Source organism: Allobosea sp. GW823-FHT02B03, from assembly GCF_058797755.1.
In genome coordinates this window covers 173015-229761 of sequence record NZ_JBXAJY010000008.1, presented here as the reverse complement: position 1 = coordinate 229761, position 56747 = coordinate 173015, and the positions used below count along the sequence as shown (strand labels likewise).

Here is a 56747-nt window from a genome sequence, read left to right as displayed (position 1 = left end):
GTCCTCCCACCACTTGATGATGCCGACGAGCTTCTCGCCGACCTCGCGGGTGGCGGCGCGGCGGGTGAGCAGGTGCTCGGCGCCGTAGATCTCCGGCGTCTCCGAGAGGATCGCGGTGCCGCCATGCTCGACCAGGATGTCGACGGCGGCGCCCAGCGCCGGATTGGCGGTGATGCCGGAATAGCCGTCCGAGCCGCCGCATTGCAGGGCCAGCATCAGTTCGGAAGCCGGGACGGTCTCGCGCACCGCCTGGTTGGCGATCGGCAGCATGGTCTTCAGCGCCTCGACGCCGGCGGCGACCGACTTCTTCGTGCCGCCGGTCTCCTGGATCGTCATGGTGCGGAAGATGTCGCTCTCCTCGACGCCATAGGCCTCCTTCATGCGCTTGATCTGGAAGCCTTCGCAGCCGAGGCCGACGACCAGCACTGCCGCCATGTTGGGGTTGCAGGCATAGCCCCAGGTGGTGCGCTTCAGCACCTCGAAGCTCTCGCCATTATAGTCGATGCCGCAGCCGGTGCCGTGGGTCAGCGCGATGACGCCGTCGACATTGGGATAGTCGGCGAGGATGCCGGAGCGCTTGACCTCCTCGGCCATGAAGCGCGCGGCCGAGGCGGAGCAGTTCACCGAGGTGAGGATGCCGACATAGTTGCGCGTGCCGGCGCGGCCGTCCTTGCGGCGGAAGCCCTGGAAGGTCGCCTGCTGCTCGACCGGCAGGATCAGTTCCTTCTTTGCCTCGGCCGCAAAGGCATAGTCGCGCTCGAAGGCGTGGAAGCCGGTATTATGCTCGTGGACCCACTCGCCCGGCGGGATGTCGAGCGTGGCGAAGCCGATGATCTGGCCGAACTTGCGGATCGGCTCGTCCTTGGCGATCGGCACCAGCGCGATCTTGTGGCCGCGCGGGATGCGCTTCAGCGCGGTGACCCCGGCGGCGCTGACGCCGACATCGATCGGATCGACCGCCACCGCGACATTGTCGGCGGCATTGAGCTTGAGCGTGCGCGGCGGAGTGGCTTTGTCGAGCATGATCTTTTGAACCTTGGGCTGGCGGCTTTTTTCGCCTTGCCTCAGCATGGCGCAGAAGGCTGCCAGTTTTCAATCGGTTGAAAGAAGATACCGATCTGCGCCGCGCGCTGGGCTGCGGCTCGCGCCGCGGCCGGGTCGCGCCATCGCGCCGGCATCATCGCAGCGAAGCTATCGCGGCAATGAGGTGGCGAGATGGCGCCGTGCCGGTCGCCTCTAGCGCAGGCCGTCCTCGCCCTTGACCTCGTCATGGGTCAGGCCGCCGACGCGCGGCAGCGGGCGTCCGCCACTGGTCAGGGCGACCGCGACGACGATCTCGCCGGCGCGCGGTGCGTCGGGGATGCGCACTTCCATGCCGTCGAAATGGCTGCGGACATAGGCGCCGGCCTTGTGGCCGAGCGGCACGTCGAGCACCACGCCGAGCGAGCCGCGTTTCTTCGAGGACGGGATCAGCGCCGGCGCCTTGCCGAGCAGCTTGCGAAGCGGCGCGCCGAGTTTCGGATGCAGGATCGCAGCCGCATGCTCGTACTCGCCGTCCTCGCCGACGGCGGCGGCCTTGCCATAGCCCTGCACGGCCTCGCCCTCGATGCCGAGCGCCTTCAGCGCATGACGGCCGAGCAGGTCGCCGAGCTCCTCGCCGATCTCGATCAGCTCGGAGAGATCCGTCTGGTACTTGCCGGCGAAGGGGTTCGCGATCACCGCCACCGCCGCCGCGCGGCGGATCGCCGGCGCGACGGGCTGACCCATCTCGGAATGGGTCTCGTCGAGGATGGTGACGATCTTGCGGATCGAAGCCTTCATCTCAGCCCGTCCTCGCCCTTGATCTCGCTCGCCTTCAGGCCGCCGACGCGGGCATGGATGCGCGAACCGGTCGTCATCACCAGCGCGAACAGCAGTTCGTCGGCCTTGGGCGCATCGGTGACGCCGATCTCGAAAGCGTCGAAATGGCTGCGGACATAGGATGCGTTGACATGGGTGACCGGGATGTCGAGGCGGGTGCCGGGGCCGCCGACCTTCTTGGTCGACGGGACGATCGACTTGGCATCCCCAAGCAGTTCGCGCATGGCGTAGCCGCCCGGCACATGCCAGAGCGCGCCGTGCTCGAGCTCGCCGGCGGCGCCGACGATAGAGCCCTTGCCATAGCCCTCGATCGCCTTGACGTCGCCGCCCATCGCGGCGAGCAGGCGCTGCGCCATGGCGAGGCCGAGCGGCTTCAGGTCTTCCATGAAGCCCTGGATGTCCTCGACATAGCGGCCGGCAAAGGGGTTGGCGATCACGGCGACCGCCGCGCCGCGCTTCAGCGGCGTCGCGACGGCCGGGCCGCCCTCGTGAAAGATCTCTTCCACGGTCACAGAATACTTTCGCACGGCGATCTCAGGCACGGGCAAGTCTCCTCTCAGCTTGTTCTTGAAGGATCATAGGGGTGGCCAGCATTTTGCTCACGCCCTGAAGATGCATGGCGGCCGCGACGATCAGGCCTGCCGCGCGCAGGCGCTGCGCCTCGGCGAGGCCGCCGGCGAGCGCCGTCTCGATTTCGGCTTCCGTCAGCGGCCCGACATTGCGGGTGACGAGGCGCGTCCCGAGATCGCTGTCGGCCTGGATCGCCTCGGCCGGCAGGCGCTCGACGGCCGGGTGGCCCGGCAGGTCGATCGCATTGGCGATCACGGTCGCAGCCGCATCGGCCATGGCGGCGGTCGGGGCAAGCACGGTCACAGCCTCGGCGATGCCCAGCGAGAAGCTGCGGCCGGGATAGCCGGATGTGGCGATGCCGCGCACCGGATCGGCGGCGGCGATGCTGGCGGTGGCGAAGAGATTTGGCCGGTCCGGCCGCTCGACCAGGCCGATCCGGAAGGTCTCGCCTTCAGCCAGATGCAGGGCGATGTCGCCGCCATTGTTGACATAGGCGCGCGCCAGCGGCGCCGCCTCGACCATCACGCCGAGAATCTCCTGCGCCACCGAGCCTGCGACCGCCGCCATCGGCGTGATGAAGGTCGCGGCGGCGAAGGGCGCGACCGCCTGATGCATCCGCCGGGCGACCGGCCCTTCCGGCAACGCACTGTTCGTCCGCACCGGCGAGCGCAGCAGGGCAAGTTCGCCGCAGAGTTCCGCGAGCAGCCCGTCGAAACGCCGCATCGCTGCCCGGTAGGCCGCTTCGACCGCCGCTGCCGGGCCGGCGGCTTCGACGACGAGATCGATCGGCCCCTGCTGGAGCAGCAGGCGCTTGCCGTCGGGCAGCAGGCGCGCGGAGGGGGCTTCGAACATCGCTCAGCCGTGCGAGCGGCGCATCCGCTCCGGCGCCAGCGGCCAGGGATTGTCGAGTCGCTGCGGCAGCTTGAGCCTGCCGTCCGCAGTGAGTTCGGAAAGCGGCCGGACATAGTCCATATGCCCGCCGAGCTCCTGATAGTCCGAGAGCTTCATGGTGAACTCGAGCGGCGCGACCAGGGCCGGCGTCGGCACATAGCCGAAGGCGTTCTCCGGCAGGCGGGTGACGTCGACCATGAAGGTGATGCCGCCGCCCGGCCAGATATAGACCGGCGCGCCGCCGCAGGTGACATAGGTCAGCGCGTCTTTGACCGAGCGCGTCAGCCTGACCGGGTTTTCGGTGACGCCGGCGCGCAGCGAGCCGCCGGCACCGCCGATGAACAGCACGGTCGAGAGAGCAGGCTCGCAATTCTCGGCGATGCGCTCGACCGGTTCGACCAGCCGCTCCGGCATCTGCATCTCGACAGGCACGAGGTTCTCGTCGAGCTCGTAATAGGCGGCGTGCTCGCCGGTGGTCGAGACCATCAGCAGGCGCAGGCCGGGATAGGCGACCTTCGGATCGAACGGCCCGAGGATGGTCAGCGGATCGCTGATATTGGTGCCGCCCCAGCCGGTGCCGGGCTGGGCGACCTGGAAATAACGGCCGGGCGTCGAGCGGCGACCCTTCATCTTCAGGCCGGTCGCCGGCATGCCGAGCAGCTTGCCGGCCTGGTGCTCCGAGAGCACGCCGGTGATGTGGTCGTCGACGACCACGACCTCGTCGACCTTGCCATGCCATTGCTTGGCGAAGATGCCGATGGTCGCCGAACCGCAGCCGACGCGCATCCGGCTCTCCTCGACGCCGTTGACGATCGGCGGCTTGCCGGCCTGGACGATGACGGTCTCGCCGCCATCGATCGTCAGCTCGACCGCCTTGCCGTTGCTGAGCGAGAGCAGCGTGTCGCAGGTGACGCGGCCCTCCTTCTTCGAGCCGCCGGTGAGGTGGTGGACGCCGCCGAGCGACAGCATCTGCGAGCCGTATTCGCCGGAGGTGACATGGCCGACCGCCTCGCCCTCGACGCGCACGATCGCGGTCTCAGGGCCGAGGAAGCGGTCGGTGTCGATCTTCACCTTGACGCCGCAATAGCTGAAGATGCCCTCGGTCACGACGGTGACCATGTCGACGCCGTCGACCTCGGACGAGACGATGAAGGGCGCGGGCTTGTAGTCGGGATAGGTCGTGCCGGCGCCGATCGCCGTCACGAAGGTGCCGGGCTGGTGCAGGATGTCGCCATCCCATTCGCGCGGACCGGCGAAGGAGACGAGCTCGCCGCCCTGGTCGATGGTGCGGTCGAGCATCACATGCGGATCGACCCGGACGAGATTGCCGTCGACATTGCCGTAGCGGTCGCAGGCGCCGACCGCGCCCGGCTTGATAAAGCACATCACCGGACAGGCATCGCAGCGGATCTTGTCGTCGGCGGTCGCGGTCGCTTCCCCCAGGCTCATCGTCAACCCTCGCCGTCAGGTGCGGCTAATCATTTGTACACAAATGACGTTGGCGCATGGTGGCCAGACTGTCAAGATAGCCCTCCGAGGGGTCTCCGACCAGAACCGTATCGATGTCCTGCGCGAGCGAGCGAGGCTTGGCGCGAAGGGGGGGATGTTCCTCGCGGCAGACGGCATTCGCGGCCAACGCCTGGGATTTCGGGCGAGACGTGCCGCCCCAATGCCGCTATCCAGCGCTGATTGACAGTCGGAAAAATCGACTGTTATTATTCGTATACAAATAAAATTTCGCTCGGGTTGGCGCGCCGATTCCGAGGAGAAGGCTCAAGGCGATCAGCGCCCGAGGAGGGGTTTCGATGTACGACAGCTTTGTTACGGATCGCCTGATCGATCTCTGGCTGACCGAGGATATCGGCGCCTGCGACCTGACCGTGCAAGTCATGATCGAGGCGAATGAGACCGGCAAGTTCCACATGAACGCCCGCGAGCCGATGATCGTCGCGGGCATCGAGGTCGCCGCCCGCGTCTTCAAGCGTTACGATCCCGAGCTCAAGGTGAAGCTGCTCGTCAAGGACGGCAACAAGGTCGAGAAGGGCGCCATCCTGATCGAGGTCGAGGGCTCTGCCCGCAGCGTGCTGACCGCCGAGCGCACCGCGCTCAACATCGCCCAGCGCCTCTCCGGCATCGCCAACGAGACCGCTCGCTATGTCGCGGCGATCGCCGGCACCAAGGCCCGTCTGATCGACACGCGCAAGACCACGCCCGGCCTGCGCATGATGGAGAAGCACGCAGTGACCTGCGGCGGCGGCCTGAACCACCGCCTCGGGCTCGATAACGGCGTGATGATCAAGGACAACCACATCGCCGTCTGCGGCAGCATCAGCGCCGCCGTCGAACGGGCCCGCAAGAAGCTGCCGGTGCTGACCAAGCTCGAGGTCGAATGCGACCGGCTCGAACAGGTCGAGGAGGCCGTCAAGGCCGGCGCCGACGTGATCATGTTCGACAACATGTCGGTCGCCGACATGACCAAGGCCGTCGCCATGATCGGCGGGCGCGCCAAGACCGAGGCCTCGGGCGGCATCCGCTTCGAGACCATCCGGCCGATCGCCGAGACCGGCGTCGACTATATCTCGACCAGCAAGATCACCCAGTCGGCCCCGGCGGTCGATATCGGCCTCGACGAGGCCTGATCCTGCGATGCGCCCCGGCACGTTCTTCTTTGTCGTCGGCCCCAGCGGCGGCGGCAAGGATACCCTGATCGACGGCGCCAGGCAGGTCCTGGAGCCGACGGGGCGCTATGTCTTCGCCAGGCGGGTCATCACCCGCCCGGCCGGGTCGGCCGGCGAGGCGCATGAGGCTGCGACGGAGGTCGGGTTCGCGGCGCGCGAGGCCGCCGGCGATTTCCTGATCAGCTGGGGCGCCCATGGCTTGCGCTATGGGCTGCCCCGAGAGCTGGTGACGGCGATCGAGAGCGGCCGCCATGTCATCGCCAATGGCTCGCGCGCCGTCATCGCCGAGCTTGCGGCGCTGCTGCCGCGCTTTGTCATCGTCGATGTCACGGCCCCAGCCGAGATCCTGGCCGCCCGGATCGCCGGGCGCGGCCGCGAGCAGGGCAGCGCCATCGAGAACCGGCTCGCCCGCAAGGTCGAGCCCTGGCCGGCCGGCATCCGCACCGTCACGGTCTGCAACGACCAGAGCCCGGAAACCGGGATCGAGCGCTTCATCGCCGCCGTCGAATCGGCCGCCAACACCTTGCGCCTGCGGCGCCTGCCGGTCTTCGCCGGCCGGGCCCACTGCGCCTGGCTCCCGGCCAAGGGAGAGCTCGTCAACGGCTTCGACTATCTCGGCCCCGGCCGGATCGAGATCTCCGGTGCCGGCGCCAGCATCCGCTCGGACATCCAGGTCGCGGATCTGCCCGCCGCGCTCGCGCCCGACGAGATCGGCCTCTCCAGCGAGGCCTTCGCCGAGCTCGGCCTTGCCGAGGGGACGGAAGTCTCGATCCGGCGCACGCCCTCGCCGGAAAGCCGCGCCGCGCTGACCCGCAAGATCCAAGGCGGCGCGCTGACCGAGGCGCAGTACCACACGCTGATCCGCGACATCGTCGAATCCCGCTATCCCGATGGCGAAGTCGCGGCCTTCCTCGTCGCAGCGACGCAGAAACTCGGGGATGACGAGGTCGTCTCGCTCGCCCGCGTCCGCACCCGCTTCGCGCAGCAGATCAGCTGGTCCGACAAGATCGTCGTCGACAAGCATTCGATGGGCGGCATTCCCGGCAGCCGGATCACGCTGATTGTGGTGCCGATCATCGCCGCCCATGGCGCCTTCCTGATGCCAAAAACCTCGTCGCGTGCGATCACTTCGGCGGCGGGCACTGCCGACGCGATGGAAGCGCTCGCCGATGTCGAGCTCACCCCGGCGGAACTGCGCGCCTGCGTCGAGAAGGCCAGGGCCTGCATCGCCTGGAATGGGCGGCTGAACCATTCGGTCGTCGACGACGTGATGAACGCGATCACAAGACCGCTCGGCATCGATTCCAATCGCTGGTCGGTGGCCTCGATCCTGTCGAAGAAGAAGACGGCCGGCTCGACCCATGTGATCGTCGACCTGCCTTATGGTCCGCGCGCCAAGCTGAAATCGCAGGAGGAGGCGGCCGAGCTCGCCGCCCTGTTCGAGACCGTCGGGCGCGGGCTCGGCCTCGTCGTCGAAGCCTTCCCGACCGACGGCACCCGGCCGATCGGGCGCGGCATCGGCCCGGCGCTCGAATGCCGCGATGTCGCCTGGGCGCTCGACAACGATCCGCAGGCACCGGCCGATCTCGTCGCCAAGGCGCTGTTCTTCGCCGGTCGCATCCTGGCCTGGGACCCGGCGCTGGGCTCGGTCGAGGCCGGCCGGGCGCGGGCCGAGGAATTGCTGCGCTCGGGCGCGGCGCGCGCCGCCTTCGAGCGCATCGTCGATGCGCAGGGGCGCCACAACCCGCCGGTCATGCCGGGGCTGCTCGTCCATACGGTGCGGGCCGAGACGGCGGGCACCGTCGCCGAGATCGATGGCTGGGCCGTCGCAGGCATTGCGAGGCGCGCCGGCGCGCCCTTTGACAAGGCGGCCGGCATCGATCTGCGCCGCGGTGTCGGCGACGAAGTCGCGGTTGGCGATCCGCTCTTTGCGATCCACGCCAGCGCCTCGAGCGATCTCGACGAGGCGCGCGCGCTGGCGGCGGAGAGCGCCTGCTTCGTGATCAGGTAGGCCGCGGAGCCGGCTCTTCTCAGCGCAGCTGCTTCAGCAGCGAGATCAGCGTCGTGCGCTGGCTCGTCGCGAGCGGCGCCAGCGTCACCTTGGTGACGGTCTCGGCCTTCGGCATCAATTCGCGGGTATAGGCGCGGCCGGCCTCGGTCAGCTGCACGATGACGCGACGCCCGTCATCGGGATCGGCGGTGGTGTGCACCAGCTTGCGCTTGATCAGCCGGTCGACCACGCCCTTGATCGTCGCCGCGTCCATCGCGGTCTGGCGCCCGAGCAGGTTCTGCGAGCTGCCGCCTTCGAGATAGAGCCGCGAGAGGACAGCCCACTGCGTCGGCGTCAGCTCCGGCCCCATGATCTCGTTGAACAGCGAGACATGGCGCTGAACCGCCTGACGCAGGATGAAGCCGACCTGCTCGGAAAGGTCGTAGCTCTCGGCTTCAGGCTCGGCCGCGACGGCGTGGGAAGGGTCGGACCCCGACATTCAGCAATCCCCTTATCCTCACCGGATCCGGTGCCGCGACCGCCGGGATAGCGTTCGCAATTGCGGGCAAGCGCCCGTCCCTGCTTTCTGGCCTCCCGGCGTTGAGTTTTCAATCGAATCTTGCCGCTGCCATCGCCAATCCGGAACGCCGCGCAATGCACCGATGTTGACGCCGCTTAGTCGCGGAGGTCGTAGGCCGCTGCAGTGCCAGCCCCGCCGCCGACCGGGATCGATCGCTGTCGGCGGCGGAGCAAGCGCCGGGACCGGCTCATACGCGCAGCCAGAAGCGGATCATGCCACGGCCGTCGCGGTGGCCGCCCGTTCCCTGACCAGCCGGGTCACCCCGGCGAAGTCGAGCTTGCCGGAGCCGAGCACCGGCACGGTGGGCACGACCATCACCTCGGCCGGTACCATCAGCTCGGAGGCGCCCTTCGCCTTGGCAAAGGCCTGGAACTCGGCACGGCTCGCGCCCTGCTTCTGCGTCACCAGCACCAGCCGTTCGCCCTTGCGCGCATCGGGCAGGCTGGCGACCGCCGAGAGCGCGTCGGGCCAGAGCTCGGCGGCGAAGGCCTCGATCGCGGCGAGCGAGACCATCTCGCCGGCGATCTTGGCGAAGCGCTTGGCCCGGCCCTTGATCGCGATGAAGCCATCCTTGTCGATGGTGACGATGTCGCCTGTGTCGTGCCAGCCCTCGGCCGGCGGTTCGAGCAGGCCCGGATTCTCGGCGCGCAGATAGCCGAGCATGATATTGGGGCCGCGGACGTGCAGGCGCCCGCCTTCCTCGACGCCGGGCACGGTCTCGAGCCGCGCTTCCATGCCGGGCATGATCCGCCCGACCGTGCCGAAGCGGTTGAACATCGGCGTGTTGATCGCCAGCACCGGAGCGGTCTCGGTCACGCCATAGCCTTCGAGAATGCGCAGGCCGAATTTCTCCATATAGGTCCGGCGCGTCGCCTCCTTGACTGGCTCGGCGCCGGCCAGGATGTAGCGCAGCGAGCGCAGGTCGTAAGGGTGGGCGGCGCGAGCATAGCCGGCAAGGAAGGTGTCGGTGCCGAACAGGATGGTGGCGTTCGAGCCGTAGACCAGCTCCGGCACCATCCGGTAGTGCAGCGGCGAGGGGTAGAGGTAGACCGGCACGCCCGAGACCAGCGGCAGCACGAGGCCGACCGTCAGGCCGAAGGAGTGGAAGACCGGCAGCACGTTGAAGACCTTATCCTGCCGGCCGAAATCGATCCGCGCCGCCGCCTGGGCCGCATTGGCCAGCATGTTGGCATGGCTGAGCACGACGCCCTTCGGCGTGCCTTCCGAGCCCGAAGTGAACAGGATCGCGGCGCGGTCCTGGCCGCCCGACGCCTCGATCGGCTTGCCATGGCACCAGAGTGCCCGAAGCTTGTCGGCCGTCGAGACGGTGGCGCGGACATCCTCCAGATAGACGATGCGGACATCGGCCTGCAGCGCCTCGATCAGCGGCCCCATCCGGCCCTTCTCGACGAAGGCGCGCGAGGTCACGATGGTCCTGATCTGCGCCGCCGTGCAGGCCGCGGCGATGTTGGTCGCTCCCGCCGTGAAGTTGATCATCGCCGGGACGCGCGCCGCCGAGATCAGCCCGAGGATCGTTACCGCCGCGCCATTGGCATTGGGCAGCATGACGCCGATCGCCTCGCCCTTGCCGGCCAGCGGCGCGAGCTTGCGGCCCAGCACCTCGGCGCCGATCAGGAGGCGCTTGTAGCTCAGCGTGCCGGTCAGTGGGTCCTCGACCGCGACGCGGCCCATGCCATGGCGCCGCGCCGCCTCGGCCACGGCGTCGAAGACGCTGCGCTCGATGTCGGTGGTGCGGAAGATCAGGTCGGACATCACCTGGTAGAGCGCCGTACCGGCGGCCTGGCGCCGGGCGCGGCCCTTGAGCTCCTCCGGCACGGTGAGCGAGACCGGCTCGAGGATGGTGACGCGCACCTTGGGGAACCAGCGCCGACGCACCTGCGCGCGGGTGAGGCGCGAAAAGATCGTCGCCTCCAGGCCTTCGATCCGGACCGGCACGACCTTCGCCCGGGACTTCTCGGCGATCATGCCGACGCCGTCATAGACCTTCATCAGGCTGCCGGTGACGGTGAGCCGGCCTTCCGGGAAGATCACCAGGCTTTCGCCGGCCTTGACCGCGTTGATCAGCGAGCGGGTCGCGAGCGGGCGGGCCGGATCGAGCGGCATCGCCCGGGTCAGCCTGAGGAAGGGCTTCACCCACCAGCGCTGGGCGATGCCGTGGTCGATCGCGAAGACCGGCTCCTTGTCGAGGATCGAGAGCGCCAGCGCCGCGTCGAGGAAGGAGACGTGGTTGAGCGCGATGATCGCGTTATCGCCAGCCTTGGCGATGTTCTCGCGACCGGTGACCTCGACCCGATAGAAGGCGCGAAACAGGATCGACAGGAAATCGCTCAGCGGATTGGTCGGCAGCGTCCGGAAGATCCAGAGCGAGGCGGCGATGGTCGCGGCGCCGATCAGCAGGAAGAGATGCGACAGGGTGAAACCCGCCGCCTGCAGCAGGGCCACAGCGAGCGCGCCCGCGACCATGAAGGCGGCGGAGAGCACGTTGACGGCGGCGACGATGCGGGCGCGCTTCTCGGCCGGCGACCAGCTCTGCGTCGCGGCGAAGGAGGGCACGATGAAGACGCCGCCGGCGATGGCGAGGCCGGCAAGGTCGATGCCGACGCGCCAGGCTGATGCATCCCGGAAGAAGACAGCCATGTCCTGCGCCGGCTGGTGCGGAACGATGCCGGAGATTGCCCAGCCGAGATCGAGCGCGAACAGGCCCATGACGATGCCGGCAACCGGCACCGGCAGCAGGACGATCCGTCCGCTCGACAGGAAGGAGCCGAAGCCGGAGCCGACCGCGATGGCGATGGCGAAGATCGCGAGATAGGTCGAGACGACCATCTCCGTGCCGCCCATGCCGTTCTTCACCAGCGCGGGCAGCAGCGCCATCACCACGGCACCGATCAGCCAGAAGATCGAGACCATCACGCCGGTGCGCCACAGGCGGACGTCGGCCCAGAGATCCGTGAGGAGGTCGCGCGTCGAGCGCAGGATGTTGCGGTCGATGGCAAGATCAGGAGCGGCCGGGCCGGTCTTCGGAATGAACAGGGTCGCGACCCAGCAGGCGAGGGCAAAGACCAGGATCAGCAGGCTGAGCTGGGCGGCATCGCCGCCTTCGCGCGCAGTGAGGCCACCGGCGATGGTGCCGAGCAGGATCGCTATGAAGGTCGCGCCCTCGATCAGCGCGTTGCCGGCCGGCAGTTCCTCGCGCTTCAGATGGTCGGGCAGGATGCCGTATTTGATCGGCCCGAACAGTGCGGCGATGACGCCGAACAGGAAGAGCGCGACGAACAGCACGGGCACGGAATGCAAGGTGAAGCCGAGCACCGCGACACCCGCGGCGCCGATCTCGGCGAGCTTCAGCCGCTGCGCCATCACCGCCTTGTCGAAGCGGTCCGCCATCTGGCCGCCGATCCCGGAGAGCAGGAAGAAAGGCGCGATGAAGAGCGCGCCCGCAAGCGTCACCAGCGCTTCGCCATGCGAGCCGGCGAGCCTGTACAGGATGATGAAGACGAGCGCGTTCTTCAGGAAATTGTCGTTGAAGGCAGAGAAGAACTGGGCCCAGAACAGCGGCGCAAAGCGTCGCTTCAGCAGCAATGTGTCGATCATGGCGGGCTCGCGAAGGGACTGGGGAGAGGATAGCATCGCCCTGGCACAGCAAATCTTGCCGGCACTGGGCGATGCGGGGAAGCGGCTAGACGGAGCTTACCAATTGTTGGCCTGACCGCATCAGGCGACCGGCTTGCCGGCATCCATCAGGAGGCGTTCGGTGCGGGCGTCCTCGATGCGGTTCACCAGCTTCGAGGCCTCGTGCATGTCGCGCACCGTCTTGGTCATGGTGATGCAGGACTGGACCAGCATGACCACGCCCATGGCGAGGTAGCCCTTGGCCCACCAGTCGAGCGGCAGGAAAAGGATGCCGGCGCCGACCATGGCGGCGGCTCCGAGGAACGAGGCGTAGGTGAAGGTCATCCAGGCGCCGCTATGCGGCTGCGCGTTCTGGTTCATCGTCTTTCTCCCATCGGTCGGATTTGCGGAACGCAGAGGTCAATTCGCAGGATCAGCTCGGCTGGACCTGCCGGGCGCGCAGGCGCTCGAGCACGTCCTCGGCGCTTGCCCGCAGGCGCGGGCCGAAGCCGCGGGCGGCGAGCTTCTCGGTGATCGAGGCCGCTGCCGCGCCATCGAGTTCGTCGAGGGCGAGGTCGGCGGCTTCCGCCTCGACCTGGCGCTCGCGCAGTCGCTTCAGGGTCTGCTCGGCCTCGGCGAGCGTCGCCTCGTGCGGCAGGCCGGCGTCGATGCGGCCACGCCTGATGTCGCGGACCGCCTCGGAGGCGCGGGCGAGGCGGCGGCCGCGATCGAGCTCGGCGATCCGGGCCTGGGCCTGGCCGACATGGCGGCGCAGCCGGACGATCTCGGCCGCGAACAGCACCTGCGCGCTCGCCGCCGCATCGCGATCGGCCTCCAGGCTCGCGATCGCCTCGGCGCCTTCGCGGGCGAGCCCATCATCGCCGGCGACCAGCGCCGCGCTGACGCGCAACTCCAGATCGGCGATGCGGGCATTGCCGGTGGCGAGCCGCATGCTCTCCTGCTGGTCCTGCCCGATCGCCAGGGCCAGCGCCTTCTTGGCGCGCTCGAAGGTGCTTGCGGCATCGCGGAGCTGCTGGTCGAGGATCACGAGCGCGTTCCGATCGGCAAAGCGCTCCTCGGCGATCGCGGCGCCGCCGCGGATGAAGGTGAGAAACATCTTGAGCATTGGTTCCCTCCTGCTATGAACGTTGTTCATGATAGATGCATAACCGATCTATGAACGCCGTTCAAGTCAAATTTTGAACGATGTTCATGACAGGGGAAGCCAGATGACCACGACCGCCGCCCGCCGGGATCGCCAGCGCGAGCAACTGATCGAGGCTGCCGAGCGCACGATCGCCGAAAGGGGGCTCGCGGGCCTGAAGGCGCGCGAGCTTGCCGGCGAGATCGGCTGCGCGCTGGGCGCGATCTACAATCTCGTGCGCGACATGGACGAGCTCGTGCTGCGGGTGGGGTCGCGCACCCTCGCCAGGCTGGACGAGGCGCTGGGGCATGCCTCGCAAGGGGCGCTGGCCGCTGCGCCGGAGGATGCCGCCGGCCGCCTGGTCGCGATCGCCCTGGCCTATTCGGCCTTCGCTCGGGAAAATCCCCGACTCTGGCGGACGCTGTTCGAGTATCGCATGGCGGAAGGAGCGGAGGTTCCGGACTGGGCGGTCGCCGAGCAGATGCAGCTCTTCCGCCATATTATGGCGCCGCTTGCCGCTCTGCTGCCGGAAGCGGGCGAGCCGCAGCGGCTGCTGCTCGGGCGTACCCTGTTCTCGGCCGTGCACGGCGTCGTCGCGATCGGCCTCGAAGAGAAGCTCGTCGCGGTGCCGCGCCGGGAGCTCGACCACCAGATCGAGACGCTGGTTCGGCTGGTCTGCGCCGGGCTCGCAGCGGATGCCAGGCTGATCCGCTAGGCGTCTGCGGAGCGGGCAGCGGCGCCATATCGCGCTTAGGGCTCAGACCGTTGTCTCCACGTCATTTCGGCCAAGCGGAAGCCGCGCGGCTCTCGAACCGATCGAAGAACGCTGCGCTCTACGATGGATCCCGGCCCTGCGCTTCGCTCCGGCCGGGATGACGGCGGCTCGCGATTGACCGTGACCGCCTACCAGCTGCCTGTGGCGTGGCGCTTGACCGCCGCAGTTGGTGCCGTGCAGGATTGTATGAGTGGATACACTCATACACTCGGTGAGCTTCAGCCAGCATGATTGGAGCGGGCCGCGGCTGGGGCAGGGAGATGATCGCATGGCTTTCCGACCAGCGCCGGCAGCCGGCACGGCGCCGGAGGAGGCCTATCTCGCCATCCTCGCCGGCATTCGCAGCGGCCGCTACGAGCCCGGCGAGCGCCTGATCCCCGAGGCGATCGCCAAGGAGCTGGCGATGAGCCGGATGCCGGTGCGCGAGGCTTTCCAGCGCCTCGCCAATGAGGGGCTCGTGACCATCCGGCCCAATCGCGGCTGCGTCGTCGCCGGCTTGACCGTCGACGAGATCTACGAGGCGTTCGAGATCCGTTCGGTGCTGGAAGGCCTTGCCGTCCGCCTCGCCATGCCGCGCGTCGATGCTGCCGTGCTGGCCGAGCTCGATGATCATCTGTCCCGGATGCAGCGCGCCGGGGAAGCGGGCGGCGAGGCCTGGCTCGCCGCGCATCAGGCCTTCCACGCCTATATCTGCGGGCTAAGCCGGCGCCCGAAGCTCGTCGCCCAGATCGCAGCGCTGCACATCGCGGTCGAGCCCTATATGCGCGTCTGGCTGCACCATGTCGCGCGCCCGACCACGGCGACCCAGGCCCAGAACGAGATCGTCGCGGCGATCCGCAGCGGCGATGCCGCCCGGGCCGAGACGGTGATGCGCGAGCATGTGCTGCGCACAGCGCCGAAGCTCGCCGAGTTCCTGCGCAGTAGCGGATATCCGGCGGTGGCGCGCCGCGCCACGCTGACCGCGCAGCCAGCGGCATCGGAGCCTGCCTGAATCAGAAGACCAGCGGCCGCCGCGCGAAAATGGCGGCCATCGGAGGACGTCCGGGGACCACGACAAGAACAGGGGATTACGATGGATCGACGCCAGTTTCTGAAAGCCTCCGCCGTTACTGCCTTCCTGCCCGCCGCGCCGCTGATCGCCCGTGCACAGGACGCCAAGACCCTGCGCTTCGTGCCCTATTCCGACGTCGCGATCATCGATCCGATCTGGACCAACGGCTATTCGACCCGCACCCACGCGCTTCTGGTCTGGGACACGCTTTACGGGCTCGACGACCAGTTCCAGCCGCAGCCGCAAATGGTCGAAGGCCATCTCGTCGAGGATGACGGCAAGCGCTGGACGCTGACGCTGCGCCCCGGCCTCGTCTTCCATGACGGCAGCAAGGTCCTGGCTCGCGACGCCGTCGCCTCGATCAGGCGCTGGGGCGCGCGCGACACTTTCGGCCAGGCGCTGATGGCGGCGACCGAGGAGCTTTCCGCCCCGGACGACCGCACCATCCTCTTCCGCCTGCGCCGGCCTTTCCCGCAATTGCCGGCGGCGCTCGCCCGCCCGAGCGCGCTCGTCGCGGCGATCATGCCGGAGCGGCTGGCCCAGACCGATCCGTTCAAGCAGATCCCGGAAGCGATCGGCAGCGGGCCCTATCGCTATCTTACGGCCGAGCGCATCGCCGGCGCCCGCCATGTCTATGCCCGGCATGAAGGCTATCTGCCGCGCGAGGGCACGCCGAGCTTCACCGCCGGCCCGCGTACGCCCCTTCTCGACCGGATCGAGTTCAACGTCATGCCCGATCCGGCAACCGCAATCTCGGCGCTGCAGACCGGTGCGGTCGACTGGGTCGAGCAGCCGATCATCGACCTCCTGCCCTTGCTGCGGAAGGACCCGAACATCACCGTCGCGGTCAAGGATCGCAGCGGCATGGCCGGACAATTGCGGCTCAATCATCTCCAGCCGCCGTTCAGCAATCCCGCCATCCGCCGCGTCGTGCTGAAGGCGATCAACCAGGAAGACTGCATGAACGCGGTCTGCGGCGGCGATCCCGAGGTCGAGCGCGGCAGCATCGGCTTCTTCCCGAGCAATTCGGCGATGGCGTCCGAGGTCGGCATCGAGGCGCTGAAGGCGCCGAAGGATTTCGGCAAGCTCAAGCAGGAGCTGGAAGCCGCCGGCTACAAGGGCGAGCGCGTTGTCTTCCTCTCCGGCCAGGACGTGCCGCGCATCGCCCTCGCCGCCGAGGTGGCGGCCGATGCCTTGCGCAAGATCGGCATGAATGTCGATTTCGTCGCTGCCGACTGGGGCACGGTGCTGCAGCGCATCAGCAATCGCAGCCCGGTCGAGCAGGGCGGCTGGGGCTGCTACATCACCTATTGGTCGGGGCTCGACCTCGGCTCGCCGGCGACGAGCTCGCCCTTGCGCGGCAACGGCGCCAAGGGCAGCCCCGGCTGGCCCGATAGCCCGGCGATCGAGGCTTTGCGGGCGCGCTGGCTGGAGGCGCCCGACCTCGCCGGCCAGAAGGCGATCGCCCAGGAGATCCAGCTGCAGGCGATGCAGGATGTGCCCTACGTCCCCGCCGGCCAGTACTTCCAGCCCGTCGCCTATCGCAAGAACCTGACCGGCATGCTGAACGGCGTCCCGGTCTTCACCAATCTGCGGAAGGGCTGAGGCCCGCCCGCAATCCCCCAAACCGGCGCAGCGCTCTTGGTTGCGCCGGTCCCACGCGAACCCCGGCCCGTTGCCGGCGTGCCCGACGAAAGACCTGCCCGATGCGCGATTTCGAACTCCCCGGCCGCTCGCTCGCGATCAGCCGCAATGCCATGGCCGCCACCTCGCACCCGGCCTCGACGCTGGCCGCGCTCGACATCCTGCGTGCCGGCGGCAATGCGATCGACGCGGCGGTCGGCGCCTGCGCCGTGCAATGCGTGGTCGAGGCCGGCTCGACCGGCATCGGCGGCGACTGCTTCGTGCTCTATTCGCCGGGCGGCTCGACCGATATCCGCGCCTATAACGGCTCCGGCCGCACGCCGGCCGCCGCAACGCTCGACTGGTACGCCAAGGCCGGCATCACCACGCTGGAGCGGCACTCGCCGCATGCGGTCACCGTGCCGGGCGCGGTCGAGGCCTGGGCGCGGCTGGTCAAGGACCATGGCAGGCTGCCGCTCTTCGAGATCTTCCAGCCGGCGATCGCGCTCGCCCGCGAGGGTTATGCCGTCACGCCGCGCGTCGCCCACGACCTCGCCGGCCAGCACGACACGCTGGTCCGCGACCCGAACGCCGCCGCGACCTTCCTCGTCGATGGCCAGCCGCCGAAGGCCGGCACCGTGCAGCATCAGCCCGGCCTCGCCGCGACGCTCGAGGCGATCGGCCGGGAGGGGCCGGATGCCTTCTATCGCGGCGAGATCGCCGCCGAGATGGTCGCGCATCTCAACGCCGCCGGCGGCCTGCATACGCGGGAGGATTTCGCCGCGGCACAGGGCGAATACGTCAAGCCGATCAGCACCAGCTTCCGCGGCCGCACCGTCTACGAGTGTCCGCCGAACGGGCAGGGCATCATCGCGCTGATGATCATGAAGATCCTCGAGCGCTTCCAGCCCAAGGGCGGCCCGCTCGAGGCCGCGAACCTGCATATCGAGCTCGAAGCGACGCGCCTCGCCTATGCGGCACGCGACCGGCTCGTCGCCGACATGGCGCAGGAGAAGGTGCCGGTCGAGCTGCTGCTCTCGGACGGGCTCGCCGACCAGCTCGCCGCCGCGATCGATCCTTCCCGCGCCACCGATCCGCTGCCCGTCATCCCCGCCGGCGCCGAGCACAGCGACACCGTCTACATCTGCGTCGTCGACAAGGACCGCAACGCCGTCAGCTTCATCAACTCGATCTTCTCGCCCTATGGCAGCGGGCTGATGACGAGGAAATCGGGCGTGCTCTTTCATAATCGCGGCCAGAGCTTCGTGCTGAAGCCGGGCCACCCCAACGCGGTCGCGCCGCGCAAGCGCCCGATGCACACCATCATCCCCGGCATGGTCGCGGAAAATGGCCGCGTCGTGATGCCGTTCGGCGTGATGGGCGGCCACTACCAGGCAATGGGGCACGCCCATTTCCTGGCGAAGCTGTTCGACCACGGGCTCGACCTGCAGGAGGCGATCGACCTGCCGCGCCTGTTCCCGCTGCCGGGCACGGCGACGGTCGAGGTCGAGGGGCGCCTGCGCGAAAGCGTCGGCGCGGAACTGGCAGCCCGCGGCTTCGACGTCCAGCCGCCGAAGACCCCGATGGGCGGCGCGCAGGCGATCTGGATCGACTGGGAGAAGGGCACGCTGACCGGCGGCTCCGATCCGCGCAAGGATGGCTGCGCGCTCGGCCTCTGAGCGGTCGCCGCCGCCACCCGCATACTGCCATGGCCGGCGCTGCACGAATGCTGCGCCGGCAGCAGTGCGGTTGACCTTGAGGCGATTTGCGCCTGCATTGCGCCTCTGATTTCGAATCTGATGCGGACCCTCTCATGAACAAGCACGTCTCGGGCATCGATCCCGCCAAGCTCGACCGGCTGGCGCAGGTCGCCGTCAAGGTCGGCCTCAATCTGCAGGAGGGGCAGGACCTCTTCCTGACCGCGCCGCTGGCGGCGCTGCCGCTGGTGCGGCGCATCGCCGAGCACGCCTACAAGGCCGGCGCCGGCCTGGTGACGCCGATCTTCTCCGACGAGGAGCTGACGCTGGCGCGGTATCGCTATGGCAAGGATGGCAGCTTCGACCGTGCCGCCGGCTGGCTGCACGAGGGCGCCGCCAAGGCTTTCGCCGCCCACACCGCCCGCCTCGCCATCGTCGGCGACGACCCGATGCTGCTCTCGGCGCAGGACCCGGCCAAGGTCGCCCGCGCCAACAAGGCGAACTCGGTGGCCTATCAGCCGGCCCTGGAGAAGATCGCCAATTTCGACATCAACTGGAACATCGTCGCCTTTCCCGGCGCCGCCTGGGCCCGGCAGGTCTTCAAGGACGATGCCGAGGAGATCGCCGTCGCGCGCCTCGCCGAGGCGATCTTCGCGGCCTCCCGCGTCGACCGCGACGACCCCGTCGCCGCCTGGGCCGCTCATAACGCCGCTCTCGCCCAGCGCACGAAATGGCTGAACGGCGAGCGCTTCGCGGCCTTGCATTTCACCGGGCCCGGCACCGATCTCACCGTCGGCCTCGCCGATGGTCATGAATGGCAGGGCGGGGCCTCGACCGCCAAGAACGGCGTCACCTGCAACGCCAACATCCCGACCGAGGAGGTCTTCACCACCCCGCATGCGCGCCGGGTGGAGGGCCATGTCTCCTCGACCAAGCCGCTCTCCTATCAGGGCACGCTGATCGACGAGATCCAGGTCCGCTTCCAGGAAGGCCGTATCGTCGAGGCGAAGGCGGCGCGCGGCGAAGAGGTGCTGAACCGGGTGCTCGACACCGACGAGGGCGCCCGCCGCCTCGGCGAGGTCGCGCTGGTCCCGCATTCCTCGCCGATCTCGCAGAGCGGCATCCTGTTCTACAACACGCTCTTCGACGAGAACGCCTCCTGCCATATCGCGCTCGGCCAGTGCTATTCGAAGTGCTTCGTCGACGGCAGCAAGCTGACGGCCGACGAGATCGCGGCGCAGGGCGGCAATAAGAGCCTGATCCATATCGACTGGATGATCGGCTCCGGCGAGGTCGACATCGAGGGCGTCAAGCCCGATGGCAGCCGCGTGCCGGTGTTCCGCAAGGGCGAATGGGCCTGAGGTCCGTCGCTTCGACGATGGTCGGGGGACTACGGTCCCGGCCATGACGGCGCGGCCTCAGTGCCCTGTTTTGCGTGCCCGGGCGACCGCCGCCTCGACCCCGTCCCAGGCGGGCTTGTCCGGCGCGAAGCGGGCGCGCATGTAGCCGGCGAGCTCGACGATCTGGCGGTCGTCGAGCGCCGTGGCGAAGGAGGGCATCGAGCCGATGCCGTGCTGGCCGCCCTCGAGCAGCATGTTGACGAGGTTGGTCGGCGTCGTGGCATGGAGCTTCGACGACAGGCCGAGCGACGGCCCGGCATTGACGAGCGGCGCCGCGCGGCCGGGCTCATGGCAGGCGGCACAGGCGCCCTGATAAAGGCGCGCGGCCGGTGAGGTCGCGGGATTGGCCGCGGTGCTGGTGGCGAGTTCGATCCGGCTGGCGCGGGCCTGCGCCTCCGCTTCCGGGAGCGGCGTGTTCAGGGAGGCGAGATAGGTCGCCATCGCCCTGATGTCGGCATCCGGCAGTTCCTTGAGCTCGGCGATCACCGGGGCCATCGGGCCGGCCGCGGCGCCATGCAGTTTCGAGGTTCCGGTGCGCAGATAGGCGTAGAGCTCGGCCTCGCTCCAGGGGAGCGGTCCGGCAGAGGCATTGGTCAGGGCCGGCGCCTCCCAGCCTTCGGCCTCGCCGCCGGTGAGATAGGCGCTGCCGCCGCGCTCGGCTCCGAGCGCGTTGCGCGGCGTGTGGCAGGCGCTGCAATGGCCTAGCCCATCAACCAGATAGCGGCCGCGATTCCATTCGGCCGAGCGCGCCGGTTCCGGCTTGAGCTCGCCCGTCGGCCGGAACAGCAGGTTCCAGCCGGCCATCAGCGGGCGCAGGTTGAAGGGGAAGGTCATCCGGCTCGGCTGGTTCTCCTGCCGCACCGCTGGTTGGGACATCAGGAAGGCGTAGAGCGCCTGCAGGTCGGCCTCGCTGGTCCTGGCGTAGTTCGCATAAGGGAAGGCCGGGTAGAGATGGCGGCCGTCGCGGTGGATGCCGGCGCGCATCGCCCGCTCGAAGGCCGGGTAGGACCAGTTGCCGATGCCGGTTTCCGGATCGGGCGTGATGTTGGTGGTCATCACCGTGCCGAAAGGCGTCTCGAGTGCGAACCCGCCGGCATAGGGCACGCCGTCCTTGGCGGTATGGCAGACTGCGCAGGCGCCGAGGGCCGCGAGCTGGCGGCCCCGTTCGATCGTCGCGGCCGACCAGGTCGCGGGATCGGGCCGGGCGATCGGCGCGATCGCGGGGGCGATCGCGAGCGAGATCGCCGCGAAGCCTGTAGCTCCGGCGAAAGCCGCGCCGAACTTGCTCCACAGGCCGAAACGCCGGGGCTTCTCCGGCAGTTGCGGCGCGGCGGGCGCTGCCGGCGGCAGCCGCCCGAGGCCGGCGAGCACGCGCTCGGGCGTCAGCGGCAATTCGCGAAAGCGCACGCCGGTCGCGTCATAGACGGCGTTGACGATGGCGGCGGCGCTCGGGACCGAAGCCGACTCGCCGGCGCCGAGCGGCGCCTCATGCTGCTTGTCGACGAGCAGCACGTCGATCGCCGGCAGCTCCGGGAAGGTCAGGACCGGATAGGCGCCCCAGTCGCGGGCGGCGACGGCGGTGGTCTGCGAGAAGCTCACCTCCTCGCGCAGCACGCGGCTGGTCGATTGCAGGACATTGCCGTGGACCTGATGGGTCACGCCGGCCGGGTTGACGATCATGCCGGTGTCCTGGCCGACGGTGACGCGGCTGACCGTGACCTCGCCGGTGGTGCGATTGACCGCGACATCGGCAACCCAGGCGGCCCAGGCGGCGCCGACGCCCGGCCAGCTGCCATGGACATAGCGCGCCTGCGCGAAGCCGCGGCCGCGCAGGATCTCGCCGTCGGCCTCCATGCGCGGGCCGACATGCGGCTGCCAGCCCGCCCGCTCGGCGGTGGCACGGGTCAGCTCGGCGGCGCGCTCGTCATTGATGTGGCGGAGGCGGAATTCGACCGGGTCGACGCCGGCCTCATGGGCGAGCTCGTCGATATAGCTCTCATGGGCGAAGACGTTCGGCATGGCCGAGACGCCGCGCAGCCAGGAGGCGCGGACGATCGGCGGCATGTCATAGGCCGTTAGCCGCATGTTCTCGTAATCGTAGGACGGCACGGCGGTACGGTCGCCCATGCGCAGCGTCGCCGGCTGGTTCGGGATCCGCCCGGTCAGCAGCAGTGCCAGCGTCGGCGCCGCGTTCGACGGATACCAGGTGTGGAAATCATAGGCTGCGAGCGAGGCATCGGGGCCGAGCCCGCCCTTGATGTCGATCAGCTGGGCGGCGCCCTTCGGCTCCCAGAGATGTTCCTGCTCGCGGGTGAGTTGGACGCGCACCGGCGCGCCGACTGCGCGCGAGAGCAGAACCGCATCGGCGGCGACGTCGTCGGCGCAGTTGCGGCCATAGCAGCCGGCGGCCTCGTGGCGGACGATGTCGATCTGCTCGCGCGGCAGGCCGGTGAGCACGGCGAGGTCGTTCTGGAGCGGAAACGGGTTCTGGCTGCCGGTCCAGACCGTGATGCCGTCGGCGCGCACATCGGCGACGGCGCAGGACGGGCCGATCGAGCCATGCATGTGGTAGGGCCAGACATAGGTGCGGTCGAGCCGCTTCTCGAGCGTGCCGAGGGCGGCCTCGACATCGCCCTCGTCGACCAGCAGCCGCGGTGTCGAGGGATGGGCGCGCAGGGCCTGGGCGACGTCGGAGAGGTCCGGCGGCGTGAACGAGCGCCACTCCGCCTTCAGGGCGAGCGCGGCCTCCGCGGCCTGCTCCTCGCGCTCGGCGACGATGCCGATGAAATCGCCCTCGACGACGAGGGCGCAGATGCCGGGTATGCCGGAGATCGAGTCGCGGTCGACCGCGATCAGGCTCCGTCCGACGAAGTCGCCGGCATCCATGCCGGAATAGGGTGGGCGGACGACGCGGCCGTGCAGCATGCCGGGCACGCGCACGTCATGGACATAGACGAAGCTGCCATCGACCTTGGCGGGGATGTCGACCCGTGCCACCGATCGGCCGATCAGCCTGTGATGGTCGATCGGCTTGAACTGCGCGCTCTCGGCCAGCGGCAGCAGCAGGCGCTCATTGGCGAGCAGCGTGTCGAGGCCGATGGCCGGCACTGCGGCCTCGCCGCGATGGAGCCGGCCGTCGCGCAGGCTGATCTCGTCCTCGCCGCAGGCGAGCGCCGCGGCGGCGAGCCCGATCAGCCGGGCGCGGATCTGGGTGGCGCCGATCCGCATCGCGACCGAGGTGACCTGGATCGTCTCGCTGGCGATGGTCGCGCCCTGGTCCGGCGTGTCGGCGGTGTCGCCGAGGACCATCTCGACGGCGTCGAAGGGAAAGTCGAGCTCCTCGGCCACCATCTGGGCGAGCGCGGTGCGGATGCCGGTGCCGAGATCGACATGGCCGCAGAAGGCGAGGATGCGCCCTTCGGCGGTGAGGCAGATATGCAGGTCGAGGGCGTCCTCGGAGGTGTCGCCAGCCGGCGCGCCCTTGCGCGGCGCGACGACGGCGATGATGCCGCCGCGCTGCAGCAGCGCCCTTCGCGAGAGGGGAGGCGGTGGCACGCTGTCATTCATGGCGCAGCCGCCTCGCTGGCCTGCCCGCGCTCGGCGGCGAGCAGCACGGCCTTGACGATCTCGACATGGGTGCCGCAGCGGCAAAGATTATAGCGCAGCGCTTCGCGCACCTGCGCCTCGCTCGGCGCCGGATTCACGGCCAGGAAGGCCTTGGCGGTCATGATCATGCCGTTGATGCAGTAGCCGCATTGCGCGGCCTGGGCGTCGATGAAGGCCTGCTGGACCGGGTCGGGCCCCTCGCTGCTGCCGAGCCCTTCCAGCGTGACGATCTCGCGCTCTTCCGCAAGCCGGATCGGCAGGGCGCAGGCCCGGGCGGCGATGCCGTCGATCAGTACGGTGCAGGCGCCGCATTCGCCGAGGCCGCAGCCGAATTTCGGGCCGTTCAGTAAAAGGTCGTTGCGCAGGAAGAAGAGTAGGGGGGTCTGCGGCTCGCCCTCGACGAGGTGATCGGCGCCGTTGACGCGCAGGGCGAAGCGCCGCGTCGTTCTCATGGCTCGCCCAAGCGGGGCGAGGCGCCTCTGATCGCGAATGTCGTCACGTGACCCAAATCGTTCGTATGCGAATGAGAATAATGACAAGTCGCGAGGCGCGGCAAGCGGGATTTGACGCGAGGGAAGTGCGCCGCCGTCATGCACGCCCTTGTGGCGAGCATCCACGTCCTGAACACGCCCTCGCCGACGGGCGCGAAGAGGTGGATGGTCGGCACAAGGCCGACCATGACGGGATGGAGCGGGGGCCGCTCAGTGCTGGACGGAGGGGATCTTCTCGGCCGGCGGGGTGTTGCGGCTTATGCCGCTGCGCACGATGCCGTCGATCACAATCATGCCGATGCCGGGCAGGTCGCCGAGCTGGATCGAGTCGAGGAAGTTCCTGCCGGCGGAATGCTGGGCCTTGTCCATGAAGACGAAATCGGCGCTGCGCCCGACCTCAATCAAGCCGCAATCGAGGCTGCGCATGCGGGCGGTGTTACCGGTGGCGAAGCAGAACGCCACCTCGGCCGGGACGTCGCCGAGCGAAGACAGCATCGAGACCATGCGGACGATGCCGAGCGGCTGGACGCCGGAGCCCGCCGGCCCGTCGGTGCCGAGGATGACGCGGTTCATCTCGCCCATCTCGCGGGCGACGCGCAGCGTGTAGAGCGCAGCGCGCTCATTGCCGTTATGGACGAGTTCGAGGCCGCGCTTGCAGCCCTCGCAGATGCAGCGGATTTCCTTGTCGGGCAAGGCGGTATGGCCGCCATTGATGTGGCCGACGACATCGGTATCGGCTTCCAGAACGACATCGGCGCCGATCAGCCCGGAGCCGGGGATCGAGGGGCCGCCGGTGTGGATCGTCGACTGGATGCCGTATTTGCGGGCCCAGGCCACCATCTCCTTCGCCCGCGCGCCGTCCTTGACGCCGCCGAGGCCGACTTCGCCGAGCAGCTTCACGCCGGCATCGGCCAGGTCCTTGAAGTCCTGCTCGACCATGCCGGGCTCGATCACCGGGGCGCCGGCATGGATCTTGACGCCGCCGGGGCGGAAGGCGGTGAAGGCGCGCTGCGCATAGATCGCCATGGCCTTGAGGCCGACAATGTCCTTGGGACGACCGGGGGTGTGGACCTCGCCGGCCGAGATCATGGTGGTGACGCCGCCATGCATGGTCGAGTCGATCCAGCCGAGCTGGTTCTGGCGCGGCGTCCAGTCGCCGGCGACGGGGTGGACATGGCTGTCGATCAGGCCGGGCGAGAGCACGGTGCCATGGGCGTCGATGACGGTGTCGGCCTGGTCGGTGTCGAGGTCCTTGAAGCGGCCGACCGCGGCGATCCTGCCGCCGATGGCGATAAGCGTGTCGGCGTCCAGGATCGGGCGCTCGATGTCGCCCGAGAGCATCAAGCCGATGTTCTTGATGACCAGCTTGTGGTTGGCGCCGACCGTCGCCGTCTGCAGTTCAGCCATCTCGTTCCGCCCTCTGAAGCCCTGGATATCCTCTCCGTCCCGAACCCGATTGACAAGTACGATCGAAGGCGGCATATCGTTTGTGTACGAACAAGTTTTGCACCCGCCTTCCCAGCCTGTCAAGCGGCAAGGATCCCGCATGGCCTTCGCAGTGACCAGCGCCTGCATCCGCTGCAAATACATGGATTGCGTCGAAGTCTGTCCGGTGGACTGCTTCTATGAGGGCGAGAACATGCTCGTCATCCATCCCGACGAGTGCATCGACTGCGGCGTCTGCGAGCCGGAATGCCCGGCCGAGGCGATCGTGGCCGACAATGCCGAGGGCGCAGCCGAGTGGCTCGCCCTCAATGCCAGGCTGGCGCCGCTCTGGCCGAACATTACCGAGAAGGGCGAGCCGCCTTCCGACGCCGATGCGTGGAAGGGAATACCGGACAAAATCGACCTGCTTTCCGAACGCGCCGCGACGTGATAAGCGAATGACGGCGTCCAATAATCTGCTTTTTCGCTAGACTATCCAGGGATCTACGAGATGAGCAATTTCTACGAGGAGCGCGTGCTCAGCGTCCACCACTGGACGGACACGCTCTTCAGCTTCACGACGACTCGCGACACGACGTTCCGCTTCAAGAATGGCCAGTTCACGATGATCGGCATCAAGGTGAACGAAAAGCCGCTCCTGCGCGCCTACAGCGTGGTCAGCACCAATTACGATGAGAACCTCGAGTTCTTCTCGATCAAGGTGCCGGACGGGCCGCTGACCTCACGCCTGCAGAACCTGCAGGTCGGTGATCCGATCATCATCGGCAAGAAGGCGACCGGCACGCTGGTGCTCGACAACCTCAAGGACGGCAAGCGGCTGTTCCTGCTCGGCACCGGCACGGGGCTCGCGCCCTTCCTGTCGCTGATCCGCGATCCCGAGACCTATGAGCGCTACGAGAAGGTGGTGCTGGTGCATGGCTGCCGGCAGGTCGCCGAGCTCGCCTATGGCGAGCAGATCACGCAGCACCTGCCGAATGACGAGTTCCTCGGCGAGATGATCCGCGACCAGCTGATCTATTATCCGACGGTGACGCGCGAGCCCTTCCGCAATCGCGGCCGCATCACCGACCTGCTCACCTCCGGCCAGCTCTTCGAGGATATCGGCCAGGGGCCGCTCGATCCCGCCAGCGACCGCTTCATGCTCTGCGGCAGCCCGCAGATGCTGGTCGACCTCAAGCAGATCTTCGAGTCGCACGGCATGGAAGAGGGCAACCATGGCGAGGCCGGCGACTATGTGATCGAGCGGGCCTTCGTCGAGCGCTGAGCCCGCCGCCTCGAAACCCAGTCAAGAATCGGACGGCCGGCCCAAATCCACGGGCCGGCCGTTTTCGTTCGTGCTGGGCCCAGCGCCTTTTCAAGGCTCCGGCCCCTTTCGGCTCGTCCCCGCGTCGCAGCGGTCTGGGGCATACGCAGGGCTTGGGCGTATTGGCTGAGCCTTCAGAGAAAGAAGGGCAGGGCCCGAAACAGAAAAATCCCGGATCACCTTTCGGCGCCCGGGATGAGGAGTTCCGTGGTGTCGGAGCCTGATCGGCGCTGCCGCCAGGGCTGGCTCAGCGATGCGTCAGCTGGCGGTTGAACAGCATCATCAGGCTGTTGCAGCTCACCGCGAACACGGTCAGCAGGAGCGCGATCGCCATGATCGTGTCGATCTGGCCGATATTGATGGCGCTGGTCAGCATGAAGCCGAGGCCGCGCTGCGAGGCGAACATCTCGCCGATCAGCACGCCGAGCAGGGTCAGCGAGAAGCCGAGGCGCACGCCCGAGATGATCTCCGGCAGGATCGCCGGCAGGATCACGGTGAAGGCGGATTGCGAAGGCGAGAGCCGCATCACCTGCGAGGTCCGGCGATAGACCGGCTTCATCTGGCGGATCGCGTTCATCGAGAACAGGGTGATCGGGATCAGCCCGTGCATCACGCCGAAGGCGATCTTGGCGGAGATGCCGAGGCCGAAGCAGAGCAGCACCAAGGGATAGAGCACGACCTTGGGGATCGAATAGAGCGTCGTCAGGATCGGCTCTGCGACGTTGCCGGCGAGCTTGCGGACGCCAAGCACGATGCCGAGGCTGATGCCGCCGAGCAGCGAGAGGGCGAATGCGGCGACGAAGGCCCGCATCGTCTCGCTGATGTTCAGCCAGAACTCGCCGGTGCCGAGCAGGGCGCCGAGCTTGACGACGGTCTGCAGCGGCGAGGCGATGGCCGACGCGCCGACGAGCAGATGGAAGCCCTGCCAGAGCAGGATGAAGGTCAGGAGGACGATGAGAGTGCCGGCGAGTTTGGGCATGGCGTCACCTCACCGTTGGCGCCGCGCCTGGAGGCGCCGGTCGATCATGTTGAGGATCGTGTTGACGATGGTGACGGTCACCAGCACGAGCAGGATCAGCGCGTACATGTGCCCGTTCTCGAACAGGTTGTAGGCATAGGCGATGGCGTAGCCGATGCCGGCACCGGAGAGGATGAACTCCGAGGCGATCACCCCGATGAAGGAGTAGGCGACCGAGAGCTTCACGCCGGTGAAGAGATAGGGCAGCGTCGCCGGCAGCTCGACGAGGAGCGCCGTCTTGGCCCGCGACATGCGGTAGATCTGCGCGGTCTTGCGCAGCACCCGCGGGATCCGGTCGAGCCCGTTCAGCGTCGCGGTGATCATCGAGACGACGGCCAGCAGCACGGCGATCGCGATGATCGAGGCGGAGCCGACGCCGAAGAGCGTGATGAAGATCGGATAGAAGACGAAGGTCGGGACGGCATAATAGCTCGCCAGCAGCGGCTCGAGCGCGTCACGCAGGGCCGGCAGCGAGTAGATGATCAGGCCCGCCACGAAGCCGAGCAGGATCGAGAGCGCGGTCGAGATGGCGATGTTGGTGAAGGTCGTCCTGATATCGGCCGAGAACTGGCCGGTGCGCAGGATCTCGGCGAGCTCGACCACCATCTGCGAGGGGGCGAGCATCACCATGCGGGGAATGACGCCGACCCGGCAGAGCAGCTCCACCGCGAGGATCATCGTCGCGACGACGATCAGGCGCAGCCATTTTTCCGACATGGCTCAGCTCTTCCCGGCCGACATGATCTTCAGCGCCTCGATGCGCAGCTTTTCCCAGAGCCGGGCGGTGATATCGCCGAAATGCGGCGTCGAGACCACGCGGCTGTCGCGGTCGCGCTCCCAGCCGGTCTCGACGAAGTCGATGAAGGTGCCCGGCCTGGTCGACATCACGCCGACCCGGTCGGACAGCATCGCCGCCTCGTCGAGCGCGTGGGTGATCAACAGCACCGTCGCCGAAGTCTCGCGCCAGAGCCGCAGCAACTCGTCGCCCATCAGCAGGCGCGTCTGCTGGTCGAGCGCGCCGAAAGGCTCGTCGAGCAGGATCAGCCTCGGCTGCATGACGAGGGTCCGGGCGATACAGACCCGCTGGCGCATGCCGCCGGAGAGCTGGGCCGGAAACGAGGCCGCGAAGTCCTTCAGCCCCATGAAGCCGATGGCGTAGTCGACACGGCGCTTGATCTCGGCCGGGTCGACCCCGGCGCGCCGGAGCCCGAAGGCGACGTTGTCGCGGACATTGAGCCAGGGGAAGGAGGCGTCCTCCTGGAAGACGACGCCGACCCCGTCGGGCACGCCGTTGACCGGCTTGCCCTCGAAATGCGCCGTGCCGGCCTGCGGGGCGCTCAGTCCCGCAAGAATGTCGAGCAGGGTCGACTTGCCGCAGCCGGAGGGGCCGACGACCGAGAAGAATTCGCCCTTGGCGAGGTCGAGATCGATCGGTCCCAGCGCATGCAGCGTCGATTTCGGCAGCTGGAAGATCCGTGTGACGCCGCGCAGCGTCGCATGGGCTTCAGCGGGCGCGGGCTGTTTGAGTGTCACGACCTTGGCGCCCGTTGCTGCCGCGCTCATTGCTTGGCCTGCAGGTCGGCAGGCAGGAAGGACTTGTCGAGGATCGTCGACCAGTCGACGTCGTTCTTGACCTCGCCGATCAGCTTCAGGCCCTCGACCATGCGGTTGAGCTCGGTGACGTTGAACTCGCCCTCGCTCCACATCTTCGGGCCGATCATGTTGTCGACGGCTTCCTTGGCGACGGCGGGCTCGAGCTTGTAGAGCTTCTCGATGATCTTGGCGGTCTCGGCCGGGTCCTTGTAGATCGCCTGCACGCCGGCGCGGCGCCCCGCGATGATCGCCTTGAGCTTGTCCGGGTTTTCCTGCGCGAACTTGCGGGTGGTGATGCCGACCGAGGTGGTCATCGGCTTCAGGATGTCGCCGGCCTTGTAGACGGTGCGGTACTTGTCCTTGCGGATGATCGAGAGCGGCTCGATCAGCACCGAGCCGACGATCGCGCCCTGCTCGAGCATGGTCAGGGCCGGGACGTAGCCGCCGGCCGCAACGCGCTGGACCTTGCTCTGGTCGATGCCCTTCTCCTTCAGGACCATCAGGAAGAGCATTTCGGAGACGGATTTCGGCGAGGTGATCGCGATCTTCTTGCCGACGAGGTCCTCGACGCTCTTCACCTCCGAATTCGGCATGGTGACCATCGAAGCCTCGGCGACGCTGCGCGTGCCGGTGTTGACGATGATCAGGTCGAGGCCCTGGGCCTTGGCGGCGAGCGCCGCGGAGACCGCGACCTCGCCATAGGGCGTCGCGCTGGCGAGGATGTTGCGCACCGTGGTGCCGCCGCCGCCGGAGCCGATGATGCCGGTGATGTCGATGCCGGCCTGCTTGAACAGGCCCTTTTCCATCGCGACCGCATAGGGTGCGCCATAGAGGCTCGCGCCCCACTGCGTCACGGAAATCTCCTCGGCACGCACCGGTGCCTGCAGGGACATCACCGCCACCGCGGCCGCCGCGAATTGGCGGATACCAAAGAAACCCGTCATGCCTCTCTCCCGATCAAGCCCATGCCCGCGATTGTTACCGTTCCGGCATGCTTCCAAATTTTCATTTGTATACAAATAACGATCTCAGCATGCAGAAACCTTGTCAAGCGGGTAAGCGCCCATAAAACGACGGCCGTCGGAGTGGATTTTGAGCGGCCGGTTTGGCCCGGCGCATAGGGCATCTACGCCATATCGCGTGCGATATGGCCTTGGATCGATGCAAAAAGCTCCTTTGGGCCGGCGCAGGGCGCACCGCCGGAATCGACATGCAGCAACGGGGCCAGCATCGGGGCCATAATGGCGTCTGGCAAGCGCGAATGCCGTCGCGCAGCGGATCTAAAATTGTTCGTGTACGAACTATCTTGTGATGAACTGAGTCGATGGCGCGAGCGGCTGAGCTGCTCGGGTGCGTACGGTCAGCCGGCCGAGCTCGCCCGCAGCGTGACCCGATCGAGGGCATAGCCGGTGCGGGCGAGGCTGCGATCGTCGAAGGTTGCGATCGAGACCGGTTCGAGATCGAGCAGGACCGACGGCAGGCCGAGTTCGGCCGCCAGCGCGTTGGCGAAGCGCATCAGCGCCCGTGTCGGCACCGAGCCGGGCAGGCGGGCGGTGGCGAGCTCGGTGATCTGCAAGGTCGCCTCGTCGCGCAGGGAGCGCAGCACGCAGAAGGCGAAGATTGCATGGACGCAGCCGCGCGCATCCTCGAGGACGACGAGGCCGCGGCGGCCATCCTTGCCGGCATAGGAGCGCAGATAGCGCGTCCACTGCGCCTTGCTCACGTCAGGATGGAACATCGAGACGAGCTGATAGGCCCGGCCGGCTTCCACGGGCGTGATCCGTCTTGCTTGCAGGATGTCGTCGCTCACCTTGTCCCTTTCCTCCCAGGGGCCGGCGGAGAGGACAGGTGCGGCAACCCGTCCGCATTGATCAGGATCAATTACATACCTACGCTTTGATGCATGGCTCCTTCCGGTTTCGGCGGCACCGCGATGCGGGTCGCAGCGAGGTGAGACGCCGTGGATTGCAGTATTTTGGCCTGTGCCCAGCAACGCCCCCAGAAGGCGGGATGCCAGACTTGCGGCATTCGCCCGATGAGCATCTGCTCTTGCCTGGCCTCGGACGAGCTTGCCCTGCTCGACGCGCTGGCCCATCCGGTAACCTTCGGCGCCAAGGAAACGCTCTTCGTCCAGGGCCAACCGGCTGAGGCCGTGTACAATCTCACCGGCGGCGCGGTGCGGCTCTACAAGCTCCTGCCCGATGGGCGCCGGCAGATCGTCGGCTTTGCTCTGCCGGGCGACTTTCTCGGCCTGGCGATGCGCGATGCCTTCGGCTTCTCGGCCGATGCGATCGAGACCGTCACCGCCTGCGCCTTCCCGCGCTCGGCCTATTCAGCGCTGGTCGACGCCAAGCCGCATCTGCTGCGGCGGCTGCACGACTACGCCACGCATGAGCTGACCCTGGCGCAGGAGCAGATGCTGCTGCTCGGCCGGCGCAATGCCGAGGAGCGGCTGGTCTGCTTCCTGCTGACCATGCGCGAGCGCTGGGCGAGGCTAGGGCGTTCCACGACGACGATCGAGCTGCCGATGAGCCGCCAGGACATCGCCGATTTCCTCGGGCTGACGATCGAGACGGTCAGCCGGACCTTCAGCAAGCTGGCCAGGAACCGCAAGATCCTGATCGTGCCGGACGGGGTGCGCCTGCTCGACATTGAGGGCATGACCAGCCTCGCTGCGGCCTGAGCATCCGAACCAGCCGTGGCCTGATCGCCTGGCTCGCCGCGTCTCTGCGCGGAGCGCCGGGCGCGGCTTTGCGTGCGCTGCTTGCTGCGGCGCAAAACGCCCGTACGACCACTGACGTCGGGGCGGCTTTTCTCCTCGATCGCCACGCTCTTCCCGCTCTTCAGAAGCAGTTGATCTGCATCAAGGCCAAGTCTCGCACGGACGGGTAACCCCTCGGCAGGAGGCGCCTGTGTTGCGCTGCAGCGAGATGAAGGGGTGTCGCATGGCGGCGATGGGCTATCCGATCCGGCGGGCCACGGTGGGGGAGATAGGCGGGATGGTGCTCGCGGCCGCGTCCGTGCTGCCGCTGATCCTGATCGCTGCCATGACCGAAGACCGTGGCTACGCTTTCCATGCGGCCCTCGGGGCGCTGGCGGCGCTGGGGTCCGTATTCCTGATCGCAAACCGTTGCTTCCGGCCCGGCCAGGTGCCGGCGCCGCAGGAGATCGGCGGCAAGCCGAACTACAATATGGAGCCGGTCAAGTTCGCGACCGTCGCCGCAATGGTCTGGGGCATCGCCGGCTTCACCGTCGGGCTGATCATCGCCCTGCAGCTCGCCTTCCCCGATCTCAATTTCGATCTGCCCTGGATCAATTTCGGCCGGCTGCGGCCGCTGCACACCTCGGCGGTGATCTTCGCCTTCGGCGGCAACGTGCTGATCGGCACCTCGTTCTACGTGGTCCAGCGCACCAGCCATGCCCGCCTCGCCGGCGATCTCTCGCCCTGGTTCGTGGTGCTCGGCTACAACCTCTTCATCGTCATCGCCGGCACCGGCTACCTGCTCGGCATCACCCAGAGCAAGGAATACGCCGAGCCGGAATGGTATGCGGACCTCTGGCTGACCGCGGTCTGGGTCGTCTATCTCCTGGTCTTCCTTGGCACGCTCGCCAAGCGCAAGGAGCCACACATCTATGTGGCGAACTGGTTCTATCTCGGCTTTATCCTGACGATCGCCGTCCTGCATATCGGCAACAACGTGGCCTGGCCGGTCTCGATCCTGTCGCCGAAGTCCTACGGCCTCTGGTCGGGCGTGCAGGATGCGATGTTCCAGTGGTGGTACGGCCATAACGCGGTCGGCTTCTTCCTGACCGCCGGCTTCCTGGCGCTGATGTACTACTTCGTGCCGAAGCGGGCCGAGCGTCCGGTCTACAGCTACCGGCTCTCGATCATCCACTTCTGGGCGCTGATCTTCCTCTACATCTGGGCCGGTCCGCACCATCTGCACTACACCGCGCTGCCGGACTGGGCGCAGACGCTCGGCATGACCTTCTCGATCATGCTGTGGATGCCCTCCTGGGGCGGCATGATCAACGGGCTGATGACGCTGTCGGGCGCCTGGGACAAGCTGCGCACCGATCCGGTCCTGCGGATGATGGTCGTCTCGCTCGCCTTCTACGGCATGTCGACCTTCGAAGGTCCGCTGATGTCGATCAAGGCGGTGAACGGGCTCTCGCACTACACCGACTGGACCATCGGCCACGTCCATTCCGGCGCGCTCGGCTGGGTCGCCTACATCTCCTTCGGCGCGATCTACTGCCTCGTGCCGTGGCTGTGGAACCGCAAGGAGCTGTATTCGCTCAAGCTGGTGAACTGGCACTTCTGGATCTCGACGCTCGGCATCGTGCTCTACATTTCGGCGATGTGGGTGTCGGGGATCATGCAGGGCCTGATGTGGCGGGCCTACACCTCGCTCGGCTTCCTCGAATACTCCTTCATCGAGACGGTCGCGGCGATGAAGCCCTACTACGTGATCCGCGCGATGGGCGGCGGCCTCTTCCTCGCCGGCGCGCTGATCATGGCCTTCAACCTCTGGATGACGGTGAGGAGCGGCGCGCCGCAGCGCGAGCACGCGCCCGATCCGCAGCTCGTCCCCGCCCAGTAAGGAACCTGTCCCATGTCGAGCCTCGACGCCCCCAAGCAGGCGCCGCGCCAGTCGCTGTGGTCGAAGCACAAGATCTTCGAGACCAATTCGATCATCCTGGTGATCGGGGTGCTGATCGTGATCTCGATCGGCGGTCTGATCGAGATCGCGCCTCTCTTCTACCTGCGCAACACGATCGAGAAGGTCGAGGGCATGCGGCCCTACACGCCGCTGGAGCTCGCCGGCCGCGCGATCTATGTCCGCGAGGGCTGCTACAACTGCCACAGCCAGATGATCCGGCCGCTGCGCGACGAGATCGAGCGCTACGGGCATTACTCGCTCGCGGCGGAAAGCATGTACGACAAGCCCTTCCAGTGGGGCTCGAAGCGGACCGGGCCCGATCTCGCCCGCGTCGGCGGCAAGTACTCGGACGAATGGCAGCTCGCCCATCTCAACCGGCCGCGCGATCTCGTGCCGCAATCGATCATGCCGGGCTATCCCTTCCTGGCGAAGACCGAGCTCAACTACAACGACATCGCCAATCATCTGCGCGCCAACCGCGCCAGCGGCGTTCCCTACACCGACGAGATGATCGAGGACGCGAAGCGCGATCTCGAGGCGCAGGCGACGCCTGACCATCCGCGCGCCGCCGAGCTGGAGAAGCGCTACCCGAAGGCGCAGATCCGCGACTTCGACGGCGACGCCCAGAAGATCAGCGAGGCCGATGCCCTGATCGCCTATCTGCAGGTGCTCGGCACGCTGGTCGACTTCAAGCTCTACGACGACAAGGCCAACATCCGGTGAGCACCGCCATGACGACATCGACCTACACCTGGCTCGCTCAATTCGCCCAGTCGACCGGCGTCCTCTACTTCATGGGCGTGTTCCTGGCGATCTGCGCCTACGCCCTCTGGCCGAGCAACCGCGCGCGCTTCGAAGAAGCGGCCCGCACCCCCCTGCGGGAGGACTGAACCATGGCCGAGCAGGACAAGCACGCACCGCAGTTCGACGCCGCCACCGGCCAGTCGACTACCGGTCATGACTGGGACGGCATCCAGGAGCTGAACACGCCGCTGCCGCGCTGGTGGCTCGGCATCTTCTACGCCACGATCATCTGGTCGATCGGCTACTGGATCGTCTACCCGGCCTGGCCGCTGGTGACCGACGTGACCCGCGGCGTGATCGGCTATGCCTCGCGCATCGACATCGCGCAGGACATGGCGCTGCTGAAGCAGGAGCGCGCGGCTCAGTCCAAGGCGCTGACGGAAGCCTCCTTCGAGCAGATCAAGGCCGATCCGGAGCTGTTCCGCATCGCCACGGCGCAGGGCAAGGCCGCCTTCGGTGATAACTGTGCCGCCTGCCACGGCGTCGGCGGCGGCGGGGCCAAGGGCTATCCGAACCTCAACGACGACGATTGGCTCTGGGGCGGCTCGTTCGCCGAGATCCAGAAGACGCTGGAGCACGGCATCCGCTTCGCCGGCGATCCCGATACGCGCGTCAGCCAGATGCCGGCCTTTGGCCGCGATAAGATGCTCGACGCCGCCCAGATCCGCGCCGTCGCCAACCATGTCCGGTCGATCGCCGGCCTGTCGACCGAGCCGAAGGCCGATCTCGCTGGCGGCGCCAAGCTCTATGCCGATAACTGCGCCGCCTGCCATGGCGACCAGGGCAAGGGCAATCGCGAGATGGGCGCGCCGGACCTGACCGACGCGATCTCGCTCTACGGCATGGACATGGCGTCGCTGACCGAGACCATCACCAACAGCCGCAACGGCGTGATGCCGGCTTGGCAGCAGCGGCTCGACGCCACGACGATCAAGGCGCTGACCGTCTACGTGCACTCGCTTGGCGGAGGCCAATAACATGTCGACTGCCGACGCAGACGATCTGCCCCTCTTCGCTCCGTCGAAGAAGGTCTATCCGCAGAGCGTCTCCGGCCCCTATCGGAGGGCGAAGTGGATCATCCTCGTCCTCTGCCTCGGTATCTACTACCTGCTGCCCTTCCTGCGTTGGGACCGCGGCCCCAACCTGCCGAACCAGGCGGTGCTGGCGGACATCGCCAATAACCGCTTCTATTTCTTCTTCATCGAGATCTGGCCGCAGGAGGTCTACTACTTCACGGGGCTGCTGATCCTGGCGGCCTTCGTGCTGTTCCTGATGAATGCCGTCGCCGGCCGGGTCTGGTGCGGCTATCTCTGCCCGCAGACGGTTTGGACCGATCTCTTCCTCGCCGTCGAGCGCTTCTTCGAGGGCGACCGGCGCGAGCGGATCAAGCGCGACGAGGCGTCCTGGTCCTTCGACAAGGCCTGGCGCAAGACCGCCAAGCACGCGGTCTGGCTGGTGATCGCCTGGTGGACCGGCGGTGCCTGGGTGCTCTACTTCGCCGATGCGCCGACGCTGGTGAAGGAACTCGCGACCTTCACCGCCCCGCTCTCGGCCTATGTCTGGATCGCGATCCTGACCTTCACCACCTATTCGCTCGCCGGGATCATGCGCGAGCAGGTCTGCACCTATATGTGCCCCTGGCCGCGGATCCAGGCGGCGCTGACCGACGACGACGCGCTCAACGTCACCTATCGCTACGATCGCGGCGAGCCGCGCGTGTCGGTCAAGCAGGCCCAGCGCCTGCGCAGCACCGGTGCGCCGGCCGGCGACTGCATCGACTGCAACCAGTGCGTTGCGGTCTGTCCGACCGGCATCGATATCCGCGACGGCGCGCAGATGGACTGCATCCAGTGCGGGCTTTGCATTGACGCCTGCAACACGGTGATGACCAAGGTCGGCTATCCCGCGGGGCTCATCGCCTACGATACCGACGACAACGTCAAGCGCCGGCAGGCCGGCCAGAAGCCGGTCTATCGGCCGCTGCGCGCGCGCACCCTGACCTATGCCGGCCTGATCCTGGTGGTCGGTGGGGCGATGGTCTACCAGCTCGCGACGCGCAAGATGGCGGACATTTCGGTGCTGCACGAGCGCTCGCCGCTGTTCGTCAAGCTCAGCGACGGCTCGATCCGCAACAGCTATACCGTCCGCCTGCTCAACAAGCGGCCGGAATCGCGGCCCTTCGCGCTGACGGTGTCCGGGCCGGCGGGGGCGCGCATCGAGGCGGTCGGCTCGGCGGCGACCGCCGATCTGCGGCCGGTCGTGACGGTCGAGCCCGACAGCTCGCGCGAGGTCCGCGTCCTGGTCACGGTTCCGGCGGATGTCCATCTCGACAAGTCGCAGCCGGTCACCATCACCGCCTCGGATCTCTTCGCCGGCGAGGTCGTGCGGGCCGAGGATCACTTCATGGCGCCGTAGCGCCGGATTACTCGGGCGGGCGCGCAAATGGCGCCCGCCCGAAGCCCGATCTGATCGGGATCAAAGTGTACGGGCGGGAACCATGCGAAATCTTCGCTCCGAGGCTTTCCCCTTCCTGTCCTAGCGAGAGCTCCATGTCCTGCTGCGGAGGCTTTGCCATGCCGATCGACCTGCCAGCGCCGCCGCCGGCGCCGCGCGCGCCCTTCAGGCTCAGCGGCCGCTTCGTGCTCTTCGCGATGATCGGCTTCTTCGCCGTGGTCGCGGGCGTCAACGGGGTGATGATGACGATCGCGATCCGGACCATGCCGGGCGTCGACGTCAGGAGCGCCTACGAGACCAGCCAGCGCTTCAACCAGGAGATCGCCCGGATGCGGGCGCAGAACGAGCGCGGCTGGCATGTCGACGCCGATCTGCGGCGGGAGGGCGGTGCCGAGGTCGTGGCCGTGACCTTCGCGGACAAGTCCGGGCAGCCGGTCGCTGGGCTCTCCGTCGATGTCAGGCTGGAGCATCCGGCGCGGCGCGGCAGCGACCGGCAGGTCGAGCTCGCCGAGATCGCGCCCGGGCACTACCAGGCCCGGCTTTCGGACCTGCCGGCCGGAGCCTGGACGCTGGTGCTCAGCGCCCAGCGGGACGGCGCCGCCGTCTTCGACACCCGCAGCCGCGTGATGCTGAGGGATTGAGCCATGGCTGACGGCCAGGATCTCTCGATCTTCGTGCGGCATGGCACCGGTGGTGTCGCCGGCATGGAGCTCGCCGTCGACGGCATGCGCTGCGCCGGCTGCATGCATGCGATCGAGCGTGGCCTCGCCCGCGAGACCGGCATCCTGAACGCGCGCGTCAATCTCGCGCTCAAGCGCGTCACCGTCGAATGGCGCGAAGGGGCGCTGCGGCCGGAAGCGATCGTCGCCAGCCTCGCTGCGCTCGGCTTCAAGGCCTATCCGTTCCTGCCGGCGCAGGAGCGCGAGGCGGCGCAGCAGGAGGACAAGCGGCTGCTGCGCTATCTCGGCGTCGCAGGCTTCGCCTCGATGAACATCATGCTGCTGTCGGTCTCGGTCTGGTCCGGCAACGCCAACGACATCAACCCGGTCACGCGCGACTTCTTCCACTGGGTCTCGGCGCTGATCGCGCTGCCGACCGCGGCCTATGCCGGCCGGCCCTTCTTCGAGAGCGCGCTGCGGGCGCTGCGGGCCGGCGCCGTCAATATGGACGTGCCGATCATGCTCGGCATCGTGCTGGCGCTTGGCATGTCGGTCATCGTCACGCTGAACCATGGCGAGCACGCCTATTTCGATGGCGTGGTGATGCTGATCTTCTTCCTCCTCATCGGGCGCTATCTCGACCAGCTGATGCGCCGGCGCACCCGCGATCTCGCCGGTAATCTCGCGGCGCTCAAGGCGGAGACCGCGACGAGGCTGGCGGCCGATGGCAGCAGCGTCATCGTGCCGATCGCCGCGATCGCGCCGGGCGATCTCGTGCTGGTGCGGCCGGGCGAGCGGGTCAGCGTCGACGGGCTGGTCGAGGCAGGCGCCTCCGAGCTCGACCAGAGCCTGGTCACCGGCGAGACCGCGCCGGCTTCCGTCGCCGTCGGCGAGCGCGTCCATGCCGGCACGCTCAATCTCTCGGGCGCGCTGACGATCCGGGTCGAGGCTGCGGGAGCCGGGACGCTGCTCTCCGAGATCGACCGGCTGATGGCCCAGGCCGTCGAGAGCCGCTCGCGCTATGTCCGACTCTCCGACCGTGCGGCGAGGCTCTACGCCCCCGTCGTGCACGCGACCGCGCTCGCGACCTTCCTCGGCTGGATGCTGTTCGGCCTCGCTTGGCACCAGGCGCTGATCATCGCGATCACCGTGCTGATCATCACCTGCCCCTGCGCGCTCGGCCTGGCGATCCCGGCGGTGCAGGTCGTCTCGGCGGCGGCGCTGTTCAAGCGCAAGGTCATGCTGAAGCAGGGCGACGCGCTCGAACGCCTCGCCGAGGTCGACACCGTGGTGTTCGACAAGACGGGAACGCTGACCCTGCCGGAGCCCGGTTTGAGCAATCTCGCGGCGATCGCGCCGGACGTGCTCGCCGCCGCCGGAGCGCTCGCCGCGGCGAGCCGCCACCCGCTGGCCCGGCCGATCGCCATGGCGGCCGGCGAGCCGCGCCCGCTCGAGACAGTGCGCGAGCATCACGGGCTCGGGCTCAGCGCCACGGTCGACGATGTCGAGATGCGCCTCGGCAGCATCGCCTTCTGCGGCGCCGAGGCTGAAGCCACGGCCGTGTCGGCTGCCTACCCTGCCGCTTCGCTGATCGCCTGGCGCCATGGCGCGCGTTGCGCCGTCTTCGCCGTCGACCAGCATTTGCGACCTGACGCCGCGGCGAGCATCCGCGATCTGCGGACGCTCGGCCTCGACGTCGTCATCCTCTCCGGCGACCGGGCCGAGGCCGTGGCGCCGCTCGCCGAGGCCCTGGGGATCGCGGAGTTCAAGGCCGGGCAGCGGCCGGACGAGAAGATCGCCGAGCTCGAGCGCCTCGCCGCCGCCGGCCGCAGGACGCTGATGGTCGGCGACGGGTTGAACGACGCCCCGGCGCTGGCGAGGGCCCATGCCTCGATGTCGCCGATCAGCGCGACCCAGCTGGCGCAGGCCTCGGCCGACATCGTCTTCCTCGGCGAGGAGCTGGCGCCGGTCGCCGCGAGCCTGCGCATCGCGCGCAAGGCGCGCCGGCTGATGGTGCAGAACCTCTGGTTCGCGGTGCTCTACAACGCCGTGGCCGTACCGATCGCGATCGCCGGATTCGCCACCCCGCTGGTCGCTGCGGTGGCGATGTCGGGCTCGTCGCTGGTCGTCACGCTCAACGCCTTGCGCGCCGGCCGCCAGCCCGCCGCCGCTGCTCGGGAGGGCTCCGCATGAACATCCTGGTCGTGCTGATGCCGCTCGCCCTGGCGCTGGGCCTGACCGGGCTCGCCGCCTTCTTCTGGAACATGCGCACGGGCCAGTACAGCGATCTGGAAGGGCCGGGCTGGCGCATTCTCGACGATGACGACCTGACCCCGGAGCCGATGCCGGCCGAGGCGCCGGTCGACGCAAAGGCGGCAGCGCCCCGCTGACTTCGTCTGGAGCTAGCCCTGGCCGAGCTCCGCATTGAGATCCCGTGCCAGGGCCGCGTCGAGCGGTGCGCCGTCCGTCCAGCAATGCCGGACGATCGCGATCTTGCCGGCGTCGATCAGTGAATTCTCGTCGCCGGGCTGGCTGCTTTGCGGCCGGCCACGCCTGATACGCCAGACCGTGCGCGCGGGATCGTCATCGACGATATCGGCGGCGCCGGCGATCTTGTCGCGGCCGATCCGCGCCAGACCGATCTCGGCCGGCAAGGTGTTCGGCAGGTTGACGCTGAGCCAGGCGCCCTCGCGCGCCCATTGCCCGCGCCGTGCCCAGAGGCTGGCGAGCAGGGCCGCGAGCGCCGCGACGTCCTCTTCGCCATAGCCACCCTCCTTGACCCGCGACAGGCCGATCGCCGGAACGCCCCAGAAACAAGCCTCGCGGGCGATCGAGAGCGTGCCGGAATAGGCCGCGTCCTCGCCGGTGTTGCGGCCGTGATTGACGCCCGAGAGCAGGAGGTCCGGCCGGCCGCCATCGCGGAACAGCACGGTCATGGCGCCGACGACGCAATCGGCCGGCGTGCCGGAGAGCGCGTAGACCTGGTTCTCGCGCCGCGTCAGCACGAGATCGCGGTCGAAGGAGAGATGGTGGCTCGCCGCCGTCCATTTGCGCTCTGGCGCCACGACCCAGATGTCGGACCAGAGGCGCGCAGCGGCCCGGCGCAGCAGGGCGATGCCCGGTGCGTCGATGCCGTCGTCATTAGCGATCAGGATACGCATGGTTCAGCCTCAGATCTCGATGATGTCGCCCGGCTTGGGCGCAGGGTTGAGGCCCGGAATGGTGCGGGCCAGCGCACGCGCCGTGGCGGCGTCGCAGGAATGGGCCAGCACCACCGGCGCGCCATTGGCGGCGGCGAGCGCGGCATTCTCGGGCAGGGTCGGATGGGTCGGGAAGCGCAGCCATTGCGCCTTGCCCGCCGCCAGCATGGCATCGCCCGGGCTGCCCTTCGGCACGTGCCCGGTCAGAAGCACGGGCTTTCGTTCCGCCTGCGCCTGCGCCAGTGCAGCCGCCGAGGGGCCGGCGAGCCCCATTCCGTCATGGCAGAGCAGCGCGGCCTGCGGCAGCGTCTCGCCCTCGCGCCAGAGCAGCGCGCCTGCGAGCTTGCGCGACAACTCGTCGGCAATGCCCGGCGCGAGCCATGAGCCGGCGGCGATCTGCTGCGCCAGCGACGCCTGCATCGAGGGATGGATCGCGATCGGGCTGTCGATCAGCGCCATCAGCTCGACGGAGCGGCCGGAAAGCGGCGTCGGCAGCACTGCGCCGCCGGGATGCGCCTCGAGCCAGCGCGTCACCGCGAGGCCGCGTTCCCAGGCCGGCACGCGGTCCTCGCCATAGGAGGCGTCGAGCAGGAAGAGGTCGCTGGGCGGCATCCTGTCCATTGCGAAGACCGGGCTCGCCGGCACGACATCGCCGCAATAGCCGAGCCGGCGACCATCTGCGGTCAGATGGCACCAGACCCCGCCGACGACATGGCCGCTGCGTCCGGTCTCGATCGCAATTCCGCCGAGCCGGAAGGGCTTGCCGGCCTCGATGATCTCGATCTTCGCCGTCTGCGCGAGCGCCCGCTCCTCGGCCGTGGCATAGGCCTGCAGCGTCGCATCGGTCTCGGAGGCAGCTTCCGCCGTCATCAGGACCCGGCCGGAAAACCCGTTGGCGAGGCACCAGCCGAGCGCGCCGACATGGTCCTCATGCGCATGGGTGACGATGATCGCCTCGGTGGCGGCCAGCTGCTCCGGCGAAATCGCCGGATAATAGCCCGGCCCGCGCGGCGCGCTGGTATTGACCCCGACATCGAGCAGAAGCCGCGTCGAGCCATGTTCGACGCCGATGCAGGTGCGGCCCTTCTCGCCGACGCCGCCGTGAATCCTGATCTTCATGCCGCCAGATCCGCCTCCGGAATGACCCAGCCATCCCTGATGCTGAGGCGGATCGTCTCGCCGGGGGCGGCCGGCGCCGGCTCCGGCGCGTCGAGATGCAGCATGGTTTCCTCGCTCGCGAGCGGGCGCACCTCCATCCGGAAATAGCCGCCCTGATAGGAGAGGCGCTCGACGCGCGCGGCGAGGCCGCCTTCGTCCTGAGCGATCGAAAAATCGCGCGACCGCAGGCAGATCTTGGCTTGCGCGCTTGCAGCCTGGTCGGAGCGGCAGCGCATCACCGCCTCGACGCCGAGAACATCGACCTTGCAATGACCGGCTTCCGGCTTCGAAAGCAGGCGCGCCGGCAGCACCATGCCCTCGCCGATGAAGCCCGCCACCGTCGTGTTCGCCGGCTCGCGATAGAGCGACGAGGGGCTGGCGAGCTGGAGCAGCCGGCCACGGTCCATCACCGCGATCCGGTCGGCCAGCGCCATCGCCTCGGCCTGATCATGGGTGATGTAGACCATGGTCGTGCCGGTGCGCTCGTGGAAGCGCGAGAACTCCTCCTCCATTGAGGCGCGCAGATGCACGTCGAGATTGGCGAGCGGCTCGTCCAGCAGCACCAGCGAGGGCTCGGTGACGAGGCAGCGCGCCAAAGCGACGCGCTGGCGCTGGCCGCCCGAAAGCAGGCCCGGGCGCCGTTCGGCAAAGCCGGTGAGGCCGACGAGATCGAGCGCTGCGGCGACGCGCCTTGCGCGCTCGGGGTCGCGCACGCCGGCGACGGTCAGGCCATAGGCGACGTTTTCCGCCACGCTCATATGTGGCCAGAGCGCATAGGACTGGAAGACGATGCCGAGCTTGCGATGCTCCGGCGGCACGTGCCGCTCGGGTGAGGAGAGCAGCCGGTCGCCGATTGTGATCTCACCGCCATCGAGCTTGTCGAAGCCGGCGATCTGGCGCAGCAGCGTGGTCTTGCCGCAGCCGGACGGGCCGAGCACGGCGATGAACTCGCCATCCTCGACATCGATGGAGACGTCGTCGAGCGCGGTGTAGGACCCGAAATATTTGCGGGCCCGGTCGATCTTCAGTCGCGCCACGGCAGCACTCCCTGTGGCAGTTTCTTGGCGAAGAGCAGGGTCGAGAGCATCAGCCCGATGGTGACGAGGACCGTCACCGCCGCCAGCGCCGAGGCATAGGTCGAGTCGCCGCCCTGCTCGAAGGAGAACACCACCACGCCGAGCGTCTCCGTGCCCGATGACCAGAGCAGCGCGGAAACGGTGAGTTCGTTGAAGGCGGTGAGGAAGATCAGCAGCGCCCCCGCCACCGCCGCCGGCGCGACCAGCGGGAAGATGATGGTGACGAGCCGGCGCACGAGCCCGGCACCGGCGATCTGCGCGGCCTCCTCCAGCGTCCGGTCGAGCTGCAGATAGCCGCTGATGATCGGGCGCAGGCCGAGCACCAGGAAGCGCGCGAGATAGGCGAAGACGATGATCCAGATCGTGTTGTAGAGCGAGAAGCCGAGCAGCGGCAGCGGCTTCAGGAAGAGCAGGATCGCGGCGATGGCGAGCACGACGCCCGGCATCGCATAGGGCAGTTCGGCGGCGACGTTGAGCAGGCGTAAGAGGCGCGACTTCTTCCAGACGATGAAATAGGCGAGCGGCACGCAGATCACGACGATCAGGATCGCGGCCGCGCCCGACATCAGGAAGCTGTTGACGAAGGCGCGCTTCGAGGCGGCGTGCTCGAGCAGCACATAGGCATAGTTGGCGAGCGTCGCGGTTTTCGCATTCAGCGGCACGCCGAAGGCCGGGATCAGCGATGTCGTGATCAGGCCGAGGAAGGGCAGTGCCAGGATCAGGATGGCGACGGTCCAGAGCAGGATCTCGACCGTGGTGCGCCAGCGCCCGAGCTCGAAGGGCCGCGCCGCACTGGAGGTGGTGGTGATCCGAAAGTCGCGTCGGCGCAGCATGTAGTCCTGCAAGAGGATGCCGACCATGGCGATGAGGCCGATCAGCAGCGACAGGATCGCGACCTCCGAGAGCACGCCCGGGCCGAGGCCGGCGAGGCGCTGGTAGATCAGGGTCGGCAGTACCAGGAAATTGCCGGGAATGCCGAGAAAGGCGGGAATGCCGAAATTGCCGAGGCTCGAGACGAAGCAGAGCGCGATGCCGGCAATCAGCGGCGGCGTCATCAAGGGCAGCACGACGGTGCGCAGCACGGTAAGCGGGCTTGCGCCCGCGGCGAGGCCCGCCTCGATCAGCTCCTTCGGCAGAGCGCGCAGGCCGGCGCGCAAGGTCAGGAAGACCAGCGGGGCGTATTGCAGCCCGAGCAGCAGGATGATGCCTTCGCGCGAATAGAGCGGGTTCTTGCTGCCGAGCGGCGGCGCCATGCCGATCAGCTTGAGCAGCGTGCTGGAGGGGCCGAAGAGCTGCAGCCAGGCCAGCGCCGTGACCTGCGGCGCGATCATCAGCGGCAACACGAAGCAGAAGGTGAAGGCGTTGCGGGCGCGGATGTCGGTCAGCGTCGTCAGCAGCGCCACCGTGCCGCCGAGCAGCACGGCGAGCACGGTCCCGGCGATCGCCGTGACGAGACTGTTGGCGGTCGCCGTCCAGGTCGCCTGGCTGGCGAGGACCTTGCCGAGCGAGGAGGTCGAGAGCGCGCCGCCCGGTGCCAGCCCTTCGAAGACCAGCCGCCCGATCGGCAGCAGGGACAGCACGGCGACGAGCAGGACGAGTCCCCAGAGGAGACCGGTCTCCACGACGCGCGTACGCGTCGTGGCAGCATCCGCTAAGGACATGGAGCCGGTCTCAGTTGCCGAACATGGTGGCGAAACGGGCCTTGTCCGCCTCGGTCGCCTTGACCACGGCCGCGATGTCCGAGGCCATGACGTTGATCTTGGTGCCGGCCGGCAGCCAGGAGGGCGAGCCGACGCTCGGCTTGGCCGGGATGTAGCCCATGGCGAGCGCGAGCTTCTGGCCCTCATCCGAGAGAATGAAGTCGACGAACGCCTTCGAGGCCGCCTCGTTCTTGGTCGTCTTCAGGATCGCGACCGGCTCGGTCACCGCCGGGGCACCTTCCTTCGGGAAGATGAACTCGACCGGCGAGCCCTGGGCCTTGGCATTGAAGGCCATGAAGTCGACCAGCACGCCATAGGTCTTCTCGCCGCTGGCGACGGCGCGCAGCACGGCGCCGTTGCCGCGCACCGCAACGGCCTCGTTGGCCTTGAGCTGCTCGAACAGCTTCCAGCCGAGATCGGGCCTTGCCGTCATGGTCGAGAGCATGATCGCGGCGGCGCCCGAATAGAGCGGGCTCGGCATCGAGATCTGGCCCTTGAGATCGGGATTGCCGAGATCGTTCCACGAGGTCGGCCGGGTCTTGGCGCCGGTGTTGACGGCGATGCCGGTGGTGATCAGCTTCGAGCCGAAATAGGTCTTGTCGGCGTCGAAGGAGCCGGGCTGCAGCCCGTCGACCTTGGCGCCGGCATAGGGGAGCAGGCGGCCGTCTTTCTTCAGGATCTCCATGCTCGCCGCATCGGCGATCAGCAGTACGTCGGCGCGCGGCTGGCCGGCCGAGATCTCGGCCGCGAGCTTGCCCATGACTTCCGTGGTGCCGGAGCGGAAGATTTCGACCTCGACCTTGGGATAGGCCTTCTTGAAGGCGGCCGTGGTCTGCGCCGCGTCCTTCTCCGGCTGCGAGGTGTAGAGCACGAGCTTGCCCGCCGGCTCCTGGGCGAAGGCGGGGCTCGCGGCGAGCAAGCCACCGAGCGCGGCGATGACGAGGCTGCGTCTGGTCTGGGTCATGATGTCTCCTCCGTTGTGTCAGTCGTCCTTACCGCCTTAGGGCGACGGACGATCTTCGTCACTGCTGGCTATCAGTTCGTCTTTCCTGCCACCATGCCGCATCGCCGGCATGGTGGCCTGCATCCCTCACAAGAGCACTTCAGGATTCTCCAGTGCCTCGCGCAGATCGGCCATGAAGCGCGCCGCCGTCACTCCGTCGATGATGCGATGGTCCGATGACAGCGTGAAGTTCGCCATCGGCCGCAGCACGATCTGCCCGTCCCGGCCGACCGGCTTCTCGACCGTGCGGCCGATCGCCAGGATCGCGCCCTGCGGCGGGTTGATGATCGCCGTGAAGCTGTCGACCCCGTACATGCCGAGATTGGAGATGGTGAAGGTGCCGCCGCCGAGCTCGGCCGGCGTCAGGCTGCGCTTCGCCACCCCCTCGCGCAACCGCGCAAACTCGCGCGCCATGGCCGGCATGTCCATCGTGCCGGCGTCTCGCAGCACCGGCACGACGAGATCGCCTTCGCGCTCCATGGCGATGCCGATATCGATGCGCTCATGAAAACGCGTCGCCTCGCCTTCCGCCGAGGCGTTGAGCAGCGGGTGATGGCCGAGCACGCCGGCGGCGATCCGGGCGATCAGCACGGTCAGGCTCGGCTTCGGCGCGCCGAGCCGCTCATGCCTGGCGGCGAGCCGGCGCAGAAGCGCCTGCGCGGCGCTCATCTCGATTTCGCTGGTGAGATAGAAATGCGGCGCCGTGCGCATGCTCTCCGAAAGCCGCGTCGCGACGATGCGGCGAATGGCGGAGAAGGGCTTCAGCGTGTCGGCCGGGACTTCGGCGCTGCGGCAGGTCGCGGCGGCGCCATCGACTGCAACCGGTGCGGGAGCTGCCACCGCAGCGATATGGCTGCGGACATCGGCCTCGCCGATCCGCCCGCGTGGCCCGGAGCCGGCAATGGCCCTGAGGTCGATGCCGTTCTGGCGCGCGACGCGGCGTGCGAGAGGCGTGGCGCGCAAGCTTGCTGGAACGGCGCCGGCAGCGACGCCATTGCTCGCCTGGTTCGCAACGACTGCGGCCGCCGCGGCGGGCGGGGGAGCCGGCATCGCCGCAGGCTTTGCCGCCGGTGCCGCATCCTGCGTCTCGCCGTCGAGATAAATCCAGGCGACGGGCGTGCCGACCGCGATGGCGATGCCGGTCTCGGCCCGGATGCGGCGGATGGCTCCGCTCGCCGGCGCCTCGACCTCCATCACCGCCTTGTTGGTGCCGATCTCGAAGATCGTTTCGCCCTGGCGGACCTGATCGCCCTCCTTGACGTGCCAGGCCTCGATCGTGCCGGTCTCCATGTCCATGTCGACCTTGGGGAGGATGACCTCGACCGGCATCAGGCCTCTCCGCGGCGCAGGAGGTTGAGCGCGGCGGCGAAGATGTCGTCCTCCTGCGGCACCGCCGCCTTCTCCAGCACGGGATTATAGGGGATAGGCGCATCGACCCCGCCGAGGCGGACGATCGGCGCATCGAGGAAGTCGAAGACCTCGCTCTCGGCGATCATGGCGGAAATCTCCGCGCCGATGCCCATGGTCTTGACGCCCTCATAGACCACCATCAGCCGGTGGGTCTTGCGCACGCTCTCGGCGATCGTGGTGAAGTCGATCGGGCGGATCGAGCGCAAATCGATCACCTCTGCCGAGACGCCTTCATCCGCAAGCCGGGCGGCGGCCGCCTGCGCCTTCAGCGCCATGATCGAGGAGCCGACGATGGTGATGTCGGTACCTTCGCGGCGGATCGCCGCCTTGCCGATCGGCACGCGATAGGGCTCGGCCGGGACATGGCCCTTGGTTTTGTAGAGCAGCTTGTGCTCGAAGATCATCACGGGGTTCGGATCGTCGATCGCCGCCAGCAGCATGCCCTTGGCATCGTGCGGCGTGCTCGGCTGCAGCACCTTCAGCCCCGGCACATGGGCGAACCAGGCTTCAAGGCTCTGGCTGTGCTGGGCGGCCGCCCCGGTGCCCGAGCCGCCGGGCAGGCGCACCACCATCGGCACGCTCGCCTTGCCGCCGAACATGAAGCGGATCTTAGCCGCCTGGTTGACCAGCTGCTCCATGGCGAGCGTGACGAAATCCGAGAACTGGATCTCGACGACCGGCCGCATGCCGGTGATCGCGGCGCCGACCGCCGCCCCGGCGATGCCGAGCTCGCTGATCGGCGTGTCGATGACGCGCTCGGCGCCGAAGCGGTGGACGAGGTCGCCTGAGACGCCGAAGGCGCCGCCATAGACACCGACATCCTCGCCGAACAGGAAGACTCGGCTGTCGGCCTCCATCGCCTGGGCCAGCGCCTCGCGCACGGCCTCGGCATAGGAAAGCTCGCGCAGCTCCGCGGGCGCTTCGATCAGCTCAGATGGCATAGACGTCACGGGTCAGGTCTTTCGGATCGGGGTCCGGGCAGGTGCGGGCGAACTCGACGGCGGCATCGATCTCGCGCTGGGCGTCCTCTTCGAGCTTCATCAGCGCGGCAGCGTCGAAACGGTCATGCGCCTTGAGCTCGTCCTCGAGCCGCCGGATCGGATCCTGGGCGCGCCATTCCTCGATCTCTTCCTTGCTGCGGTAGAGATTGCGATCGCTCTTGGAATGGCCGCGCCAGCGATAGGTCTTGCACTCGATCAGCGAGGGGCCGCCGCCATGGCGCGCCCGCGCGACCGCCTCGCGCGCCACCGCGGCGACGCCGGCGAGATCGTTGCCGTCGAGGCAATGGCCCGGCATGGCATAGGCGCTCGCCCGGTCGGCGACATTCGCGACTGCCATGGCGCGGGCGATGTCCATCGACATCCCGTATTTGTTGTTCTCGCAGACGAAGACGACCGGCAGCTTCCAGATCGAGGCCATGTTGAGCGCCTCGTGGAAGGCGCCCTCGTTCGAGGCGCCGTCGCCGAAGAAGACCATGCAGACCCGGCCGTTCTTCTGCGCCTTGATGCTCATGCCGACGCCGACCGCGATCGGCAGGCCGCCGCCGACGATGCCGTTGGCACCGAGATTGCCGCCCTCGACATCGGCGATGTGCATCGAGCCGCCGCGGCCCTTGCAGTAGCCGGTCTCCTTGCCGAAGAACTCGGCGAACATCAGCTTCGGCTCGGCGCCGCGCGCGATGCAGTGGCCATGGCCGCGATGGGTCGAAAGGATGTAGTCCTGCGCCTGCAGCGGCAGGGTCGTGCCGACCGCGCTGGCCTCCTGGCCGATCGAGAGATGCATCGTGCCGTGGATCAGCCCGCGCATATAGCTCGCCTCGGCCGCCTCCTCGAACTTCCGGATCAGGTGCATCCGGGTCAGCGCGGTACGCAGCGTCGCATCGTCGAGTGCCGCGAGCTCCGGCCGCTGGTTCGGCCGCGCGATCTGCGCAGCGCCTGTCTTCATGTCGTTCATGCCTGGATTCCCCCGCCGAGCGCGGCGACCATCGCGTCCTGCGCCCGTCGTACCTCGACGATCTTCAGGCGCTGGTCGGGCGTCGCATCGGCCAGCGTGATCAGCTCGCCCTTGCGCACCGCCCGCGTCACCGTCGCGCCCTGGGCGAGCCCGATCGGCAGCGCGTTGCGCGCCTGCGCATCGGCCCGCGACAGCGCAAAGCCGCGATAGGCATATTCGCCGATCGCATCGAGCGTCTCGCCGACGGAAAGGTCGCGCTTGGCGACGCAGCCGACCTCGGCGCGCGGCACCGGCAGCGGGCGCATATGGGACAGCCCGAAAAGCACGGCGGCCGCCGCCGAGAGCGGCACTTCCAGGCTGGTCAGGTGGTAGGGCCGGAAGAAGGAGTAATACGGCCCCGGCCCGAGATGCAGGTCGCTCATCCGCTCGCGCACCCTGGGATGACGCATCTCGGCGACGCAGAACACGCCGGGCGCGACGCCCTTGGCTACGGTGAAGTCGACGACGCCCTTGCGGGAGAGCAGGCCACCCTCCTCCTTCGGGCAGAAATAGTTCTGCAGCTCGGCGCGCGGCGCCTCCGGGCCGTGCATGCCCGGGATGTCGGGCACGAAGCCACAGGCATTGGCGATCGCGACCATCTCGACCATGGTCTTCGAGCCGTCGACGAACTCGACCAGCATGCGCGGATTCATGTTCCGCCGGGTCGCTTCCTCGACATAGTCGGCGGGCACCGCATCGATCCGGAACGGGTTGTTCTTGCCCTTGCCGGCGGCGACCACCGGATAGCCCATGGCGCGGACGAAATTGATCAGCTCCATGGCGGCGGCAGGCTCGTCGCCGGCACCTAGCGTATAGACGACGCCCGCCTTCGCCGCCTCGGCCGCGAGATAGGAGCCGATGGTGATGTCGGCTTCGACATTCATCATCACGATGTGCTTGCGCGCCGCGATCGCGGCCAGCGCCACCCGAGAGCCGGCTTCGGGGTTGCCGGTGGCGTCGATGATCACGTCGACGGCCGGCGAATTGCAGATGAGATCGAGCGAGGTGGTCGCGGCGATCCGGCCCTTGCGCTGGGCGGCCTCGATCCCGGCCGCATCCGAAACGATGTCGGCAGCGGAGCCGGCGAGCGCCGCCGCCTGTGCCACGCGGTCCGGCGCGATGTCGGCGACCGCCGCGATCGCGATGCCGGGCATCTGCGCGATCTGCACGACGATATCGGTGCCCATCTGGCCGGCGCCGATCAGCCCGACGCGGACCGGCCTGCCGGCCCGCTCGCGCTGTTCGAGCGCCTCGGCCAGCGTCAGGCCGGCCGTCGGCGATGCGCCCATCGGGGGCGAAAATGCAGCCGCCATCGTCAGATCATCTCCGCCCGGAAAGATACTTCTTGGAACATATGTTCATTTAATCAGACAAAAGATCATTGCGCCGACGCTGTCAAGCGATCAGAATCGCAGTGGGATTGCCGAACCCGCGGCGGACAGCGATGGTGCGCCGCGATGACCGGGAGACCGACGGGGAGTTCATGGCGCTGGAAGACGAAACCCGTGCGGCAACGGAGCTCGTCGCGGACGACAAGGTCCGCGCGGCCTGGCTCTATTATGTCGAGGGCCTGACGCAGGAGCAGATCGCCGAGGCGCTCGGCCTGAGCCGCATCAAGGTCGTGCGCATCCTCGCCGCCGCCCGCAACGAAGGCATCGTCCGTATCCGCATCGATGCGCGCTCGGCGCGGCAGGCCGCGCTGGAGCGCGGCCTCGTCACCAGCTTCGGGCTCGACGAGGCGATCGTCGTACCGGCGGCGCGCGATGCCGCCAGCATCCCCGCTCTGGTCGGCTACGCCGCCGGGCTCTGGCTGTCGGACATGCTGCGGGACAACATGTCGCTCGCCGTCGGCTGGGGCGAGACCCTCCATCAGGCGCTGCGCGGCATGCAGCCTCGCCAGATCGAGGCCATGTCGGTGGTCTCGCTGCTCGGCGGCCTGACCCATTCGCGCAGCATCAATCCCTCGGCCGTGGCGCGCCGCGTCGCCGATATGTTCGGCGCCGACTGCTTCCAGCTGACGGCACCGGTCTTCGTCTCCAGCGCCGAGATTCGCGACGCGCTCTGGGGTGAGCCGACCCTGCGCGACCTGCTGGCTCGGGCCCGCGCCGCCGATGTCGCCCTGCTCAGCATCGGCAGCCTCGGGCGGGACTCGACCCTGTTCCGCGAAGGGCTCGTGCCGGAATCGGATCTTGAATCGCTGAGGGCTGCCGGCGCGGTCGGCGACCTGCTCTGCCATTTCATCGACGCCGAGGGCAGGCCGGTCGACCATCCCGTGAACCGGCGCATCATGGCGGTGAACCCGTCGGAGCTGACCGGGATCGGCCTCGTCGCCATTGCCGGCGGCGGCGCCAACAAGGCGCCGGCGATCCGGGCTGCTCTGCGAGCCAGCGCGGCGAAGGTTTTGATCACGGATGAGGGCGCCGCCGACGCGCTGCTGGCGAGCGTGGGGCAGAAGCATGGCTGAGCGGGGAGAAGGTGGCGGGCCGCGGCGGCCGATCGGCGCGGGTACGTCGAAGGCGGGCAATCTGCAGCAACTGGCGCGCCATTCGCTGCAGTTCCGGCCCTCGGATGTGCGCCTCGTGCTCGAGCGGGTGCATTCGCATCTGGTCAAGCCGCGGATGAGCGCCGAGGAGCTGCTCGAGGTGGTGCGCGGCCTCGGCTTCGACAGCGTCGAGGCTTTCGGCACCCGCATAGGGCTCGAACAGCGCACGGCCGAGAGCTGGTCGCGCTACGGCCTGTCGCGCGACGCCGCCCAGATTCTGCTCGCTCTGCTGGGCTATCGCCAGCGCCTGGTCGAGGCGATGGACGATTTCGAGAAGGAGACGCAGATTCCGCTCGACGGCTTCTTCGAGAACCACAAGCTGCCCTGAGCCCCCAACGAAGCGCTGCGCGATTTAGCCTACCCGCCTTGACAGGTGCCGGCGCAGATTGCTGCTGAGGCCGGCACCAGCGCCCGATAGCGGAGACTTGCGTTGACGACGACCGAGCCCAAACCGGGCTGCTGCGGCATTTCCAGCGCGCGTCTACCTGCGGCGAAGCCGGCCGGCATGGCTCAGGCCGCCTTCGGGGCGGGCCACGACGCGACGGTCACGGTCGCGATCCCGGCCGGGCGCGCCGAGATCGGCACCGACCAGCCGGTCTTTCCGCTCGACGGCGAGGGCCCGCGACGCTTCGTCGAGCTGCCGGCCTATCGGATGGACGAGGCGGCGGTGACCAATGCCCGCTTCGCCGCCTTCGTCGGCGCGACCGGCTATGTCAGCGAGGCCGAGGAGTATGGCTGGTCCTTCGTCTTCGAGCACGATGTCGCCGGGTCTGCAGCGGCCTTGCAGCGGCCGGACGGCGCGCCCTGGTGGTGCCGTGTCGAAGGGGCGAGCTGGCGCCAGCCGGCGGGGCCGGGATCGACGATCGAGCAGCGCCTCGACCATCCGGTCGTCCATATCTCGCATCGCGATGCGCTCGCCTTCGCCGGCTGGGCCGGGGGGCGCCTGCCGAGCGAGGCCGAATGGGAGCACGCCGCCCGCGGCGGCCTGAAAGGCGCGCGCTATCCCTGGGGGGACGAGGAGCCCGGCGATGGCGGGCCCTTCCCCTGCAATATCTGGCAGGGGAGCTTTCCGCAGGCCGACAGCGCCGCGGACGGCTATCGTGGCACGGCTCCGGCCCGGTCCTTTCCGCCCAATGGCTACGGGCTCCACAATATGTGCGGCAATGTCTGGGAATGGTGCGCCGAGCCCTTCCGCGTCCGCTCGCTGAAGCGGGCTGCCCAGCAGCTCAACCGCGAAGCGGCAAGTGAGCGCCGGCAGGTGCTGAAGGGCGGCTCCTTCCTCTGCCATCGCTCCTATTGCCATCGCTACCGGATCGCTGCCCGCATCGGCTCGGCGCCGGATTCGAGCACCAGCCATATGGGTTTTCGCCTCGTCTACCCGGCCTGACGCATCGCGCCCGCAGCAAGGAGGGCCGATGCCGGCCGTGCCGCCGGCACCTGGGCATTGTCCCGCCCGCGATTTTGTCCGAGGCTCGGCCGCGCCCCGCCAGGGGCATGCATCTTTTACGAGGTCCGGCCGTCTTGCCCATTTCGCTGTTCAATCGCTACGCCGCGCTTGCCGGCTGCATCGCCGTCGCGCTGGGCTCGCTCCTGCTGCTGCCGCTCTGGTCCTGGCTCTGGCCGCTGACGCTGGTCGCCGGCCTGCTGTCGGCGATCGGAATCTACGATCTCGTGCAGACGCAGCATGCGGTGCTGCGCAATTATCCGATCCTCGGGCACATCCGTTACCTCGTCGAAGGCATCCGCCCGGAGATTCGGCAATATCTGCTTGAAAGCGACGATGACCGGCTGCCCTTCTCGCGCAGCCAGCGCTCGCTGATCTATGCCCGCGCCAAGAACGAGGATGGCGACCGCCCCTTCGGCACCATGGTCGACGTCTATGCCGGCGGCTACGAGTTCATCGGCCATTCGATGCGCCCGGCGGCGGTCGGCGATCCCGCGGGCTTCCGCATCGAGATCGGCGGGCCGCAATGCAGCCAGCCCTATTCCGGCTCGGTGCTGAACATCTCGGCGATGAGCTTCGGCTCGCTCAGCGCCAATGCGATCCGGGCGCTGAATCGCGGTGCCAAGGCCGGCAACTTCGCCCATGACACCGGCGAGGGCAGCATCAGCCCCTATCACCGCGAGAATGGCGGCGACCTGATCTGGGAGCTCGGCAGCGGCTATTTCGGCTGCCGCACCGCGGATGGGCATTTCGACCCGGAGCGCTTCGCCGCCCAGGCGCGCGATCCGCAGGTCAAGATGGTCGAGATCAAGCTCAGCCAGGGCGCCAAGCCCGGCCATGGCGGCATCCTGCCGGCCCACAAGGTCAGCCGCGAGATCGCCCTGACCCGCGGCGTGCCGGAGGGCGTGACCTGCGTCTCGCCGGCGCGCCACAGCGCCTTCTCGACGCCGATCGAGATGATGCAGTTCATCGCGCGCTTACGCGAATTGTCGGGCGGCAAGCCGGTCGGCTTCAAGCTCTGCCTCGGCCATCCCTGGGAGTTCATGGGCATCGTCAAGGCGATGCTCGCGACCGGCATCCTGCCCGACTTCATCGTCGTCGACGGTGCCGAAGGCGGCACCGGCGCGGCGCCGGTCGAGTTCACCGACCATCTCGGCGTGCCCCTGCGCGAAGGCCTGCTCTTCGTCCACAACACGCTGGTCGGCACCAATCTGCGCAGCCGTATCCGCCTCGGCGCCAGCGGCAAGGTGGTCAGCGCCTTCGATATGGCCAGCGTCCTCGCCATCGGCGCCGACTGGGTCAATTCGGCGCGTGGCTTCATGTTCGCCATCGGCTGCATCCAGTCGCAGAGCTGCCATACCAATCGCTGCCCGACCGGTGTCGCGACGCAGGACGCGCTGCGCCAGCGCGCCCTCGTCGTGCCCGACAAGGCCCAGCGCGTGCACAACTTCCACCGCAACACCCTGAAGGCGCTCGCCGAGATGCTCGCCGCCGCCGGCGTCAGCCACCCCTCCGAGCTCGGCCCGCACCATCTGGTGCGCCGCACCAGCACGACCGAGATCAAGCTGTTCTCGCAACTCCACCGCTTCCTCGAACCGGGCAGCCTGCTCGAGAAGGGCGTCGACGGCGAGTTCTATGCCTCGGCCTGGAAGCTCGCCAGCGCCGAGAGTTTCGACGCGATCAGGGCCTGAGGCTCGGGCGGCCGGCTGGCCATTCTGGCCGGAGACGGCCCGTCAACTCCTAGCGCAGAGCACGCAGGGCGTTGAGGATCACGACGATGTCGATCGCCTCCTGGAACAGCGCGCCCTGGACCGGCGGGAGATAGCCCAGGGCCGCGACCAGCATGCCGAGCACGGAGAGCCCGAGCCCGACAAAGACGCTCTGCAGGGCGATCATGCGCGTCCGTCGCGCCGAGGCGAGCGCCTTCGCCAGCGGCTCCAGCGCATCGACCAGCAGTACGACGCCCGCCGCCTCGGAGGAAGCGGCGGCACCGCGCGCGCCCATCGCGACGCCGACGCTCGCCGCCGCCAGCGCCGGCGCATCGTTGACGCCGTCGCCGACCATCATCACTGGCCCGGCCCGCTCTTCATCCCGGATAACCGCGACCTTGCCTTCGGGCGTCAGATCGCCCAGCACCGTATCGACCCCGAGGCTCGCCCCGACCGCGCGCGCGATCTCGCCGACATCGCCGGAGGCGAGCACGATCCGCTCGACCCCCGCCTGGCGCAGGGTTTCGAGCGTCGCCCGCGCATCCTCGCGGAGCTGGTCCTGCAGCAGGATGACGCCAGCCAGCACCCCATCGGCGGCGACCGCCACCATCAGCGCGCCCGGCGGCGCGTCGGCGGCGAGCGCATCGGCATCCCCGCCGGTGCTGCGCCGGCCGACATAACCGCCACCACCGAGCGCGACGCGCCGGTCGCCGACCTTGCCCTCGATGCCCTTGCCGGGCGTCTCCGCAATCTCCGTCGGCGGCTTCAGCGCCAGCCCGGCCTCGGTCGCCGCCTTGATCAGCGAGGTCGCGACGACATGGGCCGAGGCCTGGTCGAGGCTCGCCGCCAGCGCCAGAACCTCGTTCTGCGAGAAGCCGTTGACCGCGCGGATGCCGATGATCGTCGGCCGGCCTTGCGTCACCGTCCCGGTCTTGTCGAGCACCGCGATGCGAATGCGCGCCAGCGCCTCCAGCACGCCGCCATCCTTGACCAAAGCCCCGCTGCGGGCGCTCTTCGAGATGCCGGAGATGATCGCGACCGGCACCGCGAGGATCAGCGGACAGGGCGTCGCGACGACGAGGACGGCGAGCGCCCGGATCGGATCGCCGCTGAACAGCCAGGCGGCGCCGGCTATGGCCAAGGTCAGCACGAGGAAGCCGATGGCGTAGCGGTCGGCCAGCCGTGCCATAGGCGCCTTGCTCTCCTGCGCCTGCTCGACCAGCCGGACGATGCCGGCATAGGTGCTTTCCGCGGCCGGGCGGCTGGCGATCAGATCGAAGGGAGCCCCGACCAGGGTCGCGCCGCTCAGCGCATCCATGCCGCGTTCGAGGGTCTGCGGCAGCGATTCCCCGGTCAGCGCCGACAGATCGAGCACCGCGACGCCCTCGGCGACATGCCCGTCGACCGGCAGCACGTCGCCGGTGCGGATCAGCAGGCGGTCGCCCTGGCGCAGTTCGGCGGTCGGCACCTCCTCGAGCGCGCCGTCGCGATAGCGCATCGCGGTGAAGGCGACGCGGCCGAGCAGGGCCGACATCTCCCGTCGCGCCCGCCCCTGCGCGTAGGCTTCGAGCAATTGCCCGCCG

49 protein-coding genes (2 of these 49 running past the window's edge) are annotated in these 56747 nt (G+C 68.3%); 22 read left to right on the top strand and 27 right to left on the bottom strand.

Annotation, left to right across the window (positions count from 1 at the left end; all coding sequences use genetic code 11):
* From AC1REK_RS25760 to AC1REK_RS25740, 5 genes are all read right to left on the bottom strand, one after another.
* A protein-coding gene (locus AC1REK_RS25760) for a UxaA family hydrolase (protein ID WP_327523398.1) crosses the window boundary here: on the bottom strand, positions 1-1023 show its 5' portion. Its footprint begins 507 nt before the window's first position; 1023 of the gene's 1530 nt are visible here — the first part of the coding sequence; the start codon lies at positions 1021-1023; the stop codon falls past the left edge of the window.
* Between the two features lie 213 nt (positions 1024-1236).
* Positions 1237-1821 carry an amino acid synthesis family protein gene (locus AC1REK_RS25755; RefSeq protein WP_492269975.1) on the bottom strand — a complete coding sequence of 195 codons (585 nt, stop codon included), beginning with the start codon at positions 1819-1821 and terminating at the stop codon, positions 1237-1239.
* On the bottom strand, positions 1818-2402 hold the full coding sequence (locus AC1REK_RS25750; RefSeq protein WP_316019222.1) for an amino acid synthesis family protein: 585 nt from the start codon (positions 2400-2402) through the stop codon (positions 1818-1820). The genes AC1REK_RS25755 and AC1REK_RS25750 overlap by 4 nt, the downstream gene beginning before the upstream one ends.
* Positions 2395-3282, bottom strand: coding sequence for a UPF0280 family protein (locus AC1REK_RS25745; protein WP_492269974.1), 888 nt, complete (start codon positions 3280-3282; stop codon positions 2395-2397). Before AC1REK_RS25745 ends, AC1REK_RS25750 begins: the two co-directional genes overlap by 8 nt.
* Positions 3283-3285: 3 nt before the next feature.
* Complete coding sequence (locus AC1REK_RS25740) at positions 3286-4770, bottom strand: 6-hydroxynicotinate reductase (RefSeq protein ID WP_327523395.1); 1485 nt, start codon at positions 4768-4770, stop codon at positions 3286-3288.
* Between the two features lie 356 nt (positions 4771-5126).
* On the opposite strand from AC1REK_RS25740, the gene nadC reads away from it, so the two are divergent.
* Together nadC and phnN are read left to right on the top strand one after the other, a co-directional pair.
* Positions 5127-5960: a carboxylating nicotinate-nucleotide diphosphorylase gene (gene nadC / locus AC1REK_RS25735; RefSeq protein WP_492269973.1), complete on the top strand. Its 834-nt coding sequence runs from the start codon at positions 5127-5129 to the stop codon at positions 5958-5960.
* A gap of 7 nt (positions 5961-5967) precedes the next feature.
* Positions 5968-8010 (top strand): phosphonate metabolism protein/1,5-bisphosphokinase (PRPP-forming) PhnN, encoded by a 2043-nt coding sequence (gene phnN, locus AC1REK_RS25730; protein WP_492269972.1) that lies wholly within the window; start codon positions 5968-5970, stop codon positions 8008-8010.
* Positions 8011-8029: 19 nt separating this feature from the next.
* On the opposite strand, the gene AC1REK_RS25725 is transcribed toward phnN, so the two are convergent.
* The 4 genes from AC1REK_RS25725 to AC1REK_RS25710 all read right to left on the bottom strand — a co-directional run bounded on the left by AC1REK_RS25725 (position 8030) and on the right by AC1REK_RS25710 (position 13328).
* Positions 8030-8488, bottom strand: coding sequence for a MarR family winged helix-turn-helix transcriptional regulator (locus AC1REK_RS25725; protein WP_316019217.1), 459 nt, complete (start codon positions 8486-8488; stop codon positions 8030-8032).
* Between the two features lie 291 nt (positions 8489-8779).
* Positions 8780-12184 (bottom strand): acyl-[ACP]--phospholipid O-acyltransferase, encoded by a 3405-nt coding sequence (locus AC1REK_RS25720; RefSeq protein ID WP_492269971.1) that lies wholly within the window; start codon positions 12182-12184, stop codon positions 8780-8782.
* Between the two features lie 120 nt (positions 12185-12304).
* Complete coding sequence (locus tag AC1REK_RS25715) at positions 12305-12583, bottom strand: YiaA/YiaB family inner membrane protein (RefSeq protein WP_316019215.1); 279 nt, start codon at positions 12581-12583, stop codon at positions 12305-12307.
* Positions 12584-12635: 52 nt separating this feature from the next.
* Positions 12636-13328, bottom strand: coding sequence for a PspA/IM30 family protein (locus AC1REK_RS25710; RefSeq protein ID WP_492269970.1), 693 nt, complete (start codon positions 13326-13328; stop codon positions 12636-12638).
* Between the two features lie 103 nt (positions 13329-13431).
* Between AC1REK_RS25710 and AC1REK_RS25705 the strand changes: the two genes are divergently transcribed.
* From AC1REK_RS25705 to AC1REK_RS25685, 5 genes are all read left to right on the top strand, one after another.
* Positions 13432-14061, top strand: a complete 630-nt coding sequence (locus AC1REK_RS25705) for a TetR/AcrR family transcriptional regulator (protein WP_492269969.1) — start codon at positions 13432-13434, stop codon at positions 14059-14061.
* A 328-nt stretch (positions 14062-14389) separates the two neighbouring features.
* Complete coding sequence (locus AC1REK_RS25700; RefSeq protein ID WP_492269968.1) at positions 14390-15112, top strand: GntR family transcriptional regulator; 723 nt, start codon at positions 14390-14392, stop codon at positions 15110-15112.
* Positions 15113-15193: 81 nt separating this feature from the next.
* On the top strand, positions 15194-16777 hold the full coding sequence (locus tag AC1REK_RS25695; protein ID WP_492269967.1) for an ABC transporter substrate-binding protein: 1584 nt from the start codon (positions 15194-15196) through the stop codon (positions 16775-16777).
* A 101-nt stretch (positions 16778-16878) separates the two neighbouring features.
* Positions 16879-18474: a gamma-glutamyltransferase gene (gene ggt, locus AC1REK_RS25690; RefSeq protein ID WP_492269966.1), complete on the top strand. Its 1596-nt coding sequence runs from the start codon at positions 16879-16881 to the stop codon at positions 18472-18474.
* A gap of 134 nt (positions 18475-18608) precedes the next feature.
* On the top strand, positions 18609-19853 hold the full coding sequence (locus tag AC1REK_RS25685; RefSeq protein WP_492269965.1) for an aminopeptidase: 1245 nt from the start codon (positions 18609-18611) through the stop codon (positions 19851-19853).
* Positions 19854-19910: 57 nt separating this feature from the next.
* On the opposite strand, the gene AC1REK_RS25680 is transcribed toward AC1REK_RS25685, so the two are convergent.
* The 3 genes from AC1REK_RS25680 to AC1REK_RS25670 all read right to left on the bottom strand — a co-directional run bounded on the left by AC1REK_RS25680 (position 19911) and on the right by AC1REK_RS25670 (position 25396).
* Positions 19911-23459, bottom strand: a complete 3549-nt coding sequence (locus AC1REK_RS25680; protein WP_492269964.1) for a molybdopterin cofactor-binding domain-containing protein — start codon at positions 23457-23459, stop codon at positions 19911-19913.
* On the bottom strand, positions 23456-23950 hold the full coding sequence (locus AC1REK_RS25675) for a (2Fe-2S)-binding protein (RefSeq protein ID WP_492269963.1): 495 nt from the start codon (positions 23948-23950) through the stop codon (positions 23456-23458). Before AC1REK_RS25675 ends, AC1REK_RS25680 begins: the two co-directional genes overlap by 4 nt.
* Before the next feature lie 249 nt (positions 23951-24199).
* Complete coding sequence (locus AC1REK_RS25670) at positions 24200-25396, bottom strand: amidohydrolase family protein (RefSeq protein ID WP_492269962.1); 1197 nt, start codon at positions 25394-25396, stop codon at positions 24200-24202.
* Positions 25397-25535: 139 nt separating this feature from the next.
* On the opposite strand from AC1REK_RS25670, the gene fdxA reads away from it, so the two are divergent.
* Together fdxA and AC1REK_RS25660 are read left to right on the top strand one after the other, a co-directional pair.
* Positions 25536-25865, top strand: coding sequence for a ferredoxin FdxA (gene fdxA / locus AC1REK_RS25665; protein WP_066479450.1), 330 nt, complete (start codon positions 25536-25538; stop codon positions 25863-25865).
* A gap of 60 nt (positions 25866-25925) precedes the next feature.
* On the top strand, positions 25926-26699 hold the full coding sequence (locus AC1REK_RS25660; protein ID WP_316019205.1) for a ferredoxin--NADP reductase: 774 nt from the start codon (positions 25926-25928) through the stop codon (positions 26697-26699).
* 286 nt (positions 26700-26985) lie between these two features.
* On the opposite strand, the gene AC1REK_RS25655 is transcribed toward AC1REK_RS25660, so the two are convergent.
* From AC1REK_RS25655 to AC1REK_RS25635, 5 genes are all read right to left on the bottom strand, one after another.
* A complete protein-coding gene (locus AC1REK_RS25655; RefSeq protein WP_492269961.1) occupies positions 26986-27717 on the bottom strand; it encodes an ABC transporter permease in 732 nt (243 codons plus the stop codon).
* 9 nt (positions 27718-27726) lie between these two features.
* Positions 27727-28473: an ABC transporter permease gene (locus AC1REK_RS25650; protein WP_327523383.1), complete on the bottom strand. Its 747-nt coding sequence runs from the start codon at positions 28471-28473 to the stop codon at positions 27727-27729.
* 3 nt (positions 28474-28476) lie between these two features.
* Positions 28477-29319, bottom strand: a complete 843-nt coding sequence (locus AC1REK_RS25645; protein WP_316019202.1) for an ABC transporter ATP-binding protein — start codon at positions 29317-29319, stop codon at positions 28477-28479.
* On the bottom strand, positions 29316-30293 hold the full coding sequence (locus AC1REK_RS25640) for an ABC transporter substrate-binding protein (RefSeq protein ID WP_316019201.1): 978 nt from the start codon (positions 30291-30293) through the stop codon (positions 29316-29318). Before AC1REK_RS25640 ends, AC1REK_RS25645 begins: the two co-directional genes overlap by 4 nt.
* Positions 30294-30709: 416 nt before the next feature.
* On the bottom strand, positions 30710-31159 hold the full coding sequence (locus AC1REK_RS25635; RefSeq protein ID WP_492269960.1) for a hypothetical protein: 450 nt from the start codon (positions 31157-31159) through the stop codon (positions 30710-30712).
* Between the two features lie 225 nt (positions 31160-31384).
* Between AC1REK_RS25635 and AC1REK_RS25630 the strand changes: the two genes are divergently transcribed.
* From AC1REK_RS25630 to ccoS, 9 genes are all read left to right on the top strand, one after another.
* On the top strand, positions 31385-32032 hold the full coding sequence (locus AC1REK_RS25630; protein ID WP_492269959.1) for a helix-turn-helix domain-containing protein: 648 nt from the start codon (positions 31385-31387) through the stop codon (positions 32030-32032).
* A 262-nt stretch (positions 32033-32294) separates the two neighbouring features.
* On the top strand, positions 32295-33953 hold the full coding sequence (gene ccoN / locus AC1REK_RS25625) for a cytochrome-c oxidase, cbb3-type subunit I (RefSeq protein ID WP_492269958.1): 1659 nt from the start codon (positions 32295-32297) through the stop codon (positions 33951-33953).
* 12 nt (positions 33954-33965) lie between these two features.
* Positions 33966-34736 (top strand): cytochrome-c oxidase, cbb3-type subunit II, encoded by a 771-nt coding sequence (gene ccoO / locus AC1REK_RS25620; protein ID WP_316019197.1) that lies wholly within the window; start codon positions 33966-33968, stop codon positions 34734-34736.
* An 8-nt stretch (positions 34737-34744) separates the two neighbouring features.
* Positions 34745-34903, top strand: a complete 159-nt coding sequence (locus AC1REK_RS25615) for a cbb3-type cytochrome oxidase subunit 3 (RefSeq protein WP_066479469.1) — start codon at positions 34745-34747, stop codon at positions 34901-34903.
* Between the two features lie 3 nt (positions 34904-34906).
* On the top strand, positions 34907-35794 hold the full coding sequence (gene ccoP, locus AC1REK_RS25610; RefSeq protein WP_327523378.1) for a cytochrome-c oxidase, cbb3-type subunit III: 888 nt from the start codon (positions 34907-34909) through the stop codon (positions 35792-35794).
* A 1-nt stretch (position 35795) separates the two neighbouring features.
* Complete coding sequence (ccoG, locus tag AC1REK_RS25605; RefSeq protein ID WP_492269957.1) at positions 35796-37232, top strand: cytochrome c oxidase accessory protein CcoG; 1437 nt, start codon at positions 35796-35798, stop codon at positions 37230-37232.
* Between the two features lie 158 nt (positions 37233-37390).
* Entirely contained in the window at positions 37391-37912 is a 522-nt protein-coding gene (locus AC1REK_RS25600; RefSeq protein ID WP_492269956.1) for a FixH family protein, read from the top strand.
* 3 nt (positions 37913-37915) lie between these two features.
* Positions 37916-40123 (top strand): heavy metal translocating P-type ATPase, encoded by a 2208-nt coding sequence (locus tag AC1REK_RS25595; protein WP_492269955.1) that lies wholly within the window; start codon positions 37916-37918, stop codon positions 40121-40123.
* Positions 40120-40320, top strand: coding sequence for a cbb3-type cytochrome oxidase assembly protein CcoS (gene ccoS / locus AC1REK_RS25590; protein WP_492269954.1), 201 nt, complete (start codon positions 40120-40122; stop codon positions 40318-40320). Before AC1REK_RS25595 ends, ccoS begins: the two co-directional genes overlap by 4 nt.
* Positions 40321-40332: 12 nt before the next feature.
* Here the strand turns inward: ccoS and AC1REK_RS25585 are convergent, their stop codons facing one another.
* The 9 genes from AC1REK_RS25585 to AC1REK_RS25545 all read right to left on the bottom strand — a co-directional run bounded on the left by AC1REK_RS25585 (position 40333) and on the right by AC1REK_RS25545 (position 50782).
* On the bottom strand, positions 40333-41091 hold the full coding sequence (locus tag AC1REK_RS25585; RefSeq protein WP_492269953.1) for a 5'/3'-nucleotidase SurE: 759 nt from the start codon (positions 41089-41091) through the stop codon (positions 40333-40335).
* A gap of 9 nt (positions 41092-41100) precedes the next feature.
* Positions 41101-42249, bottom strand: a complete 1149-nt coding sequence (locus tag AC1REK_RS25580; RefSeq protein ID WP_492269952.1) for an MBL fold metallo-hydrolase — start codon at positions 42247-42249, stop codon at positions 41101-41103.
* Complete coding sequence (locus AC1REK_RS25575) at positions 42246-43325, bottom strand: ABC transporter ATP-binding protein (RefSeq protein WP_492269951.1); 1080 nt, start codon at positions 43323-43325, stop codon at positions 42246-42248. The genes AC1REK_RS25580 and AC1REK_RS25575 overlap by 4 nt, the downstream gene beginning before the upstream one ends.
* Positions 43313-45025, bottom strand: a complete 1713-nt coding sequence (locus AC1REK_RS25570; RefSeq protein ID WP_492269950.1) for an ABC transporter permease — start codon at positions 45023-45025, stop codon at positions 43313-43315. The genes AC1REK_RS25575 and AC1REK_RS25570 overlap by 13 nt, the downstream gene beginning before the upstream one ends.
* Positions 45026-45035: 10 nt before the next feature.
* Complete coding sequence (locus tag AC1REK_RS25565) at positions 45036-46028, bottom strand: ABC transporter substrate-binding protein (RefSeq protein ID WP_492269949.1); 993 nt, start codon at positions 46026-46028, stop codon at positions 45036-45038.
* 126 nt (positions 46029-46154) lie between these two features.
* Positions 46155-47396: a dihydrolipoamide acetyltransferase family protein gene (locus AC1REK_RS25560; RefSeq protein ID WP_492269948.1), complete on the bottom strand. Its 1242-nt coding sequence runs from the start codon at positions 47394-47396 to the stop codon at positions 46155-46157.
* A complete protein-coding gene (locus tag AC1REK_RS25555) occupies positions 47396-48418 on the bottom strand; it encodes an alpha-ketoacid dehydrogenase subunit beta (protein ID WP_291646031.1) in 1023 nt (340 codons plus the stop codon). Before AC1REK_RS25555 ends, AC1REK_RS25560 begins: the two co-directional genes overlap by 1 nt.
* The gene (locus AC1REK_RS25550) at positions 48408-49430 is read right to left on the bottom strand and encodes a thiamine pyrophosphate-dependent dehydrogenase E1 component subunit alpha (protein WP_492269947.1); all 1023 of its coding nucleotides are present in this window, start codon (positions 49428-49430) and stop codon (positions 48408-48410) included. Before AC1REK_RS25550 ends, AC1REK_RS25555 begins: the two co-directional genes overlap by 11 nt.
* On the bottom strand, positions 49427-50782 hold the full coding sequence (locus tag AC1REK_RS25545) for an NAD(P)H-dependent oxidoreductase (protein WP_492269946.1): 1356 nt from the start codon (positions 50780-50782) through the stop codon (positions 49427-49429). Before AC1REK_RS25545 ends, AC1REK_RS25550 begins: the two co-directional genes overlap by 4 nt.
* Before the next feature lie 131 nt (positions 50783-50913).
* On the opposite strand from AC1REK_RS25545, the gene AC1REK_RS25540 reads away from it, so the two are divergent.
* The 4 genes from AC1REK_RS25540 (at position 50914) to AC1REK_RS25525 (ending at position 55146) form a co-directional block, all read left to right on the top strand.
* A complete protein-coding gene (locus AC1REK_RS25540; RefSeq protein WP_327523366.1) occupies positions 50914-51933 on the top strand; it encodes a sugar-binding transcriptional regulator in 1020 nt (339 codons plus the stop codon).
* Positions 51926-52339: a hypothetical protein gene (locus tag AC1REK_RS25535; RefSeq protein ID WP_492269945.1), complete on the top strand. Its 414-nt coding sequence runs from the start codon at positions 51926-51928 to the stop codon at positions 52337-52339. The genes AC1REK_RS25540 and AC1REK_RS25535 overlap by 8 nt, the downstream gene beginning before the upstream one ends.
* Positions 52340-52441: 102 nt before the next feature.
* Positions 52442-53398 (top strand): formylglycine-generating enzyme family protein, encoded by a 957-nt coding sequence (locus AC1REK_RS25530; protein ID WP_492269944.1) that lies wholly within the window; start codon positions 52442-52444, stop codon positions 53396-53398.
* Positions 53399-53505: 107 nt separating this feature from the next.
* Positions 53506-55146 (top strand): FMN-binding glutamate synthase family protein, encoded by a 1641-nt coding sequence (locus tag AC1REK_RS25525; RefSeq protein WP_492269943.1) that lies wholly within the window; start codon positions 53506-53508, stop codon positions 55144-55146.
* A gap of 49 nt (positions 55147-55195) precedes the next feature.
* Here the strand turns inward: AC1REK_RS25525 and AC1REK_RS25520 are convergent, their stop codons facing one another.
* Positions 55196-56747: the 3' portion of a heavy metal translocating P-type ATPase gene (locus tag AC1REK_RS25520; protein ID WP_492270085.1), read on the bottom strand. 281 nt of this gene lie beyond the right edge of the window; 1552 of the gene's 1833 nt are visible here — the last part of the coding sequence; its start codon lies beyond the right edge, outside the window — the gene reads right to left on this strand; the stop codon is at positions 55196-55198.

Coding starts and splice junctions, on each gene's coding strand:
- AC1REK_RS25640 (WP_316019201.1), bottom strand. CDS start 30,293: ATGACGGGTTTCTTTGGTATCCGCCAATTCGCGGCGGCCGCGGTGGCG.
- AC1REK_RS25740 (WP_327523395.1), bottom strand. CDS start 4,770: ATGAGCCTGGGGGAAGCGACCGCGACCGCCGACGACAAGATCCGCTGC.
- AC1REK_RS25595 (WP_492269955.1), top strand. CDS start 37,916: ATGGCTGACGGCCAGGATCTCTCGATCTTCGTGCGGCATGGCACCGGT.
- AC1REK_RS25540 (WP_327523366.1), top strand. CDS start 50,914: ATGGTGCGCCGCGATGACCGGGAGACCGACGGGGAGTTCATGGCGCTG.
- AC1REK_RS25535 (WP_492269945.1), top strand. CDS start 51,926: ATGGCTGAGCGGGGAGAAGGTGGCGGGCCGCGGCGGCCGATCGGCGCG.
- AC1REK_RS25655 (WP_492269961.1), bottom strand. CDS start 27,717: ATGCCCAAACTCGCCGGCACTCTCATCGTCCTCCTGACCTTCATCCTG.
- AC1REK_RS25675 (WP_492269963.1), bottom strand. CDS start 23,950: ATGAGAACGACGCGGCGCTTCGCCCTGCGCGTCAACGGCGCCGATCAC.
- AC1REK_RS25715 (WP_316019215.1), bottom strand. CDS start 12,583: ATGAACCAGAACGCGCAGCCGCATAGCGGCGCCTGGATGACCTTCACC.
- AC1REK_RS25565 (WP_492269949.1), bottom strand. CDS start 46,028: ATGACCCAGACCAGACGCAGCCTCGTCATCGCCGCGCTCGGTGGCTTG.
- AC1REK_RS25705 (WP_492269969.1), top strand. CDS start 13,432: ATGACCACGACCGCCGCCCGCCGGGATCGCCAGCGCGAGCAACTGATC.
- AC1REK_RS25570 (WP_492269950.1), bottom strand. CDS start 45,025: ATGTCCTTAGCGGATGCTGCCACGACGCGTACGCGCGTCGTGGAGACC.
- AC1REK_RS25700 (WP_492269968.1), top strand. CDS start 14,390: ATGGCTTTCCGACCAGCGCCGGCAGCCGGCACGGCGCCGGAGGAGGCC.
- AC1REK_RS25670 (WP_492269962.1), bottom strand. CDS start 25,396: ATGGCTGAACTGCAGACGGCGACGGTCGGCGCCAACCACAAGCTGGTC.
- ccoG (WP_492269957.1), top strand. CDS start 35,796: ATGTCGACTGCCGACGCAGACGATCTGCCCCTCTTCGCTCCGTCGAAG.
- nadC (WP_492269973.1), top strand. CDS start 5,127: ATGTACGACAGCTTTGTTACGGATCGCCTGATCGATCTCTGGCTGACC.
- AC1REK_RS25550 (WP_492269947.1), bottom strand. CDS start 49,430: ATGAACGACATGAAGACAGGCGCTGCGCAGATCGCGCGGCCGAACCAG.
- AC1REK_RS25685 (WP_492269965.1), top strand. CDS start 18,609: ATGAACAAGCACGTCTCGGGCATCGATCCCGCCAAGCTCGACCGGCTG.
- AC1REK_RS25525 (WP_492269943.1), top strand. CDS start 53,506: ATGCATCTTTTACGAGGTCCGGCCGTCTTGCCCATTTCGCTGTTCAAT.
- AC1REK_RS25650 (WP_327523383.1), bottom strand. CDS start 28,473: ATGTCGGAAAAATGGCTGCGCCTGATCGTCGTCGCGACGATGATCCTC.
- AC1REK_RS25630 (WP_492269959.1), top strand. CDS start 31,385: ATGAGCATCTGCTCTTGCCTGGCCTCGGACGAGCTTGCCCTGCTCGAC.
- fdxA (WP_066479450.1), top strand. CDS start 25,536: ATGGCCTTCGCAGTGACCAGCGCCTGCATCCGCTGCAAATACATGGAT.
- AC1REK_RS25755 (WP_492269975.1), bottom strand. CDS start 1,821: ATGAAGGCTTCGATCCGCAAGATCGTCACCATCCTCGACGAGACCCAT.
- AC1REK_RS25545 (WP_492269946.1), bottom strand. CDS start 50,782: ATGGCGGCTGCATTTTCGCCCCCGATGGGCGCATCGCCGACGGCCGGC.
- ccoP (WP_327523378.1), top strand. CDS start 34,907: ATGGCCGAGCAGGACAAGCACGCACCGCAGTTCGACGCCGCCACCGGC.
- AC1REK_RS25615 (WP_066479469.1), top strand. CDS start 34,745: ATGACGACATCGACCTACACCTGGCTCGCTCAATTCGCCCAGTCGACC.
- AC1REK_RS25720 (WP_492269971.1), bottom strand. CDS start 12,184: ATGATCGACACATTGCTGCTGAAGCGACGCTTTGCGCCGCTGTTCTGG.
- AC1REK_RS25600 (WP_492269956.1), top strand. CDS start 37,391: ATGCCGATCGACCTGCCAGCGCCGCCGCCGGCGCCGCGCGCGCCCTTC.
- AC1REK_RS25660 (WP_316019205.1), top strand. CDS start 25,926: ATGAGCAATTTCTACGAGGAGCGCGTGCTCAGCGTCCACCACTGGACG.
- ccoS (WP_492269954.1), top strand. CDS start 40,120: ATGAACATCCTGGTCGTGCTGATGCCGCTCGCCCTGGCGCTGGGCCTG.
- AC1REK_RS25560 (WP_492269948.1), bottom strand. CDS start 47,396: ATGCCGGTCGAGGTCATCCTCCCCAAGGTCGACATGGACATGGAGACC.
- AC1REK_RS25580 (WP_492269952.1), bottom strand. CDS start 42,249: ATGAAGATCAGGATTCACGGCGGCGTCGGCGAGAAGGGCCGCACCTGC.
- AC1REK_RS25555 (WP_291646031.1), bottom strand. CDS start 48,418: ATGCCATCTGAGCTGATCGAAGCGCCCGCGGAGCTGCGCGAGCTTTCC.
- AC1REK_RS25585 (WP_492269953.1), bottom strand. CDS start 41,091: ATGCGTATCCTGATCGCTAATGACGACGGCATCGACGCACCGGGCATC.
- AC1REK_RS25680 (WP_492269964.1), bottom strand. CDS start 23,459: ATGAATGACAGCGTGCCACCGCCTCCCCTCTCGCGAAGGGCGCTGCTG.
- AC1REK_RS25745 (WP_492269974.1), bottom strand. CDS start 3,282: ATGTTCGAAGCCCCCTCCGCGCGCCTGCTGCCCGACGGCAAGCGCCTG.
- ccoO (WP_316019197.1), top strand. CDS start 33,966: ATGTCGAGCCTCGACGCCCCCAAGCAGGCGCCGCGCCAGTCGCTGTGG.
- ggt (WP_492269966.1), top strand. CDS start 16,879: ATGCGCGATTTCGAACTCCCCGGCCGCTCGCTCGCGATCAGCCGCAAT.
- AC1REK_RS25695 (WP_492269967.1), top strand. CDS start 15,194: ATGGATCGACGCCAGTTTCTGAAAGCCTCCGCCGTTACTGCCTTCCTG.
- AC1REK_RS25710 (WP_492269970.1), bottom strand. CDS start 13,328: ATGCTCAAGATGTTTCTCACCTTCATCCGCGGCGGCGCCGCGATCGCC.
- ccoN (WP_492269958.1), top strand. CDS start 32,295: ATGGCGGCGATGGGCTATCCGATCCGGCGGGCCACGGTGGGGGAGATA.
- AC1REK_RS25725 (WP_316019217.1), bottom strand. CDS start 8,488: ATGTCGGGGTCCGACCCTTCCCACGCCGTCGCGGCCGAGCCTGAAGCC.
- phnN (WP_492269972.1), top strand. CDS start 5,968: ATGCGCCCCGGCACGTTCTTCTTTGTCGTCGGCCCCAGCGGCGGCGGC.
- AC1REK_RS25645 (WP_316019202.1), bottom strand. CDS start 29,319: ATGAGCGCGGCAGCAACGGGCGCCAAGGTCGTGACACTCAAACAGCCC.